The 48,896-nt window shown below is 36.3% G+C and carries 47 protein-coding genes and 7 pseudogenes; 14 read left to right on the top strand and 40 right to left on the bottom strand.

The genetic code is table 11. From position 1 onward, the window contains the following. Positions 1–212 precede the first annotated feature (212 nt). The 3 genes from IC621_RS23050 to IC621_RS23060 form a co-directional block, all read right to left on the bottom strand. Positions 213–689 (bottom strand): hypothetical protein, encoded by a 477-nt coding sequence (locus IC621_RS23050; protein ID WP_191161890.1) that lies wholly within the window; start codon positions 687–689, stop codon positions 213–215. Positions 690–938: 249 nt separating this feature from the next. Then, a complete protein-coding gene (locus IC621_RS23055) occupies positions 939–1,280 on the bottom strand; it encodes an antibiotic biosynthesis monooxygenase family protein (RefSeq protein WP_191161893.1) in 342 nt (113 codons plus the stop codon). A 39-nt stretch (positions 1,281–1,319) separates the two neighbouring features. Further along, positions 1,320–2,066 (bottom strand): SDR family NAD(P)-dependent oxidoreductase, encoded by a 747-nt coding sequence (locus IC621_RS23060; protein ID WP_191161895.1) that lies wholly within the window; start codon positions 2,064–2,066, stop codon positions 1,320–1,322. A 171-nt stretch (positions 2,067–2,237) separates the two neighbouring features. Between IC621_RS23060 and IC621_RS23065 the strand changes: the two genes are divergently transcribed. From IC621_RS23065 to IC621_RS23080, 4 genes are all read left to right on the top strand, one after another. Further along, positions 2,238–2,594: a winged helix-turn-helix transcriptional regulator gene (locus tag IC621_RS23065; protein ID WP_191161897.1), complete on the top strand. Its 357-nt coding sequence runs from the start codon at positions 2,238–2,240 to the stop codon at positions 2,592–2,594. 345 nt (positions 2,595–2,939) lie between these two features. Beyond that, positions 2,940–3,902, top strand: coding sequence for an endonuclease/exonuclease/phosphatase family protein (locus IC621_RS23070; RefSeq protein ID WP_224752756.1), 963 nt, complete (start codon positions 2,940–2,942; stop codon positions 3,900–3,902). Positions 3,903–4,306: 404 nt separating this feature from the next. After that, the gene (locus tag IC621_RS23075) at positions 4,307–4,747 is read left to right on the top strand and encodes a DeoR family transcriptional regulator (protein WP_396653108.1); all 441 of its coding nucleotides are present in this window, start codon (positions 4,307–4,309) and stop codon (positions 4,745–4,747) included. 18 nt (positions 4,748–4,765) lie between these two features. Then, a complete protein-coding gene (locus IC621_RS23080; protein ID WP_191161899.1) occupies positions 4,766–5,323 on the top strand; it encodes a peptidoglycan-binding domain-containing protein in 558 nt (185 codons plus the stop codon). A gap of 80 nt (positions 5,324–5,403) precedes the next feature. On the opposite strand, the pseudogene IC621_RS26685 reads toward IC621_RS23080, so the two are convergent. Further along, positions 5,404–5,560: pseudogene (locus IC621_RS26685) on the bottom strand (antibiotic biosynthesis monooxygenase family protein); the annotation flags it as partial. A 247-nt stretch (positions 5,561–5,807) separates the two neighbouring features. Here IC621_RS26685 and IC621_RS23085 point away from each other — a divergent pair. Beyond that, positions 5,808–6,281: a DinB family protein gene (locus IC621_RS23085; protein ID WP_191161901.1), complete on the top strand. Its 474-nt coding sequence runs from the start codon at positions 5,808–5,810 to the stop codon at positions 6,279–6,281. A 164-nt stretch (positions 6,282–6,445) separates the two neighbouring features. Here IC621_RS23085 and IC621_RS23090 read toward each other — a convergent pair whose 3' ends face one another. Further along, on the bottom strand, positions 6,446–6,931 hold the full coding sequence (locus IC621_RS23090; RefSeq protein WP_191161903.1) for a tetratricopeptide repeat protein: 486 nt from the start codon (positions 6,929–6,931) through the stop codon (positions 6,446–6,448). Between the two features lie 150 nt (positions 6,932–7,081). Next, positions 7,082–7,540, bottom strand: a pseudogene (locus IC621_RS27275) (VOC family protein). Positions 7,541–8,205: 665 nt separating this feature from the next. On the opposite strand from IC621_RS27275, the gene IC621_RS23100 reads away from it, so the two are divergent. Further along, positions 8,206–9,729, top strand: coding sequence for an FAD/NAD(P)-binding protein (locus IC621_RS23100; RefSeq protein WP_191161905.1), 1,524 nt, complete (start codon positions 8,206–8,208; stop codon positions 9,727–9,729). Between the two features lie 13 nt (positions 9,730–9,742). After that, positions 9,743–10,966: a multidrug effflux MFS transporter gene (locus tag IC621_RS23105; RefSeq protein WP_191161907.1), complete on the top strand. Its 1,224-nt coding sequence runs from the start codon at positions 9,743–9,745 to the stop codon at positions 10,964–10,966. A gap of 493 nt (positions 10,967–11,459) precedes the next feature. On the opposite strand, the gene IC621_RS23110 is transcribed toward IC621_RS23105, so the two are convergent. Both IC621_RS23110 and IC621_RS23115 read right to left on the bottom strand, forming a co-directional pair. Beyond that, a complete protein-coding gene (locus IC621_RS23110) occupies positions 11,460–12,089 on the bottom strand; it encodes a VanZ family protein (RefSeq protein ID WP_191161909.1) in 630 nt (209 codons plus the stop codon). Positions 12,090–12,263: 174 nt separating this feature from the next. Beyond that, a complete protein-coding gene (locus IC621_RS23115; protein ID WP_191161911.1) occupies positions 12,264–12,800 on the bottom strand; it encodes a DinB family protein in 537 nt (178 codons plus the stop codon). Positions 12,801–13,270: 470 nt separating this feature from the next. Between IC621_RS23115 and IC621_RS23120 the strand changes: the two are divergent. Continuing rightward, positions 13,271–13,459, top strand: a pseudogene (locus tag IC621_RS23120) (NAD(P)H-dependent oxidoreductase); the annotation flags it as partial. 39 nt (positions 13,460–13,498) lie between these two features. On the opposite strand, the gene IC621_RS23125 reads toward IC621_RS23120, so the two are convergent. The 11 genes from IC621_RS23125 to IC621_RS23175 all read right to left on the bottom strand — a co-directional run bounded on the left by IC621_RS23125 (position 13,499) and on the right by IC621_RS23175 (position 25,677). Beyond that, complete coding sequence (locus IC621_RS23125) at positions 13,499–14,485, bottom strand: HAAS signaling domain-containing protein (RefSeq protein WP_191161913.1); 987 nt, start codon at positions 14,483–14,485, stop codon at positions 13,499–13,501. Beyond that, positions 14,472–14,819, bottom strand: a complete 348-nt coding sequence (locus tag IC621_RS23130) for a PadR family transcriptional regulator (protein ID WP_191161915.1) — start codon at positions 14,817–14,819, stop codon at positions 14,472–14,474. Before IC621_RS23130 ends, IC621_RS23125 begins: the two co-directional genes overlap by 14 nt. A 460-nt stretch (positions 14,820–15,279) precedes the next feature. Beyond that, entirely contained in the window at positions 15,280–16,959 is a 1,680-nt protein-coding gene (locus tag IC621_RS23135; RefSeq protein ID WP_191161917.1) for a ribulokinase, read from the bottom strand. A 30-nt stretch (positions 16,960–16,989) separates the two neighbouring features. Then, complete coding sequence (locus IC621_RS23140; RefSeq protein WP_191161919.1) at positions 16,990–18,783, bottom strand: L-fucose isomerase; 1,794 nt, start codon at positions 18,781–18,783, stop codon at positions 16,990–16,992. Continuing rightward, entirely contained in the window at positions 18,776–19,690 is a 915-nt protein-coding gene (rbsK, locus tag IC621_RS23145; protein ID WP_224752759.1) for a ribokinase, read from the bottom strand. The genes IC621_RS23140 and rbsK overlap by 8 nt, the downstream gene beginning before the upstream one ends. A gap of 38 nt (positions 19,691–19,728) precedes the next feature. Next, positions 19,729–20,691, bottom strand: coding sequence for a phosphoglycerate dehydrogenase (locus tag IC621_RS23150; RefSeq protein WP_191161921.1), 963 nt, complete (start codon positions 20,689–20,691; stop codon positions 19,729–19,731). Positions 20,692–20,708: 17 nt separating this feature from the next. Further along, entirely contained in the window at positions 20,709–21,980 is a 1,272-nt protein-coding gene (locus IC621_RS23155; RefSeq protein WP_191161923.1) for a TRAP transporter large permease, read from the bottom strand. Then, on the bottom strand, positions 21,977–22,483 hold the full coding sequence (locus IC621_RS23160) for a TRAP transporter small permease (protein ID WP_191161925.1): 507 nt from the start codon (positions 22,481–22,483) through the stop codon (positions 21,977–21,979). Before IC621_RS23160 ends, IC621_RS23155 begins: the two co-directional genes overlap by 4 nt. 84 nt (positions 22,484–22,567) lie before the next feature. Beyond that, positions 22,568–23,596 (bottom strand): TRAP transporter substrate-binding protein, encoded by a 1,029-nt coding sequence (locus IC621_RS23165; protein WP_191161927.1) that lies wholly within the window; start codon positions 23,594–23,596, stop codon positions 22,568–22,570. A 31-nt stretch (positions 23,597–23,627) separates the two neighbouring features. Then, complete coding sequence (locus IC621_RS23170; protein ID WP_191161930.1) at positions 23,628–24,533, bottom strand: dihydrodipicolinate synthase family protein; 906 nt, start codon at positions 24,531–24,533, stop codon at positions 23,628–23,630. A gap of 139 nt (positions 24,534–24,672) precedes the next feature. Continuing rightward, entirely contained in the window at positions 24,673–25,677 is a 1,005-nt protein-coding gene (locus IC621_RS23175) for a LacI family DNA-binding transcriptional regulator (protein WP_191161932.1), read from the bottom strand. Positions 25,678–25,998: 321 nt separating this feature from the next. Here IC621_RS23175 and IC621_RS23180 point away from each other — a divergent pair, with 321 nt between their 5' ends. After that, positions 25,999–27,513, top strand: a complete 1,515-nt coding sequence (locus tag IC621_RS23180) for a glycine betaine uptake BCCT transporter (RefSeq protein WP_191161934.1) — start codon at positions 25,999–26,001, stop codon at positions 27,511–27,513. A gap of 14 nt (positions 27,514–27,527) precedes the next feature. Here the strand turns inward: IC621_RS23180 and IC621_RS23185 are convergent. The 7 genes and pseudogenes from IC621_RS23185 to IC621_RS23215 all read right to left on the bottom strand — a co-directional run. After that, a pseudogene (locus tag IC621_RS23185) lies at positions 27,528–27,942 on the bottom strand (SDR family NAD(P)-dependent oxidoreductase); the annotation flags it as partial. Positions 27,943–27,977: 35 nt separating this feature from the next. After that, positions 27,978–28,685, bottom strand: coding sequence for a DNA alkylation repair protein (locus IC621_RS23190; RefSeq protein ID WP_191161936.1), 708 nt, complete (start codon positions 28,683–28,685; stop codon positions 27,978–27,980). 493 nt (positions 28,686–29,178) lie between these two features. Next, positions 29,179–29,394 (bottom strand): annotated as a pseudogene (locus IC621_RS23195) (VOC family protein); the annotation flags it as partial. Between the two features lie 115 nt (positions 29,395–29,509). Next, a complete protein-coding gene (locus tag IC621_RS23200) occupies positions 29,510–30,049 on the bottom strand; it encodes a GNAT family N-acetyltransferase (RefSeq protein WP_191161940.1) in 540 nt (179 codons plus the stop codon). A gap of 77 nt (positions 30,050–30,126) precedes the next feature. Continuing rightward, the gene (locus IC621_RS23205; RefSeq protein ID WP_191161985.1) at positions 30,127–30,654 is read right to left on the bottom strand and encodes a nucleotidyltransferase family protein; all 528 of its coding nucleotides are present in this window, start codon (positions 30,652–30,654) and stop codon (positions 30,127–30,129) included. Between the two features lie 252 nt (positions 30,655–30,906). Beyond that, entirely contained in the window at positions 30,907–31,398 is a 492-nt protein-coding gene (locus IC621_RS23210; RefSeq protein ID WP_191161942.1) for a GyrI-like domain-containing protein, read from the bottom strand. A 181-nt stretch (positions 31,399–31,579) separates the two neighbouring features. Next, positions 31,580–31,900: a MazG nucleotide pyrophosphohydrolase domain-containing protein gene (locus IC621_RS23215; RefSeq protein ID WP_191161944.1), complete on the bottom strand. Its 321-nt coding sequence runs from the start codon at positions 31,898–31,900 to the stop codon at positions 31,580–31,582. Between the two features lie 91 nt (positions 31,901–31,991). On the opposite strand from IC621_RS23215, the pseudogene IC621_RS23220 reads away from it, so the two are divergent. Continuing rightward, positions 31,992–32,365 (top strand): annotated as a pseudogene (locus IC621_RS23220) (LOG family protein); the annotation flags it as partial. A gap of 143 nt (positions 32,366–32,508) precedes the next feature. Here the strand turns inward: IC621_RS23220 and IC621_RS27280 are convergent. Both IC621_RS27280 and IC621_RS27285 read right to left on the bottom strand, forming a co-directional pair. Beyond that, entirely contained in the window at positions 32,509–32,778 is a 270-nt protein-coding gene (locus IC621_RS27280; RefSeq protein WP_396653110.1) for a tyrosine-type recombinase/integrase, read from the bottom strand. Continuing rightward, positions 32,762–33,010, bottom strand: coding sequence for a phage integrase N-terminal SAM-like domain-containing protein (locus IC621_RS27285; protein WP_396653112.1), 249 nt, complete (start codon positions 33,008–33,010; stop codon positions 32,762–32,764). The genes IC621_RS27280 and IC621_RS27285 overlap by 17 nt, the downstream gene beginning before the upstream one ends. A 506-nt stretch (positions 33,011–33,516) precedes the next feature. Between IC621_RS27285 and IC621_RS23230 the strand changes: the two genes are divergently transcribed. Further along, positions 33,517–34,080, top strand: a complete 564-nt coding sequence (locus tag IC621_RS23230) for an RBBP9/YdeN family alpha/beta hydrolase (protein ID WP_191161948.1) — start codon at positions 33,517–33,519, stop codon at positions 34,078–34,080. Between the two features lie 124 nt (positions 34,081–34,204). On the opposite strand, the pseudogene IC621_RS23235 reads toward IC621_RS23230, so the two are convergent. From IC621_RS23235 to IC621_RS23250, 4 genes and pseudogenes are all read right to left on the bottom strand, one after another. Then, positions 34,205–34,510 (bottom strand): annotated as a pseudogene (locus IC621_RS23235) (nucleotidyltransferase domain-containing protein); the annotation flags it as partial. 124 nt (positions 34,511–34,634) lie between these two features. Next, entirely contained in the window at positions 34,635–35,213 is a 579-nt protein-coding gene (locus IC621_RS23240) for a competence protein ComK (RefSeq protein WP_191161950.1), read from the bottom strand. A gap of 159 nt (positions 35,214–35,372) precedes the next feature. Then, complete coding sequence (locus tag IC621_RS23245; protein ID WP_191161952.1) at positions 35,373–36,374, bottom strand: DNA sulfur modification protein DndB; 1,002 nt, start codon at positions 36,372–36,374, stop codon at positions 35,373–35,375. Continuing rightward, entirely contained in the window at positions 36,364–37,470 is a 1,107-nt protein-coding gene (locus IC621_RS23250) for a DNA sulfur modification protein DndB (RefSeq protein WP_191161954.1), read from the bottom strand. Before IC621_RS23250 ends, IC621_RS23245 begins: the two co-directional genes overlap by 11 nt. A gap of 478 nt (positions 37,471–37,948) precedes the next feature. Between IC621_RS23250 and IC621_RS23255 the strand changes: the two genes are divergently transcribed. After that, a complete protein-coding gene (locus IC621_RS23255; RefSeq protein WP_191161956.1) occupies positions 37,949–38,233 on the top strand; it encodes a YciI family protein in 285 nt (94 codons plus the stop codon). Between the two features lie 318 nt (positions 38,234–38,551). On the opposite strand, the gene IC621_RS23260 is transcribed toward IC621_RS23255, so the two are convergent. Then, positions 38,552–38,719, bottom strand: coding sequence for a hypothetical protein (locus IC621_RS23260; protein WP_191161958.1), 168 nt, complete (start codon positions 38,717–38,719; stop codon positions 38,552–38,554). A gap of 497 nt (positions 38,720–39,216) precedes the next feature. Here IC621_RS23260 and IC621_RS23265 point away from each other — a divergent pair, with 497 nt between their 5' ends. Then, on the top strand, positions 39,217–40,239 hold the full coding sequence (locus IC621_RS23265) for a DUF3231 family protein (protein WP_191161960.1): 1,023 nt from the start codon (positions 39,217–39,219) through the stop codon (positions 40,237–40,239). Positions 40,240–40,571: 332 nt separating this feature from the next. Beyond that, positions 40,572–40,733, top strand: coding sequence for a family 1 glycosylhydrolase (locus IC621_RS23270; RefSeq protein ID WP_191161962.1), 162 nt, complete (start codon positions 40,572–40,574; stop codon positions 40,731–40,733). On the opposite strand, the gene IC621_RS23275 is transcribed toward IC621_RS23270, so the two are convergent. From IC621_RS23275 to IC621_RS23305, 7 genes are all read right to left on the bottom strand, one after another. Then, positions 40,730–41,887 (bottom strand): NRAMP family divalent metal transporter, encoded by a 1,158-nt coding sequence (locus IC621_RS23275; RefSeq protein WP_396653113.1) that lies wholly within the window; start codon positions 41,885–41,887, stop codon positions 40,730–40,732. The genes IC621_RS23270 and IC621_RS23275 overlap by 4 nt on opposite strands. A gap of 435 nt (positions 41,888–42,322) precedes the next feature. After that, a complete protein-coding gene (locus IC621_RS23280) occupies positions 42,323–43,093 on the bottom strand; it encodes an HpcH/HpaI aldolase family protein (RefSeq protein WP_191161966.1) in 771 nt (256 codons plus the stop codon). 292 nt (positions 43,094–43,385) lie between these two features. Further along, positions 43,386–44,075: a DUF2848 family protein gene (locus IC621_RS23285; protein WP_191161968.1), complete on the bottom strand. Its 690-nt coding sequence runs from the start codon at positions 44,073–44,075 to the stop codon at positions 43,386–43,388. 22 nt (positions 44,076–44,097) lie between these two features. Beyond that, positions 44,098–44,883, bottom strand: coding sequence for a carbon-nitrogen family hydrolase (locus tag IC621_RS23290; protein WP_191161970.1), 786 nt, complete (start codon positions 44,881–44,883; stop codon positions 44,098–44,100). Between the two features lie 68 nt (positions 44,884–44,951). Beyond that, positions 44,952–46,247 (bottom strand): MFS transporter, encoded by a 1,296-nt coding sequence (locus tag IC621_RS23295; RefSeq protein ID WP_191161972.1) that lies wholly within the window; start codon positions 46,245–46,247, stop codon positions 44,952–44,954. 88 nt (positions 46,248–46,335) lie between these two features. Further along, positions 46,336–46,995, bottom strand: a complete 660-nt coding sequence (locus IC621_RS23300; RefSeq protein WP_191161974.1) for a GntR family transcriptional regulator — start codon at positions 46,993–46,995, stop codon at positions 46,336–46,338. 152 nt (positions 46,996–47,147) lie between these two features. Then, complete coding sequence (locus IC621_RS23305; RefSeq protein WP_191161976.1) at positions 47,148–48,398, bottom strand: NAD(P)-dependent malic enzyme; 1,251 nt, start codon at positions 48,396–48,398, stop codon at positions 47,148–47,150. Between the last annotated feature and the right edge of the window lie 498 nt (positions 48,399–48,896).

The following is a 48,896-nucleotide window of genomic DNA, read 5'->3' on the forward strand; positions in this document are numbered from 1 at the left end:
ATCGACAACTCTAGGTTTTTTTGTCATGCCTAAAATTCTATGATAATTATTCGTAAAATACTTTTATCTAGTTACTTGACTTTTTATAGCTGGTCTATAATGGAATAACCCCTGAATCCTAACAACAAGTTTAGTTAAAGTATTTTTAATCTCATTATTATCCTTAAAACAACGTCTTTTGTTTTATAAGGGGTACAAACAACATACTTCTTCTAATATTTATTTACCTCTTTTACAATAGTTCGTTCCACTAATAATTGATAAAAATAAATAACGATTGCTGTTACAACTGACAATATGTAAAAATGTTTGGGTCTCATTTTCTTGAATTCGAATACTCCTACTTTAGTGAAAAATTTTACGATAGGGAATGCAAGAAGATAATCGAGTACCATATTTAATGTTAAGTACTTTATAAAGCTACCGTATGTTAATTTAAACACCCAAATAGTTGTTATGAAAAATAAGCCTAAAAGGTAAGAGAAATCTAAACGATAATTTCGAAATAAAGCATTTTTTACTTTCCACCACTTACGTCTATCAGCTATTTCGCTTAAAAAACTAAAGATATAACCAATAAAAGTTGCGACTGGAAGAAAGCGAACAAAAGAATTTTTCCCTAGCAATGGAGTAGTTAACCAGGGAATAACTAATGTACTAAATGATAAAGCCTTTCTTTTATCAATCATAAGAGCCCCCACAAGATACAATTTATCATGTATTATTCCCTATTGTTCAGAAGTTTTATTCCATTAAATGGCCCAATTCATAAAGAAGGACACATCTCTTGTTACAGAAATGCGCCCTTTTGCTGAACAAAGTTCTATCTTCATATAGTGCTTATAGACAAGGGAGATTCTAACAGACGTATCCCCATGGAGTTATCTGCTGTTTAGCATGGTAATTGAAGATTAATTGACGATGGTGCCATTTTTAAATTAGCGACTGACATTCGTTAAATTACTTCCCCATTCTCCGTTTGGGGTTAAATAACATACAATTCTATCCTCAAGTAGATCACCAAGAATTTCCTCATATTTTTTTCGATAAGGCTTTGGCAATTCTTCCTGTAACCAACTGTTTTTTGTACCTTGCCAGATTTCATGAATTACAAGATCATCCGGCTTTTCAATATCATCGCTTATAATAGCATTTATAAAGGTAGGTTCTTTCGACATCACTTCAACACGTGAATAAAGTGAATTCCGAAAGACTTTCTTTTTACCTGGTTTAACTTTGAAACGAATGTTTAGAACAACTTGATTAGTATTGCTAGTCATCAGTAAAATGCACCCCTTTGTAATCTCTGGGCTGTTAAATTAAACCTGTGCTTGTCCTCCATCTACGCACAATTCAGCACCAGTCAAGTAGCTGCTTTCGTCTGAAGCAAGGAAAGATACAACGTTTGCTACTTCTTCAGGTGTCCCAACTTTTCCAGCTGGAACAGTATTTCTTGTATTTTCAAGTACTCCTTCAAGTGCATCACCAAAAAGCTCATCGTAGGCAGGTGTATGAATAACTCCTGGGCTAACCACATTTACACGGATTCCAGTTCCTTTTAGGTCAAGAATCCAGTCACGAACTAGTGCTCTTAGTGCTGCTTTAGATGCTCCATATACACTAAACGCTGGGTTGCCAATTGATCCAGCAGTAGAGCCCGTTACAATAATAGAACCTACTTTGTTCGGGAATAGTGATAACGCTTTTTGAACAGTAAAAATCGTTCCTTTAACGTTAATGTCGAACGTTCTATCAACCTGCTCTTCAGTAATTTCACCTAATGGAAGGAAGCTGCCGACGCCTGCATTAGCAAAAAGAATGTCCAACTTACCTTTTTCCTGCTTTATAATGTCATATAGTTTGTCTAAGTCTTCAGGCTTAGAAATATCCCCTTGAACACCGGTTACGTTCTTGCCAATTTGGTTAATAGCTTTATCAAGTTCGTTTTTTCTGCGTCCTGTGATATAAACATATGCACCCTCGTTTACAAACTTTTGTGCTGTAGCAAAACCAATCCCACTTGATCCGCCCGTTACAAGCGCTATTTTACCTTCAAATTTACCCATATACTTAACCCTCCTTTAGAGTTAATTTTGTTTTATGTCTAGTACCTTTAAGTACTTGAAAAACACCTTACAATATATATTATCCATCAGTAAACCACATTATTGTAAGTACCCACTTTTTTGTGATATAGTAACTAAAAAGTAATAAATTTGGAATGGAGGGGTTTATACATGAAAAAATTTAGTTGCGGTTTTGAAGTGACAATGGAAGTTATTAGCGGAAAATGGAAAGGCCTTGTATTATACTTTTTAATGAATGGACCAAAGAGAACGAGTGAATTAAAGCGCATTATCCCAAATATAACTCAGAAAATGCTGATTCAAACACTTAGAGAGCTTGAAGCCAGTGGACTTGTGAGCAGAAAGATGTATAATCAAGTACCGCCGAAGGTTGAATATTCACCCACTGAACTTGGAGAATCTCTTAAACCTATCTTGCAGGAGCTCTGTCAATGGGGAAGCCATTATGCGGAGCAAGAGTATGCAGAAGGTGAATTCGAAATCGTACCACCAGAAGAGGCTTCTTAATAAGGAATACAACTTTTTAACACCTTATATGTAAGGTGTTTTTTTGTTGAACTGGGATGAGGTCAGGAGGCAACTTTTTTAAAGTTCCGCCATTAGAGTAGTAATTTATTCCGTTAAATGGCCCAATTGCTGAACAAGAACCTCTACAAAACTAGTTCACATAAGCGATATTATCGGCAATTAAGGAGGTTGGGTACCCAACCTCTTTTTGTTGACATAAGAGCATAAGGGGTTAGCTTCTCTTATTATTACATTTTTTGCGATTAACCTCTGATAGATGCCGTTTCATAGAGGACAATCTTTTAATATACATATATTACCTTAAGAAAGAAGGGAGTGAAAAAAATGGGAACAAGGAAACAGTTTTCGTTTATGACGTGGAATCTTTATTTAGGTGCAGATCTGACACCGATTTTCACTGCTACGCCAGCACAAATTCCCCAGCGGGTAACAGAAGTGTTTCGACAATTTCTTGCGACCAATTTTCCTGTCCGTGTGAAGGCAATTGCCAATCAGATTATTTCGAAGAAACCAGATATCATCGGATTGCAAGAAGCAGAACTATGGCAACTGTTTGTTCCGAATTTGCCAACAGTCACTTACGACTTTGTAGAATTACTGCTGAGTGAATTAAGAAAAAGGGGATTACACTATGAAGTTGCAGCCCAAAACGAAAACTTCTCAGAACAACTGCCAAGTAGCCAAGGAAATTTAGTAGGGTTGTTGGACAGGGATACCCTATTAATCCGAAAGGGGTCGGGTTTAAAGATTATTCAGCGGCAAGAAGCCAATTTTCAAACCAATTTGACATTACAAATTGGAGGGCAACCGGTTGAGATTCTTCGGGGATGGTCTTCTATCGATGTTAATGAAAATGGACGTACCTTCCGGGTAATCAATACCCATTTGGAGACACTTTCTCCCACGGTTCAAGTCGCTCAAGGGAACGAATTACTGGCGGGGCCAGCCAATACAAATCTGCCACTGATCCTCCTTGGAGATCTGAATTCAAACGCTGACGGAACCGGCACACCAACATACGGGAATTTTATCAATGCCGGGTTTCAAGATGTTTGGATAGCGGGCGGTGAAGGACAGGGATTTACCTGCTGTCAGGATCCTGACCTGTTGAATGCTGTGTCCTCGCTGAACACAAGAATAGATTTTATTTTGTTTAAAAACGGTTGGAAACCGATTGTAGCCGATTTGGTAGGAGAAGAACAGCGTGACAGAACACCAACTGCTCTTTGGCCTTCTGATCACGCCGGAGTAGTGGCTAGTTTGGTTCTAAAGAAAAAGCTATGTTAGAAAGCTTTAATAAATATTGAATAATTCGAATGATTAAAGTTAGGTTGTATATCATATTTATTTTTAGTTAACATAATCGCAACTATCAGAAGTTAGCCAAAAAGCCAAACCCATGATACATTTAACCGTACTATAAATAAATAGTGGATATTATGTTTAATATGACATAGATTATCCACTATTTTTTTATATATTATAATCCCTAAACGTACTATACATATGGCGTGTCTCGCACGACGATTTATCGCTATTTAGAAAAACAGTGAATTGGAAGTAATGAAGAAACCCAGCTAATTTGATAAAAACGGAAAATATAACAAAAGATGTTTTACATCCAATTAATTGGGTATTTAACAATGAACCCATATTTATGGGAGTTTAAGTAAAAGGAAGGGAGATAAGAAATGAAAAAGGTAGTAGTTGGTACAGTCGCAATATTATCATTAGCAGGGGTTTCTGGACCAGTTTCAGCAGCAGAAGCAACAGCAATAGAAACTAGAACTGTGGGGGCTGCAAGTTCCATTCAAGCACAATCTGAAACAGAGATAGCAGCTGTCACTTCATTACCAACTCCTCAAGAAGGACAAAAAAATCGGTCTAGTGGCAACTTTAGCGTTGAAAATCTACCAGCAGGCACTTACGCACTAAAATTTGTAGTAGAAGGGGCTAATCCTGGCACGCATTTTAATGTCATGAAAGATGTTTCAGGAGGAATTGACCCAACGATTTGGTCTAATGTTTATAGTGGCAACACTACCGGTGTACAAACTGATCGTTCATTCTATATTGCAAATCCATCAGGAACGGACTCCAACTTTATTGTTAAGGTATATGCTCTGCATTAAAAGTGAGGTTAATTTTTTATGAAAAAGAAACTATTAGCTGTTATACCAACGATTATGCTTGTTGCAACGCCTTTAACCATGGGAGTATCAACTGTCGATGCAGCACCTACAGCCAACTCTCAAACGGTGGAGGCGAAATCAGAAACAAGTCCCACTTTGCGCATAGGTTCCCAATCTAGTTATGTGGATAATCTGCAGCAAAGCCTTAAAGATGTGAAATATCATACAAGTGTGGATGGTATTTTTGGTTCTAAAACTCAAACGATGGTAAAACAGTTCCAATCTGATCATAATCTATCTCCAGATGGAATTGTTGGTCCATTAACCTGGGCAGCGTTAGACCAGAATAAAGTAGAAAGACAACAATTTACCGTAGATGATGCGATTGCATTAGGTCAAAAAGAGCTAGGTCAAAACATTGTATTCAGTGGTGACGGTAGATTAGTAAAAGATTCTAAAAATCAATCCTATTATCGACTCAAAGGAGCGAACAAAGACTGGATGGATGATGGTGGTACAGGCACAATTGGTTGGTTTCATATTTATAAGGACGGTCGCGTGGAAGAAGAAAGATAGACACATAACGAAAAGATAGAATAACATTTCGTTATAATGACATACGAACCCATGGAATTTATGAATTCCATGGGTTTTACTTTCACTCCTTCTACACCTAAGAAACCTTTCTGTTGAGACGCTAACTCTACCATTTTTTTCAGCCATCTTCCCATAACCTTTATCACCCTCAGTTCGTTGTGAAGCAAATATCACCGCATAGTATGGTGGTTGAGGGGTTTTAGTAATTCCACTCATTTTAGTTCCCCCAATTATGTATTTCAAAATGACTTCTATTATTTTATCTTATTTTCCTTCCTCAACTGATCCAATACAAAAAGACGCCTTATTATTCAAAAAGGCGTCCAATTCTTGAATGCCTCTACTAATACTGTCTATCTATTAACAGCCTAACAGTAGACATAAATAAAAGTATTCCTATATAGTAGGAAAAGAAGAACTCGAAATAGTTATACTAAGATCATGATAAAAGGAGGATCATTTCTTGGAACAAACAATTATTCACCATATGGAAACAGTGCGCAGAATAACTTTGCAAACTATAAAGAAAATTCCAGAGGAAATTTCAGATATTATTCCAAAAGGTTTTAACAATAATATTCGTTGGAACTTTGGACACATTGCATTCGTACAGGAAAAGCTTGTCTTCGGACTTTTAGGTGAAGAAATGAACATACCGAAAGATTACGAGCAGTTTTTTGGTGCTGGAACGAAACCGGTAGAATGGGAAGAAATTCCCCCACCATTTGCAGATATTGCCGAAGTCTTGACGGAACAAAAAACGAGAATAAAAGATTTTATTCAAGGACGTTTCCATGAAAAGCTACCAACTCCATTTACAAACCGGGGAGGTATTACGTTTTACACAGTTGGTGAGGCATTTTTGTTTAGCTTTTATCATGAAGCATTACATACCGAAACGATTCAGCGATTAAATCGATCTATTATCTCTACATAACTTTCTTTTAGATGGACATAGGGTCTTGCCAATAAATTCTGAAGTTGGTGAGTCCCGTCATTATTAATAATCAGTTTAACATTTACTTATTCAACTATATGGCCCTATTGTGAAAAGACGCATTCCTCATAATACGAATGCGCCCGTTCGTGGAATAAATACGATTAACTCCAAATGTCATCCAATTTATCAGAATAGAAATTGATTGCTTTCTTATAACTCAAAATTTCCTTATCTGAAGTCGTATCTATCAAGCATTTAAGTAGTAACTCCATGGAACTGTTATGCTCTTTTAAATTATATAGAGTCATTGAATAGAATACTAGGATTGCTTTATTGTTTGGAAATAAATCCATTCCCTTTAGAAATACATTTTTAGATTTTTCATAATCACCTAATGTTCTGTATGTACTTCCTAACCCTAATAAGGCTCCCTCTAATTCTTTTCCAGACAGCCCCAATCTGATAGCATTTTCATAAAAAGGTACTGCTTTTGATTCTTCTCCTAATACATCAAAACTCCATGCACATTGGTAGTTAATGAATGGATCATCGGGAAGCTCTTTTACCAATTTTAAAAGTATTTCATTAGATTCCTTTTGCTTACCTTCTTTTCGTAATTCAATTGCTCTATCTAATTCTTTTCGCACCAACTTTTTCCTCCATATCTCCTTCAGGTTGTTCCACTCTTGCACCCTATTCTTTAAGACCGATAAAAAAATGGTCTACTTGGACGCTAAAAGTGACCTTCAATTTAAGCACCCGTTCGAAATAAACCATAAAAAGAGTTTTAGTGAACATTATTTCTTTTTATTAAACCATTCTTCTAATGTCATCATTTCAAAATCTTCTTCAAATTCCATTCGTAAAGGTGTAATTACCTCAATTGAGTTTCCATCTGGGTCATCAAAATAAATTGCACATGTGCTTGTGGATTATTAGATAATACTAGAGGTTGTTTTTCAAGCGGAAAGCCAAAAGATGTTCGCACCAAAATTCCTTTCTGCTCTAACCATTCTTTCACTTGTTTAATGTCTTCCAAATCAACTCTAAACGCAATATGTCTTAATGAGGAATGATAAGGTGTTTTTACTTTGTCAGTTTCCCAAAGTCCTAACTAACTGTTTCCTTTTTCAACCCAGCAAAAAAGCTAATTTTTCATTTTGGTAAGCAGCCTCTAACCCTAATTTTTTATAAAAATCTATCGAATTTGAATGATTACTCACTGGCAAATGCGCTTCATACAATCCCTTTATCATTCCTTAGACTACCTCCTATTTTTTTTAATTCATTCCAAATAAATTATATTATCATCCGTATTTTGACTAAACTCCCTTTAATTGAATAACTTAGCGCTTCGATTTATTTTCTAATAATTCCTTCTCTTATTCAAGAATATGGCCCTTTCGGAATAAGCTAAGCTTATGCTCTTAAAAAACCCATTTATTAAACATGATACTTTAACTGAAACCCACCCGTAGTTTAAAGCAACGTTTAACTTCGTTATGTAAATTTACTTTAGTCGAGGGTACACTACAACTTGTTAGCTCCTAGTTCATTTTGGATAAATAAAATTGTAATTTTCTAAGGCTTTGTGCTTTTTAGATATCTTTCTACCATGACTTTCTCACCATTTTACTTTTTTCCCTAAATAACAATTGACATTTTTTGAGTCTAGGTTTAAATTTTGCATTGGGTAAACTTTTTTTTATTTAACCAATTGAATTTCACAAAAGCAAATACACATTTAAGGGAGGAACTATTAATTAAGTACTTGTATCCTAACCCCTATATAAAACAGGAATCCTTTAAAAACTGATTAATTATCTAGTCTTTAAGAGTTCGTTGAGAAAAAAGATATCCTTAACTAGCAAGGTATTTGAGATGACAAGTCACAACTTTCACCTGTAAGGAGGAATTAATTATGAAGGAATCAATCAAATCTATCGCAATTGTTGGAGGTGGTGCTGCAGGCATTTCCTTATTTAATTACCTCACAAAGAAGATTAATGGTAACAAATGTAATGATAATAATGTGAATATTACCATATATGAAAAAAAATCTTGTGTTGGTCCAGGGATTGCCTATCAAGATGATTATGATTTTTTGTTATTAAATAGGAATTCAAAACAAATGTCTGTTATAGCTGAAGAGCCTGATCACTTTTGGAATTGGTATAAAAGCCAATACAAAGTAAGTTTTGAACAGGAGGAATTCTTACCAAGAAGCGTATTCGGTGAATATCTAAAGAATGTTTTTGAGGAAAGTGTAGAGAGAGCTATCGAGAAAAATATAGCAGTTTGTGTTAAATATAGTGAAGTAGCAAATTTAAGAAAAGAAAGGAATTATGTTCTCATAACACGTGACGGTAAAACTCAAGAGTTTGATCAAGTGTTGTTATGCTTAGGTAATACGAGATTACATGATCATTATTACTTAAATGGACAGCCACAGTTTATATATAACCCTTATCCACTTAAACAAACAGTATCATTAATTCCTAAAAACGCTAATATTGCTATATTAGGTTCCAGTTTAACTGCTGTAGATATTTGTTTGGCTCTTAAGGAAAACGGACATAACGGAAAAATTGACATGCTATCTAGAAATGGAGAACTTCCTTCTGTAAGAGGAGAAGTTAAACCACATAAACTTAAATATTTGACTCATGATACACTGAACCAGCTCTTTTTAAAAAGAAATGCTCAAATAAGGTTAAGGGATATTACTAAACTAATTAAGAAAGAGTTTGAAGAAACAGGTTTAGAATGGAAACAAATATTATCCCCTAAATCTCATCATTCAAATGCTAAAAAGAAATTAGAAGAAGAAATAAAGAATATTTTACACCAGAGTGCTTGGCAATCCGTGTTAATGTCTACAAATGAAATAATTGAAAAATATTGGCATTTTTTAAATGAGGTGGATAAAAATATTTATTTAAATAAATATGATCGAACTTTTATGAGTAGAAGAAATCCAATGCCCTTAGTGAATGCAACCAAAATTTTAAATTTAATGAATAAAGGTCAGCTTTCTGTGAAAAGCGATGTTGTATATATAGATTACCTCAAGGATCATACATTCTACGTGCAATTTAATAATAGAAAGTATATAAACTATGATTGGATTATTAATGCAACAGGTCCGTCTAAACATCTTTCTGGCCCTTGTAAAAGTGGATTAATTGGCTCTCTAATTAGCAATGGCTATGCCACTATTAATCATTATGGTGGGGTAAAAACTGATTTTGATTCTGGAGCTTTAATCAATAAAAGTGGTCAGCCTGATACAAATCTAAGAGCTTTAGGACATATTACTTGTGGAACTTACTACTTTACAAACTCAATGGAAATGATAGCAAAACATGCTAAACAAATATCAGAAGATACTTCTGATCTAATTAACCAATCTGTACAAGAAGATAAAGAATTTGTATCTATTTAAGGGAATCACAGAAATGAAAAGTAAAAATAGACTCTTACTAATTTTTATATTAATCACACTTGTTACTATTCCTCAAGCTTCTATTGGATTGTATATCCCTTCTTTACCATACATGATTAAAGCGTTAAATACTAATAGTAGTGAATTACAGCTTACATTGAGTATATACATGATTGGTTATGCAATGTCGACATTAATATGTGGTATTTTATCAGATAGATATGGAAGAAAACCTGTTATTGTCACTGGCTTAGTTACTTACTTATTTGCTACATTACTCTGTTTAACTGCAAATAATGTATATATGCTGATCATCGGACGATTCATACAAGCTCTTGGAGGCTGTTGTGGAACTGTAGTAGCCCGAGTTATGGTAAAAGATGTATTTGACAATAAAGAGCAGGTTCGAATTTTAACTTATCTATCAACTGCAATTGCAGTTACTCCAGCAATTGCTCCGATCATTGGTGGCTGCCTAGAAACTTACTTTGGATGGAGATCTGGCTTTTTAGTTCTATGTCTGATTGCTCTATTGGCTTTTATTCTTTCTATTTTTGGCTTGAAAGAAACGAATAAGAACCCTGATTCGAATGCTACAAATATTTTTACTATACTAAATAACTATAAATATCTTTTAACCCAAAGATTATTTTTAGCTTACAGTGTTTCTATTGGTCTTGCATGGTGTGCTTATTATTCTTTTATACAGTCATCGTCTTTTGTGTTTCAAAGTGTTTTTAAAGTAACACCGACTGTTTATGGTGCTATGTATGCAATAATAATTATAGGCTATATAATAGGCACTGCCTTTACAAGACGTTATTCAAATAAAATTGGAATAGATAATGTGATTAAGTATGAAAGTTTCATCGCTTTAGGATCTTCTATTGTCATGCTTATTCTAACATATTTTAATCTAGGAATAATTTTGAGCGTTTTGGTACCTATGACTATCCTGATGATGGGAGTTGGCGGGATTTTTCCAGCCTGTCAAGCTGCGGTCATGCAACCGTTCACTCACATTGCAGGAACTGCATCAGGATTGTTTTTCTTTATCCAAATGATTTTTGGAGCAATTTGTGGTCTAATTCTTAGCAGTTTCCATATCCATTCACAAGCGCCTATGGTGTTAACAATCGTTGTGTCTTGCCTTCTATTATCGATAAGTTCCTTACTATTACTACCAAAAAAAGTTGATACCTTAACAAGTAAGGAGCATTCTTTGGGTTCTGGTTAAAAAAATCTATGAAACATGAACATACGTAAAACCGGCCCGTTCATTGAAGAAAACTAATAAAAAGAGCCTGCAAAATTTTTGACAGGCTCTTTTTATTAGTTTATTGTAACGATTTCAACAGGACCGTGGTCATCACAATGATCATTGTGAACATACGCATCGTATCCAGGATGACCTAACATATAGGAGTATTTTTGAAGTCGAATTTGTCTAAAGATAACTGCTACCAACAATCCCCTAAAGAAATAATTAAGCCAATTCTGTAATTTAAAAATAATGATATAAACAAAAGAATTGATATTGAAACTCCAATTACTGCTTGAAAGTATTTCACACTTTATGTCTCCTTCTAGAACAAAATTTTGTATAACAAATACAGACGAGTACGATAGGTAAGGTTTCAAATAGCTCTTTATTCAACATTCTATACCGTAAGTAAAAAGCGTTTCTACTTACTGCAGTAACGTTCCCAAATTGTTTAATAAAACTTATCTTACATTCCTAGATTTTTAGAATTCAAATTTTGCAAGATTTTCAATTGATATTTATCAACTATTATAAAAATCAATTTATGAATAAAGTATCCAAGAATAACACCTGATACATTACAGATTACGTCATCAATATCAGTAATTCGTCCCCATCCACCTGCTAGAGACTCAAAAAATTGTAAAAACTCAATACTGATTGAAATAACAAAACCTAATAATATAATTTTTTTAAATTGTTTAAATTTACCCCATAATATGGGTACTAAAAAACCCAAAGGCATTAGTAATAAAATATTACCACCTACATTTCTTACAATTAGTCCAATCATAAATTGAACATCACCATTATAAGCAATACCTATTTGACTACTATTATTAATAATTGATTTAAGAGGTATAACATTTATTAAACGAAAAACATTTTCAATATTAGAATGAAACCCTATTGGTATAGGAAATAATGTCACAGAAACAACCATACATATGTATATTACAAAAAGAAAACTAATAACTTCTTTTAACCAATTTACTTGTTTTTGTTTTTTAAATTTAATCCCTATTAAAATACCTCGCCCAACCAGATAGCATATAACTCCAAGCACAATAAGTAGCCTACTACTGATCAAATACAATTTACTTTTCATTCCTTTCTAAAAATGAAATAGTCTTAGCTATTGAGTTCTTTCATTCCAATTATTTCAAAACCCTATCATTTTCACAATAAGTTACTCCAGAAAACGGCTCTTAACAAAAATAAAGAGCACAATCCTTACTACTGAATTGCGCCCTATAGCGGAATATACAAATTATTCTCGCTCCTTTGGCCAAGAGCCTTGTTGTTTGCGAATTAATACAATTTGCCCTATATGGTATACGTTGTGTAAAATTTGACGAGCCAGACGCCCAACAAGTTCCTCTTCCAGCTGACTGTCATTAACTTGTGCTAGTGATTTACGCAAATTTTCACAAATTAGGCGTGTTTCTGCCAAGACTGCCTTCCATTTTTCAGAATCTGCCGGTTCCCCGACACCTCCAAATGTATTCTCTGCCAAGACTGCCTCCCATTCAGAATCTGCTGGTTCCCCGATATCTCCAAATGTAGCCTTGTTATTAGATGCCTTCTTTCTAGGCGTTGTGCCATTGATTTGTCTAACAAGTAGGGCGTTGTAATAATTTAGATGGTTCACAGTTTGCCAAATTGTATTCCCTCCTCCAGGGGGTTGCCAGCTTGCATCTGTGGAATTTAAACCCTCAAGAGCAGATTCTAAAGGTAAAAACCAGGTCTCAGTATCCCAACAAAAGTCATATTCCATGCGAAAAATATCCATCAGTTCTAGGTTCATTTGCTTTCTCCCTTCACCTCAAGTTATTAATATTCAGATATTGGGTATAGCTAAAACATTATCCCAGGGGCCGGTCGGTTTCTAAAACATGATAACGCACTTCCATAACTCCTTTATTTTTTTGATTGGTTTAATAATAAAACAACTCCCCTGACAAACACCAGTCAGTGAAGATGTTATTCAATAATCTGGCTCTAAAATGAAAATAAGCGCTGATCCTTTTTCAGGAAAGCGCACTTTTCTTGAATAAATAAACGATCTTTTCGTACAACGTACGGTGACCCCGAAAATGCAGCTATTCTACTTTACGTGTAATAGGTTCACTGGTTCCCCCTTATAGAAAAAAATATTTTTATGACTAATTTAACACTCACCTTTATGTAAGTACCTGTACTAAAAGTGCATACTTACATATATGTAGTGTGCTCTTTATTATAAAGATATATAAAATACTTAAGGAGGAAAAATCTTTGAAAACTCTTGTTATCGTAACACATCCCAGCATAGAAACATCTGTCATTAATAAGCGATGGGTAGAAGAAATGAAAAAATATCCGGAAAAGTATACTGTTCACGAATTGTCTAAGGTTTACCCTGATGGAAACATAGACGTGGAAAAAGAACAAAAATTGGTTGAATCACATGGCAATCTTGTTTTGCTTGAACATTAGCACCTGCTCTTTAAAAACAAATACGAATTAACGGATTCTAGCCTTACGAAACCCATCGAATACATTGAATGCCGCAGATAAAATAAAGATGATTATTACGCCTCCAACTATCCATGTTTCGAATTGCATAGCTGTTGTGTTAAATAAACCACTCATATACGTAATATATTCTTGATGCATTAAATTCGGATTGCTTACTATGACAATGAATACAACGGTTGCGATAAGCTCGAGGGCAGTATTAAAGATTGCCATTTTTTTCGTCCATTGCCCTTTGATTAATTTGTAGAGAGCTAACCCAATTTCGAGTGCGATGACAACGAGAACGATTGGCCAATAAAAAAGTAAAACATCCTGATTTAAAGCTGAAATTCCAGCTCCGCTACCGTCATATACACCTACAAGGTGATTCGCATAAAAATAAAAAGTTGCCCAAATCGCTGTCCACATTAAACTTCCAAATACTTCGAGCTTCGTAATCGCTTTTTTCTTAGGAATATAAGGGATGCTTTTCAAATCCTCTGGTGTCCATTTTTGAAGACTTGCTGATAATGGCTGCTGATCTTTTCCTTTATCTGTTCGTTCTATAATGACGAAAACGAGTGTTAACCAGAAAAAGACTTGGATCCCCACTTCGATGATATTCCATACTCCTTTCCCCATAATGGTGAGAATAACATTTACAATAGCTTCTTCCCCACTATAACCAATAAAATATTCGGCAATCATAGAAATCAGTGCGATCACAGCGGCAATTGGTAAAATCATTTTTAATAACGAGACATATACATCAAAATAGCGCGGGCCAATTAGGTGCATTGGTTGATCTCGATATCCACTAGCTAACGCTGCTGGATTCCCCAATTTTTCAAGAACCGCCTTAACATCCTTCTCGCTGTAATCATCTGGCAGCGTATCCTCAATGGTTGAACGTAACTCGAGTGCAATATCCTCGCGATTTTTTTCTGGCAGCCTGCGAGTGACTTCTTGAATATAAACCTCAATTAAATTCATCTTCCTCATCCCCTTTTAATAAACCATAAAGTTCTTTCGAATTTTTAATCCATTCTTTTTTTAACTGCAAAAAGATTTCCAGACCGTATTCACTTAAAACATAATACTTACGGGGCCTGCTCTCAGATGTATCCCAACTGCTCGTTACTAACTCCTGTTTTTCTAAACGGCGAAGCAATGGATATAAGGTGCTTTGATCAATGTTAATGCCCGATTCCTCCAATAACTGAACAAGGGAATATCCATACTGTGGTGTTCGCAATTGACTTAAAACGGCTAATGTCAGCGTTCCTCTCCTAAGCTCTGTCGTTAATGAATTCAGTAAAGTACTCATTCACCCACCTCAACTTTATATACTATGTGACATACACTATGTGGTTTATACTATGTATCATACACTATTATTGTTACAACAGCAATTGAAATTGAATACCTATTTTAAGTTTAGATTAAGCCATACCTTCTTAAGGTTCGGTGTACTTTAACTTTTCTTTTTCTACGACTTATTGTATTTCTTGAAGCTTTCCAAGTTCTTTCCCTTTCTTTCAGGATAAGGGTTTCTTTTTCTGATAAAGATAGATCATCTTTCAATACGCCTATGTATTCATCTGCAAAAAAAGTACCTCCAATGCTTGGGCGGCCCACTTCCGAATACATATCATCTACAAACCATAAATAAAACAGAAATCAATTGCCGCTTCTAATGAAAAAAGACTGTAAACAAACTAGACTTTCTCGAGTTTGTTTACAGTCTGAAATGCGTTTACCCCATTGGAGGTAAACGCATTTATTAATTAAACAATAGAGCCCACTAAGTGTACTTTATGATTCTTCAAAGTGTGCATAATGTCTTTTCGTTCTCTTCCAAAATAATCGTGGAGTTCGAGATAGAGTTTATACATCTCATGATAAGTTTCCACGTTTTCTGGGATTGGTACATACGACACCTCTTTAACTCTGGACATGTGTTTAGCTGCTTCAATGAGATTGTCATAGCCACCATTCGCTTTACCTGCTGCCACTGATGCATACATGGCAGCTCCCAATGCTGTCGTTTGCTGTGAATCTGCAATTTTAATTTCCCGATTTGTTACGTCCGCATATATTTGCATCAATAATTTATTTCGTTGGGGAAGTCCTCCAGCAGCAAATATTTCGTTTACCTCTATCCCAGCATCAGCAAAGTTTTCAATAATTTTTCTCGTGCCAAATGCAGTCGATTCTAGCAAGGCACGATATATTTCCTCTGGTTTAGTAGAAATTGTTAGCCCAATAATCATACCAGTTAAATTAGCATCTACCAAAACGGATCGATTTCCATTCCACCAATCAAGTGCTAGAATACCTGATTCACCAGGTTTATAGATTGCTGCTTTTTTCTCTAACAGTTCATGGGTGGTGTTTCCTTTTTTCTTAGCCTCTTGAGTAATATACTCTGGAGTGGAATGTTCAACATACCAAGCAAAGGCATCTCCCACTGCTACCTGACCTGTTTCGTAGCTATAATATCCTGGAATAATACCATCCTTAACTAAACCACAAATCCCTTCAATCACTTTTTCTTGATCCGTAGTTACCATATGACATGTGGATGTTCCTAACGCCATGACCATTTGCCCGGGATTCACAGCTCCTACTGCAGGTACACTAGCATGAGCATCAATGATCCCGACAGCTACAGCCGTACCTGGTAAAAGGCCTAGCCGCTGAGCCATTTTATTACTAAGTTCCCCTGCTTTCTCTCCGATTGGCTGTACCCTCCCACGCATCTTAGTATCTAGGAATGCTTCTAGTCGTTGGTCTATTTTTCTTAAAAATGATGAATCCGGATATCCTGTATCATGACTCCAAAATGCTTTATACTCACAAGTATTGCTACTACGAATTAATTTATTGGTTAATTGATATGTGATCCAATCACAAGCTTCTATGAAAAGGTCTGTGGCTTCGTATATTTCTGGTGATTCTCGCATAATTTGATAAGCTTTTGGGAAGAGCCACTCAGAGGATACTTTCCCTCCATACCTTTTTATAAATCCCTCGCCACTATCGGTCGCCACCCGTGTAAAAATATCTGCCTCTTCTTGGGCTGCATGATGCTTCCATAACTTCACCCAACTATGAGGGTTCGATTTCCATTTAGGATTGAAACATAAAGGCTGCCCTTCTTGGTCTAAAGGTAGAATCGTTGATGAGGTAAAATCTATACCAATGCCAATGATATGTTCTGGTCTTATAGAGGATGATCGAAGCACTTCTGGTATAGATCTGTACAAAACCTGTAAGTAATCATTAGGATCCTGTAAAGCCCAGTCTTTTCCTAAAAGAGTTCCATCAGGTAAAGAATGATCCATCACTCCATTGTCGTAGGGAGTAACATGAGTGGCAATTTCCTGACCAGTTTTCACGTCGACAAGTAACACTCTTCCTGATTCTGTACCAAAGTCAACACCTATTACATAACTCTCAGTCACGAGTAGAGCCCTCCTTTCAACTTAGTAACCTTACTTGTACAGAGGACCAAATGCTTGGCATGCTCGGAAGTCTGCACTTGTTAACTCCTCCATCCCAAATGCACTCCACGCACTTGGACGGAATATACGATCCTGCTGAACATTATGCATAGAAACCGGTATTCTAAGCATTGATGCAATAGTTATTAGTTCGCTTCCAATATGCCCATAACTTATTGCTCCATGATTCGATCCCCAATTATACATAACCGTATAAACATCTTTGAATGCACCATTTCCCGTTAAGTTAGGGACAAACCATGTAGTTGGCCAAGTTGAATTTGTTCTTTCATCTAATACATCATGTATATCCTCAGGTAGTTCAACCGTGTAGCCTTCAGCTAGTTGCAATACTGGTCCGATTCCATGGACAATATTAATTCTTGCCATGGTAACAGGCATTTCCCCGCGTGTGGTAAAATCTGTTGAAAATCCACCCCCGCGGAAGAAGTCTACCGCTTGACACCATTCAGTGGCATCTAGACAATTTCTAACTTCCTCTTCTGTTATCTCCCAAAACGGCTTCATTGCAGGTAAACCATCTATTTCTTGCTGTCCCGTTCCATCAAGAGAAGCTGGGCCAGAATTAATCAAATGAATAACTCCATTTGACGCTCGCCCTTGCATTTCTTTTCCAGTTACACGTTTTACCGCTTCAGGACTCCAATATGTTCGAACGTCTGCAAAAATTTGGGCAGCATTCGTTACAAGATGACCCAGTATCATCGTTACTCCATTTAACGTATCGTTTTCAGTTGCAACAATATAAGGTTCTCTTATCCCATTCCAATCAAAAGATGAAGATAAAATAGCTTCCATGACGTCTCCATTCGGCATAAAATCCGTCCAAGCTCGCTGCCCTTGAAAACCTGCTGCAATCGCATTTCGGCCTAATGCTTCTTCTTTAAACCCTTTTTCCGCTAATTTAGGATTTCCAACCATTAGGTCTCTAGCGATCAGAGTCATTTTAACTACAGTTTTCCAATCTTCCTCTTGTTGTTCTATCGATCTTTGTAACTTCGGTGGGTTTACATTTTTCCCTTGACTGAAATTCTCTTTCACCCATTTTAATGCTGTATCAAACTCTGATTCATCGAATATATTGAATTCCATTCTACGAATAAATTCACTCATATCAATATACTCGTTTCTCATTCCTAAGTAGTTTTGGAAAAAATGCTCATCCACTATACAACCTGCGATCCCCATGGAAATAGAACCCATAGATAGATAGGATTTCCCGCGAATAATGGTTACGGCTAAAGCAGATTTGGTAAATTGCAGTAATTTTTCCTGAACGTCTAGGGGTATAGTCGTATCATTCATTTCTTGAACATCACGTCCATAAATATTGAATACCGGTAACCCCTTTTGGTTATGGGCCGATGTTGCTGCCGCTAAATAAACGGCTCCAGGTCTTTCTGTTCCATTAAATCCCCATATCGCTTTGATCGTTTGTGGATCTTGGTCCATTGTTTCAGTTGGATAACACCAAGAAGGAGTTACTGTAATGGTAATATCTACTCCTTCTTTTCTAAATTTGGCTTCAGCATTTGCCGCTTCAGCCACTCCGCCAATGGTTGTATCTGCTATGATGCATGTTATGGGAGTCCCATCAGGATATCGAATCGTTTCTTCCAACAAAATTGAAACTGATTTTGCCATATTCATTGTGACATCTTCCAAAGACTCTCGTATTCCACCTTGACGACCATCAATGACAGGTCTTATTCCTATCTTCGGGAAATCTCCAACCCATCTATAAGAATCATTCTTCCTATTCATTGTTCTCTCCCCCTCTTTGAATTGCTTTCCATTCTTTGAGGAATCCATCGATGTCCTCTTTTGTCGGCATTCCTGTTTGTGCACCTGTTTGTGTAATGGAAAGGGCTGCTGCAGCACTACCAAACACACACGCTCTGTAAAGGGAGTCCTTTTTAGCTATTGCATAAGTAAAGGCTCCGTTAAATGTATCACCAGCACCTGTAGTATCTACAGGCTTTATAGCAAAAGCGGAAACTCTTCGATCCTGTTCGTCCTCAAAAAAGGTAACACCTTCGTCACCTCTTGTTACGATTAATTTATCCTTTTTTATCTCTTTGTTATCAGCCTTTATGCTTTCCCACTCAATTTGGTTGGGCGTAATAAAAGTAACTTTATTTAACAATGATCTGGGCAGTTCTTGAGCGGGTGCAGGATTAAGGATAAAAGGTACATTGTGTTTCTGACATATGTCAGCTGCCTTCTCAACGGCTTCTAACGGTATCTCAAGTTGCGTTAGGACGATATCACTATTCGCAATGAGGTCCTCATATTTACTTATGTAATCTGGAGTTACTGTTGCATTTGCACCTGATATCATGACGATACTGTTATCATCGTCTGCTAATGTTATTACAGCTACACCTGTAGAAATACCAGCTATGCTCTCAACACCCTCTACATTGATATGTTCCTTTTGTAATTTACTCTTTAATTCGTTCCCGAACTCGTCCTCACCAACCATGCCAATCATACATACTTTTGCACCAAGCCTTGCTGCTGAGACTGCCTGATTCGCCCCTTTTCCCCCTGGCATGGTTGTAAACATTTCACCTTTGATCGTTTCACCTTTTTCAGGCCGACGATTTACAGAAACTACTAAATCCATGTTGATACTACCAATTACTGTGATAGTAGGATCTTTTATCATAGGAATTCACCTCCGCGTGCTTTTATAACTAATTGAATTTAATTAACGATATTATCAGGTTGGTTCCCGTTAAAATGATCGACAATCGCTTGAGCAGTCATTAAACCAACAGAGTGATAAACCTCGTAGGTTTCTGCTGCCGTGTGCGGAGTAGTAATTATATTTTTCAAATGAAATAAAGGATTAGTAGGACTAACTGGTTCCTGCTCATAAACATCAATCGCAGCAGCACGTAGTTTTCCAGAAGTTAGAGCCTCATATAGAGCATTTTCATCAACTAATCCACCTCTTGATGTATTAATAAAGTATGAGCCCTCTTTCATCATCCCAAAACGATCACGGTTCATAAAATGATGCGTCTCTTTCATATGTGGAAGAAGCATACTAACGATATCTGACGTTTCTAGTATCTCCTCGCAGGAAGAAAATCTCACATTATACTTGTCTGCGATCTCTTGATTTGGATATTTATCATATGCGGTTACGTTTACATCAAAGCCTTGTAATTTCTTGGCAACACTTTGAGCAATATTCCCAAAACCTAATAACCCAACATTTTTCTCTTTAAGTTCGAATCCAACAAACCGTTCCCATTTTCCTTCTCTTGTTGATACATGAAGATTGGGAGTATTTCTTAAGGAATTTAATATAAAACTAACTGTTAATTCTGCTACCGCATTTGAATTTAACCGAGGAGCATTTGTAACTGTAATTCCATATTCTCTTCCTTTTTCTAAATCTATATTATCGACTCCCACTCCAAATCTAGCGATCACCTTTAACTTGGGAGCAATTTTAAAAACGGATTCATCCCATGTATCAACTCCAGCAACAACCGCATCAATGTCGGAAATAATTTCTTCTAACTCATTAAATGTCATTGGTCTATTATGCGGATTTTCTATCACTTCACACCCGTTTTCCTGCAATAGTTTTTTAGCTTCCGAACATAGTAGAGAATAGTTTGTAGCTGTGACTAATATTTTCTTCCCATACTCCATTATTAGACCTCCTATACTTATTTTGGTAAGAATACGTTAATTTGTGGTAAATACGTAACGATCAATAATGCTAATACCATTAAGAAGAACATTGGTACTACTGCTTTACTTACTTCCCAAATAGATAATCTTGATATCCCTACCCCAACGAATAACGTTCCTCCAATTGGGGGTGTTATTAATGCAATAGCAAGGTTTACCACCATAATGATTCCAAAATGGACTGGGTCTAATCCAGCTGCAATAGCAACAGGTAGTAATATCGGTGTCAGAATGATAATAGAAGCAATAACATCCATAAACGTACCAACAAACAATAGGAACAGGTTAATAAGTAATAATAGAACAATAGGATTATCTGAAATACTAGTAATGGAAGTGGCTACAACCTCCGGTATATTTTCAATAGAGAGGATTCGTCCAAAGAATGTGGCTGTTCCTGTAATGATCAGAATAATCGCAGTAGTTAATGAGGCAGTACTGAACACACGAAACAGGTCTTTGAACTTAAGTTCCTTATAAACGAAAATCCCTACAATCAACCCATACACTGTTGCAACAACTGCTGCTTCCGTAGGTGTAAAGATTCCTCCATAAATACCACCTAGAATAATTATCGGCATTGCCAAGGACCAAGAAGCACCAATGAATTCTTTTGCCACAAGATTAAATGTAAGCTTTTGATTGTCCTTTGGATAGTTATGAACTTTTGCATGAAAGTAACTATAAATTATCAGTAATGCACCGACTAATAAGCCTGGTATAATCCCCGCTATAAACAGGTCTCCGATGGATGCAGAAGCTGATACACCGTAAATTACCATTGGTATGCTCGGGGGGATAATAACGCCAATGGTTCCTGCAGCGACAATAATTGCTGTGGCAAATTTTTTATCATAGCCTTGTTTCACCATTAATGGAATAACCATCCCACCAATGGCAGCTACTGTAGCAGGGCCAGAACCGGAAATGGCTGCAAAGAAAATACATGTAACAACGGTGGCTATTGCTAATCCACCAGTAATATTTCCTACAAAGATTTTTGCAAATCCGAATAATCTTTTCGAAATCCCTCCTTGGCCCATTACTTCACCAGCGAGAATATAAAAGGGAATAGCCATTAAAGGAAAAGAATCAGCTGATGTGACGAGTCCTTGAACTAAATATTTGGGAGAAACAGATCCACTAAAGAAAATGGTCACTAAACTAGCAAGGCCCAAAGCAAAGCCGATAGGAACCCTGATCAACATAAAGAAAATAAATGATATAAATAGAATGGATGCAATCACATTATTCCCCCCTTATCTTCCATTAGATCTGAAATTCCATTTTTTATAATATATATCGTATTTTGAATCAGCCTTATAATCGTTAAAGCCATACCAATTGGAACAGAAAGATACACATAAACCATATTGAGTCTCATCGCGGCACTAGTTTGACCAAAACTAGCAAGTTGATCGATTAAAAAATAGCTATTATAGATAACGATTAATGCAAATGCACCAACTAGTAAGTTAGATAATAGTTGAAAAGCTTTTTTCAATGTGTCTGGCACTAAATCGTAAACAACATCGAGAGTGATGTGCCTTGAAAGTTTCACTCCGTAAGCGATTCCAATATATATAAGCCAAATAAAACAATATCTAGCTAGTTCTTCCGACCATGATAATGAGTTATCAAAAATAAATCTCATAAAAATTTGCAAGGTAATGGACGTTAACGATACTGCAAGTAAAAAAACTAAAATCCATTCTTCAATATGGTTATCTATTTTTCTTAGAATTCTCATTCTAAACCCTCCTAGAGGCTGTGCTTTCCCTTTAAATCTAAGAGGAAGACATCTGTCTTCCTCTGTATTTTTCTGTAGCTTTTTTTATTTTTTTGAAGCTTCTAAAAATGTTTCTACTACGTCAGCACCAATATCATCTTTAAACTCGTCATAAACTGGTTCGACAATTTCTTGCATCTTTTTTATATCTTCTTTAGAAAACTCATACACTTCCATTCCTTCAGCTTCTAAAGCATCTCTTGCTGTTGTTTCCTCTTCTTGTGCGAGTTGACGATTGTAATCTATAGCCTCATTTACAGCATTTACAAGCACCTCTTGTAAATCTTCTGGTAAACCTTCCATGAATGCTTTGTTTGTAATAACAATGTTTGGGGCATACACATGATTTGTAATCGTAAGATATTTTTGAACCTCATAAAACTTATTTGCAAAAATTAAACCGAAGGGATTTTCTTGACCATCAACTGTTCCTTGCTGTAAAGCGGTATATAGTTCTCCAAAAGCCATTGGTGTCGGATTTGCGCCTAAAAGTTTCCACGCTTCAATATGTGTTTGGTTTTGCATTGTTCGAATCGAAAGTCCTTTTAAATCTTCAATAGATTCGATCGGTTTGACATTATTCGTTACATTACGGAAGCCATTTTCAAAATATCCCAATCCCTTGAATCCAGATTCTTCTAAATTTGATAAAATCATTTTCCCTGGTTCACCATCTAATACGTTGTATGCGGTTTCACGATCAGAAAAAAGAAATGGCATATCTAGGATAGCAACTGATTTATTAAACCCGCCTAGAGCCGCTGGCGAAGGAGAAGCTAAGTGTACTTCACCCATTTGCATAGCTTCAATAATTTCTCTATCTTCCCCTAATTCTCCAGCAACATTTAGATCCACTTTAAATCTCCCATCAGAATTCTCCTCAAGCTCTTCCTTTAGGAAATTAAACGTTTTTGTAAGTGAATGCTCAGGTCCTACTGCTCCACCAGCAATTCGAATTGTGTATTGATCCTTTTCGTTACTTCCATCCGCTGAATTAGAAGCGCTTTCACTTCCGCAAGCTGAAATCAACAGAATCAAAGCTAAAGATAAAACTCCAATAAATACTTTTTTCATAAATGAAATCCCCTTTGTTTATTAAGATTTTTTATCTAAGTATACTTAATTCTTGATCTATCTCTAATAAGCTGTTTCTTAAATCTTCAATTTCTTCCGAAGTTAAATCTAACTGTGGTCCTTTCATTACGCCAACATCCATTCCTCTCATCCTGAGACCCTCTTTGAAATAGGACATATTGCTTCCATTTTTAAGTGCATGACAATACTTTGTTGCTAATTTTTGTAGTTTTCTAGCCTTTTCAATATTCCTTTCTTGATAAGCATCATAAAGTGCCACAAAAGGTTCAGGGTATACTCCTGAAATACCAGAAACAGTTCCTGTACATCCTAGTGCTAGAGCTGGCAAGAACAAGTGATCTGGTCCAAATACCACGTCAAAGTCGCCATCATTTACATCTAAGTATTTGCTCATCAAGGTGAAATCCGGAAAGCTGTATTTTATTCCAACAACATTTTTACATGCTTTTGCAATGTTATTAGCAACTTCTACAGATAACTGGTTTCCTGTACATTGAGGTATGCTATAGAGGTAGATTGGGAAATTATCTGGTAGATTGCTAGCAATCTGTATATAGAAACTTTCCATCTCCCGCTCGTTTACTCCAAAATAGATAGGAGTAACTACTCCAATTCCGTCAGCACCAATTTGATGAGCATGGCTTGCTAACTCCATTACATTATTTACATTTACATCACCAACATGTATGTAAACAGTAACTCTTCCTTTAGCTGTTTTAACAACTGTTTCCGCAATTGCTTTGCGCTCTGGAACCGACAATTTTAACATTTCTCCAGTAGTACCTAGTGGAAATAAGCAATGCACACCTTTTGAAATAAGAAACTCTGTTAATTCGGCAACCTTTTGAAGATTTACACTGCTATCCTCATCAAATGGTGTAACCATTGCTGTTGTAACTCCGTATAATTTTTTCATATTACTCTCCTTAACTATTTTTTTATTTTCTTTGTTACTATTTTTTACTTCCCCTCACCCCCTTAAAGATCATAAATTTGAGTTTTATATTTTTGCTATGACGTTTTAGCACTTTAAAAAATTAGCCAGTTTTTCTGGCTTATTTTGTGCTTTTTCTTATAAGTAGTTCGGATCTAAATTGTAGAGATACGGGAGTTGTTAACCGCTGATTAATGGTATCAAGTAATTGATTCACACTTGCTACTGCCATTTCCTCAACCGGTAGATGAACGGTTGTTAAGGGAGGAAATGTGTACGCCGTTTGATCATCGTTATCGTGACCAATTATTTCTAAATCATCTGGTACGCGCACTCCAAGTTCATGACAGGCTAGTATTGCACCAACCGCCATCGGGTCACTTAAAAAAAATAACACGGTTGGTAACTTTTTTGATTTTTTAATTAAGGATTTTATTACAGAATAACCACCCTGCTCAGTAAAGTTATCTCGTAAAATATATAAGTTTTCCATTCCAAGATCCTTTACTGCACTTAAAAAACCTTCTAATCGGTAATCTACTGCTTGAGAAGAAATCGTCGGGACGACAATCCCTACTTTTTTATGTCCTTTCTCAAACAAATATTCAGCAACTTCCCTACCGGTTAGTTTACTATCTACATTAACTGTACTATATTTCTTTGAGTAGCGTTGATAAAGTACGAGAGGGACATTTAAATTTGTTTTCTCTAAATAATCTAAATCCTCTTCTGAGGCGTTTGCAATTATTGCACCATTAAATCTAGTTCCAGTATGCAAACTTTCAACTTCGTTCAGCTTTCCATTTTCATATGGTTGAATAAGTAACTCAAACATTCCATCTTTAAATGATGATTTCTTTTGAATTCCTTGTAAAAAACGGCTAATTAATGATGCTCTCGCATCAAGTGTCCATAAAATAGTGATTATAGGTGTTTGTTTTTCTTCAGAATTCCTCAGGCGCCTGGCGGATATACTAGGTAAATATCCTAACTCTCTTGCAACCACTAGAACTCTTTCTTTAGTAGCAGCTGAAATTCGCATTTTTTCACTTTTACCGTTTAAAACAAAAGATACTGTACCAACTGATACCCCTGCTTTTTCTGCAATTTCTCTAATAGTGGCCATATAAATTTTCTCCATTTACTAAAACGTTTTAGCAATCTTTACAGTTACAAGAATAATCAGAATTTTAATCTTTGTCAATAGGTTATAATAAAAAATGTAAACGTTTTGACATAAACACTAATTGAAAAGGTTTATGGTTTTTTAGTGAATAATGTTGAAAAACTATATGTCATCATAATAGACATATTATCCTCTTCTTATTGTAGTACGTTTAATGCTCCAGAATTGCTCCCTATTCTTGAATAAGCTTTTTTTATACGCATAAATCTTCCAAATGTATTCAATGCTAAAAGAAGCAGTCCATCTGAAAGGGGATTTAATTTGAAGAAAAACTTAGTGGTGTTTTACATATCAGTGGGGATTTTGTTATTGCTTGTATTATTTGGGGTTTTTGTTCCTGAAACACTGGAGCGTGTAACCTCCAACGTGCAAACCTTTATCACCAACAGTTTCGGATGGTTTTATTTGCTTCTTGTGTCTTTTATCGTTATTGTGTGTTTATATTTTTTAATAAGCCCATTAGGAAAAATCAAGCTTGGCAAACAGGATGAAAAGCCGGAATTCTCCCGCCCTACTTGGTTTGCGATGTTGTTTAGCGCCGGAATGGGAATCGGATTGGTTTTCTGGGGTGCGGCAGAGCCAATTTACCATTATGCTGTGGGCTCACCTACTGGAAGCGAAGTTGGTACTGACCAGGCAATTCACGAAGCCATGAGGTTCACCTATTTCCACTGGGGAATTCATGCATGGGCCATTTACGGCCTCGTTGCTCTTGTACTTGCTTATTTTAACTTCCGCCATGGTGAACCAAGCCTGATCAGCGCTACACTTAAACCAATTCTGGGTGAACGGACGCAGGGCACTGCGGGAAAAGTAGTTGATGTGATTGCTGTTGTCGCCACTGTAATTGGGGTTGCCACGACCTTGGGATTTGGAGCTATGCAAATAAACGGAGGGCTTTCCTACCTTTATGGCATTCCGGTCAGTTTTCCGATTCAAGTATTAATTGTCCTGATTGTAACTGTCTTATTTATGATTTCAGCTTGGACAGGATTGGGCAAAGGCATTAAAATTCTCAGTAATTTGAATATGCTTTTGGCCATTCTACTATTCTTGCTGACATTTTTTCTCGGACCTACTTTATTCATTCTTAATCTTTTCACGAATATAATCGGAACATATCTTCAAAACCTGCCAAGTATGAGTTTTCGAATTGCTCCTTTAAATGAAGATGTGAGGGCGTGGATTAACAGCTGGACGATTTTTTACTGGGCGTGGTGGATTGCCTGGGCACCTTTTGTTGGAATCTTCATCGCCCGTGTTTCCAAAGGAAGAAGCATTCGAGAGTTTGTATTTGGGGTACTGCTTGTTCCGTCCCTGATAGGATTTATATGGTTTGCTACTTTTGGAGGCTCAGCGATCATGCAGGAGCACAATGGTGTTGCAAAGATTTCGGGAATGGCAACAGAAGAAGCGCTGTTTGGTGTATTCGCCAATTTTCCGTTTGGAATGGTCCTTTCCTTTATTGCGATCATCTTAATTTGTACCTTTTTCATTACATCCGCCGATTCGGCCACATATGTATTAGGAGTGATGACAACCAATGGTTCACATACACCAGGAAATAAAATTAAGTTCATCTGGGGAATTATGCTTTCAGCCATTTCACTCGTGCTTCTTTACTCAGGGGGCCTACAGGCTCTGCAAAATACAATGATCGCCGCAGCTCTTCCTTTTTCCCTTATTATGGCTGTAATGACGTTCAGCTTGATTAAAGCCCTGCAAAATGAAGCAAGGGAACTGGGGATTGGAAAAATTCCAAAGAGAAAGGTTTAGTATTTTACAAATTTAATCTTGAGCATCATCGGAGTACTTACCATTTTATGTGCGACAGCATTAACTCGGATATATGGTGAAAAATTCATAGCACAGCTTTTTGTTAAACCTAATACAGCAGCTTTTGATAGTTCATAGATTGCATCTGAACTGCCTTCTATTCCAGATACTGAAGACATATTAACAATAACTCCTCTACGTTGTCCCTGATGAGTTGCCTGCCGAACATTTGCGAGAAAGAAATGAATCCCTTAACATGAATTCCTAGAATTTTATCAATATTAGCTTCCTGATACTCCATTATATTTTTTGCCAAATAAATTCCAGCATTATTAACTAAGCTATCAAAATCAAAATGTTTTGTCTCTATTTATGAAAAAAGTTAGAAACCTTTTCATACTCGCTAACATCTAATTGAACAGGTACCAATCGTTCTTGATCAACACCCCGATGCGAAGCTAATTTTAACATCTAACATACTTGCGTTTGAAGCCAAGCTTCCCTCTATCCATCTCTTTTTGAATACTTTCGTAAGCATTAAGGAAACTGGGTTTTTTCTTGTCCCGTTTGACTTCTACTGTACCGACTTCCTTTGCGGCCTCAACTGCCTTTTCATGCAGTGGCAAATATGAAATCCCCACGGTGTATAGAAAATTATTCATAGCAGATTTCGTTCTTTCTGGCGAATCATGAATCGAATTTTTCACAATATCAAGCATATTGGAAATCTTACTTTCGGAAAATTCATTGTCTTTGCGATTCCCTAAAAGCCAGCAGTAGCAACTCCAGCCCGCTGACATTCTCAGCTCGTCACCACTTGTAATCCATTTATCAGCAACGTCTTGTGCAATATCTGACTCTGATAAAGTTACTGCTACTACATAATCAGACAGCATATAAAAATACGCTTCATCCATCCAACGATCAAAATCCGACTCAGTCATAGTATTTGGGTCTGCAATAATGCCTGCAAAATACATTGCATCGTAGTTACCTGTAGCATAAAGCTCATCAGCTAAACGTTGATTTTTTTTTATTTTCTTGGCGATTGGTTTCATAGCACCTGTCGCCACGCCAAAAAGCGGCTCGTGCGCACCATTGGATATGTACATTTTTTTAGTTCGTTCCTTACCGAGGGATTCAAGCTCCTGTATAACTGTTTCGAAATCCATAGTTTTATACTTCCTTCCTTAATATTAATACCTTTTTAATTGTAACCAACTAGTTTATATTGTTTATCAAGTCTTCCATACTTCTCTTACCATTAATCGTATTGAAGTATACTGCCTATAGTTTAAGTATAATCTTTCACAAATACCACACCAGCATTACCATAAGTATTCAATTTTTCTTGAGATTCTTCCTCCATTAAATGGCCCTAAAATGAAAAAGGAGCGCTTATCCTTTTTCATGATAGCGCCCTTTAATAGAATAACCAAAATATGGCATTCCTAATTTTAAAAGGGTAATCAAAATAACAGGTTACTCTTTTAATTTTGGTATTTATTTTTCTATACTTGCTTCTAATAAATGTTTAAAGAACTTATTTGCTGCTACGGATAAAGGAATCTCTTTTTTTGTTATTAGTCCAATTTTTCTTTTTTCTATTTTTTCATTTATATGTACTTAAAATAATTCACCCTCAGATATTTGTTTCAAAACCAATTCTTTAGTGACAAAGGCAATCCCCATTCCGCTTATCTCATTACGAGGAATGTCTTTTTCCTCATTAAGAGCAAGCCACATACCATTTAGGTCAAAATAAGCAGTGATTTTCCCTTTAGCTAATAGCTTTGCATCAAAAACATTTTGATAAAACTCAATTGAATTTTCTAAATTAGAAACTGAAAATAAAAAATGATTCAGACCTTTAACAGTCACTACATCACCTCATTCCTGCAGAAAGGCGCCCGTTCGGAAGATCATTATTGAACGAAAACAGCCTTTAGATCAAAAAATGAATACTAAAATTAAAAGGGAACATTCGTACTGTCTGTCAATGTCTCAATGCATCATAAATCGAATAATCCACTTCACCTGAAATATTTGCCAAACCATTTTCATATAACTCCATAGCCATTAGATTCTCCTCAGAAGGTGGAAGATTTTTCTCGGACGCATATATTTCGAAATCAGTTGATGTTCTAAATCCAAAGCTTTGATAGTAACGATAATCTCCTTCAACAATTATTCCCTTATATCCCAGTTTAGTAGCTAATTTAATACCTTCCTGCAACATATACTTACCAACTCCCTGACGTTGACGATTAATTGCTACTGAAACCGGTGATAGCATCAATATCTCATTTTCATACTTATTACTAATTGGAAGTTTTGAAAGGATAAAGTGTCCTATAATCACACCTTCTTTCTCAACAACTAAATCAAGCTGGGGAATGTAATAGTGTTTTTCTCGGATCTCTCTTACTAAAGCTTTTTCAGCTATTCCGTCCGAATAATTGGTATTTTTGAATATCTCATATACAAAGTCTTCAATAAAACTATATTCTTCTTTATTAACTAATCTTATTTTCATTATTACATCTCCAATGTTCAGTTACAATTTCACTAAGAAAAGCACAACTCTTGCTTTAGAATCGCGCCCACTATAGCTTAATAATAGTCGTTGAAGTGGTAAACTTTTATCTTATTCCAGATAGATTTCCAATTCTTTTTTGTTATACGTTCATTATAAATTTCAGCTCGTTCTTCAGATTCTGCAAAACAAGGTGTAGGTTTAATTTCTAAATTAATAACATCTCTAATTCCATAAGGTGCTGTTAATATTACATTGTCTTTTTCATCTAACTTTACTCCTAAAGCTGTTGCTGTTTCAGGAAACTTCGATATAGCATCAACAGAAGAAAAATATGGAGGCATTTTACTTTTAACATGCATTCTGGCTTCATTCTTTACAGACCAAGGGATATTCGGTATTAGACATTTTAGCTGTTCTTCGATTTTCTTTTCTTCTAATACATCAATATTTGTCGGGTCAAAATAAATTACATCAATGTCTGAAAGAGCTGTTCTTTCCCTAAAATCGTGTAAAACATCCCAAATTTTTGATCGAATAAATCCAGCACATATCCACCAATCCGGTAAATCCAACGATTTTGTACATTCCAATATTTCCATCATCCATTTATCTTCTCTAATAAGGGAAATGTTTGTTTTTTCAGTAATCACTATAAGACTTCTCCTAATAAAATTTATCTTATTAGTTATTTCTTTAGCTTCACGTAAAAATTCTTCCTCCACAAAATGGCCCTTTCATGCAGAATAGGCGTAGATCCTTATTCCGGAAAGGCGCCTGTTTCTTGAATAAACAAGAAGCTCATATTAGCTGGTATAATTTAAAAAAATTAATACAGTTAAAAAGGATGATCAAATTTATATCTTCTTAAAAATAGGAATTAAGATATCAAAATGGGGATCATTTAAATCACGATCATTCGGGTATCTTTCGTGTTTTATCGGTAAATCATCGTAATATTCCACATCCGGCTCTAAACAAGGTGCATATTCACTTTCCTTAAGCCATTGAAAGATGTTTTTATAAGTTTGACCGATGTCTTGACCCTTTTTGTGATGCGTTATTAAGTAACTCATCTCCGGTACATTTATTTCTACCATACCATCGGGAACTTGTTGTTCTTCACCAACTTCATAAACAGAATAAAGAACAAATCCATCAGGCCTAAGATGATATGATAATCCTAATTGAACCTCTGAATTGATAGCATAATCTAACTCTCCCACTCTACTACTCATACTGTTAATAAGTTTTTTCAAAGTACTAATTTCTGTGTATGGGCCATCCCATTTTAATCCGATTCCTCGATACGCAGGTATCTTCACAATTTCATAATGGAAGTTGTGCACTTTATATCTCCCCTTTATAAACAAGCCTTTTCACTAAAATAACATTTTTCCACCATATTACATTCTATTTGGTTCTTATTAACTCCTGCCTTATTAAAAAATCTGGCACTTAACATAAAGAAAAAGCACAATTCTTTTGCTGCAGAATTGCGCCCGATTGTTGGGAAAAAGGCTTTTAAGCCTAATCATTAGAATAACGTTCTGACAGTTTCTTTTTATGTACCTGAAACACTTCTTCTAGAGGAATATTGTACTTGTTTGCAATCACAATTAAATTACCTAATACATCTCCTAATTCTTCAGTTAACTCTTGTTTTTTTTCCTCATAAGACCCCTTAACTTCATCAGGCCTATCCCTACCTATCTCAAGAGCTCTTATAGCTCGTGCAACTTCGCCCGTTTCTTCTGCTAAAAAGCCAATACGAATAAAAATGTCTAACTCAGACCAGCCCCTACTTTCATAATAATCCTTTACCCATTGTTGAAATTCAGTGACATTCATTTCATCTAACCTCCAATTCAATATCTTAAGTTTAACAAAAAAATAAAAGTTTAATATAATCTTTAATAGTGATTATTGAGGAGGGGATATATTGAAAAAGTTAGCCGTATTTTGTGGATCGAGTAATGGGGCATCTGATGTCTATATAGAAGGTGCAAAAAAACTTGGTAAAGAACTAACTAAACGAAATATTGCACTTGTTTATGATGGAGCAAGTGTTGGAGTTATGGGCGCTGTTTCAGATTCAGCTTTAGAAGAAGAGGGATATGTATTTGGTGTTATGCCAAGTTTTTTAGAAAATAGAGAGATATCCCAAAAAATTTGTCAGAGTTGATCATTGTAGATTCTATGCATGAGAGAAAAGCGAAAATGGCAGATTTGGCAGATGGATTTATAGCTTTGCCCGGTGGGCCAGGGACTTTAGAAGAATTCTTTGAGATTTTTACATGGGCAATTTTCAACTTAGCTGAGCATATATTTTGGTAGTCTCTGGATACTCGTTTGATAATATATCTTAGGTTATCGATAGTCATACGCCTCTTTGGCCTTCTTTCCGTAATAAACAAACAAGGATCCTCATCATCTCGCTCATCTAGATACCTTTTTAATCAAATGGAGCATCGGGTATTAAAGTATACTTCCCTTTCTTTATCACCTTTACCATGTACAATGACTGAATTCGTTGAGAAATTAATATCATCGTGATTTAATTTTACAACTTCTCCAATACGGCAGCCGGTCGAATACATAAATTCAAATAACGCATTCTCCATCGATGTATGACAAGCTTCCCTAAGATGTTCAATCTCTAGTTCTGAAAGGAATTTGGGAATTCTTTTACCTAATTTTGGCTCTTTTAATTTAGCAGCAGGATTCATCAACAGGATTCATCGGAATATAGCCTTCTTCATGTGTCCATTTGAATAGTGATTTTATGCAACGAACCCTGTGTCCCAAACTAGATGGTTTTAAATGATCTCCCGCCTGTATTAGATATTCTTTTAGTTTTTCCGTAGTCAATTCACTCATGTTAATATCACCGAAAAATTGTAATAGAAGATTATATTGAAAACAATAAGTTTTTAATGTAAGTGGTGAATATCCCTCAATTTTTTTATCTTGTTGATACTTTTCCCACGCTTCTGATGTAACATTATTCTTTCACTCTCCTACTGTTTAAATCCATTAATCTAGATTCTTTGTTGTGCTAAATACTTAAAATCATATACATGTATAGTTTTACTTTAGCCATTTTTAATTAGTAAGCACTACAGAAATAACTTTATTGTAACTGTTATCAGGCCTGAATTTTAAAAAAACCCTTAAAAATAAAGGAATAACTCTTACGCTTCTATTAACTGGTTTCGTATTATAAGGTGAAAATATTTCTGGTTGATCTTATAATACGAAGGGCCAATTAGTTCACAAACATTATTTCACATTTTTCAGGAAGTAAAGCCTCCTAGTCCTTTTATTAAAAAACGACCTCCATTTATCTAGGCCTGTTTCTTCTTTTACTTTACGAATTGGAGCTTCTTCAAGAGTTTCTCCTTCCACATAGGGTTGAATCAGTAATATACTGTTTTTGTATCTATAAAAAGAAAGGAAGAGTAGCAATGGGAAAACAAATATATATTATCCATGGATACGGAGCTTCTCCAGCCAATCATTGGTTCCCATGGTTAAAAGAAAAATTAATAGCAGATGATAATCAAGTTTCGGTGCTTCACATGCCAAATTCGTCTGACCCCAAGAAAGAAGAATGGTTGGAAACATTAGCAAATAAAATAAAGAATTTAGATAACAACACTTATTTTGTAACACATAGCTTAGGGTCTATCACACTATTGAACTATCTAGACCAATTAGAACCTTTACCAAGCTTTGGAGGTTTCATTCTTGTTTCTGGCTTTTCTGAACCATTATCATCCTTACCTTCACTAAATCCTTTTACAGTTAAAAAAGTGGATTATAAAAAAATAGTTGCTGCAACTAATTCAAGTGCTGTTATTGCTGCAAAAGATGACTATATTGTCCCTTTTCAATTAAGTCAAAATGTATCAAAACAATTGGATACATCATTTTATCTGGTTGAAAAGGGTGGTCATTTTCTAGAAGATGACGGTTTCATTACTTTTCCACTGGTTTATGATATTTTAAATAAGATGAAAACAGTATAAATAATGATGGTGTCACCTTTTCGTGACACCTTAAATTTTAAAAATGTCCCTAAACAATCTGGCCCTTAAATGTAAAAGAGCACTCCTTTTATTCAAGGATAGCGCTCGATTGCTTAATAAGGTTTTATGGATTATCTTTTTCTTTTCCTAGAGAAAATCCTTCAAATAAACGCCCACCGTAGGGCTCCAAAACCTTATCTACTAATTGAACAACCTTATTTTTCTCACCTGTTATATAAAAAACATTAAAGGCTTCTACGAACTCTTTGGTAAATTTCTCATCATATTGATTCAAAGCACGAATAATCCATTTCGAAGAACCAATCCACTGACGATTAGTTCTTAAAACAAATTCGTGAACAAGATCGGCTAATGTGTTAGCTATAAATATTTCTTCATCTCGGTTATTACTTCCTAAAAAATCATCAATTTGGCCCTATTCTTGAATAAGCAGCCTGCTCTCTCTTTAAAACAGTTACAATGTGATTCCCAGATTTATAAAAATACGCCGATTGCCATATGAGGCTTTCGACGTATTTTTATTTCATTCTCTCTTAATGTTCTAGATTAGAATCTTCAGGTTGATAAATCGTTTCTTGTTCAGCAATTAAATGTTGTTTATAGGTCTCTTTTAATCGTTCACTCCGTAGATCATATGTACAGATCAAGTGTCCAGCCTTTTCAATTTTTGTATTCAAGGTTTCCTTTGAGATTTCAAGCTTTACTTTTTTATAGTTTGATAGTACAGCGGTTGAGTTTTTCCCATCTGCTATAACATCGAAAATGTGCTTGTATGATAACCAAACGTTGTCAGGATTGTCCGCTGAAATAATCGGAATCATGCATAACTTGTCTACTTTACTGATTAAGACGGGAAGCATCTTTTTTCCTTTTAAAATATTTTGGGCTGACTCTAAGCATCCAGACATCGTACAGCCATAATAATCACAGCTTTCCTCAATAATTTGCTTGGGACTTATTTTCACTTTTATGATTCGATAAATCTCGATGACAATGCTGTGCAGCTCTCCGTATTCCGAATAAATTGGGATAATGGCCATTGTCTCGCCCCATATTGTGTAAGTGGATTTTTCTTCATATAATGTGTCAATTAAATGTCCGATTTTTTTCATGTATATTGCTCCTTTGCCTTGTTTTTTGTTCTTTGTTTTTTCAAAGGAGTTCGATATACTACTATGTAAGTTGGTATATCCAACTCCGGCGAATCCTTAAGCACTTAGCTTCCAGGTCTAATGCTTAAGGGTTCTCCTTTTTATTTTCGCTTCAGTTCATTACATCACCCCCTTAAAAGCAGCCTTTTCCAACCACTTTAAGATCTGCTTAATTGTTGCAGGTTCGTTCTTAAGAAAGTATAATTCGATACCGTTTCGATACGCGCCATTAAAGCTTTCCCACACGTGGCTGCTGGTGGACCAATCGATTTGTGACAATTGCTGCATTCGATTGACCATCTGATTCATCCGTTTTTCAAAAGTCTCATTAACCATGCCATCGTTTACAAAGTAGGCAATACTCGAAATGACAGGAAAGCTTGCCAGCATTGTAATATGATAGTTTCCAGCCTCTTTAGGTGTCTGCCACTTAAATAATTCATAGAACCAATTATTTAGTAGTTCTGTATATTCCTCCTCCATCAGCAGACTTTCCTTATCACTTACTTTTATTGATGCAAATTGATCACCTTTCATAAAAATCTTTACGACCTGTCTTAGTTGTGACAGCGATAAAAACTTCTTATTAGTAGGTCTAATAATAGCTCGCTTCTCCGTTTCAATTCCCGCTTGTCTTAACATTTCATTCGTTTCGATTAATCGATTTGTAATTTGATTGTCTAAGTTGCGTGAATCGTATTCGATCAGCTTGGAAAGAGCAACCTTCTTCCCGCGTGTATTAAAATCTATATAAAGCTGATCACACTCACTTTCTGATAAACCTTGAAACACTTGAATTCCAATTGATGAATTTTCCAAATAAACCGCAAGCTTTGTTTGATTTTCTTCATAATGACTGCTTTGTGTTTTCAATGAGTTATAGAGGGAATGGATGGCATAAACTCTTGTGGAGCCATCAATCATCTGAAGCTTGCCGTCAACTGATTTGTTTGCTACAAGCATTGGCAGGAAGGCTTGCTTTGTTTCCATTCCGCTAATAATATATCTCTTTAACGCTTGTACATGTTCTTTCTTAACAGCTCTAATTATAATTTGATCCTTTGCGAATTGTTTTGCTAGAAATGATAGACTCATATATTCAATCGTAGATTCAGCGGCCAATACTATTCAGCTCCCCGTATGCGATATTATTGATAAATAGGTTGGTCAATTTTAAAATAGATTGTTGACTAGCGTGATTTCTTATTCGCTTTTGTTTAGGATCATAGAACTCACAAAATTGAAGATCCTTATGCTTCCAGGATGTTTTATTCTTTAACTTCTTCAATTCATCTATTGCTTGGAAATAGCTGCAACGTTGATTGGAAACAAGTTGAAAGACAGTGTAAGCTAATGCCACCTGAATCCCTGACAACCCACAAACATAGCGATTTCGATCCCCTGCCCCATTCGGAAAAATATCGCACCATGTTTTAAAAAATTTAAAGGCAATCGGCTCCACTTCTTCCCTCTGGCAATATTTTAATTTTGGTTCGCCTTCTTTATAGGTTAAAATCCCTTCAAATAACGCCACTAAGCAGCGTCTCATCATAACAAACGAAGTTATGGACGTATTATTTACAGTTAAACGAGTTAAAGCTGGTTCAATATCAAGGTGGTGAGCAAGCTTGCCTGCAATCGCCCTTACAAGCAATACATATTCATCTCGCTGTTCATACTTCATAATGAGGCCTCTATGTGCATTTTTGCGTTCTGTATTCAAATCAGTGAACAATTGCCTTTCCTCTTGAGTCGTTAAGTTTAAGTAGATTTGCATGGTGATAGGGTATTTTTCAAGCTTCTCAATTGCGAGGTTAATGTTGTCTATTTCGTGATGCCTATTCATCGGCGACTCTTCAAAAGCTTCCCTTTTGATGTATAAGTTTGTAAGAGCACTCTTCAGTCCAGCCGAGCGGTGCTGACCATCAATGATAGCCAGTTTCTCTCCCGGTTTAACTGCCCAAAAATCTCCATCTCTTTCTAAGTTTCCTCTTGCCGAATAAACAAATGGCGAAAAATGAAAGGTGCTAGTTTGGACGGTATTTAATATGAATTCTTTTATTACATTCCTTCTTCTCGGATCTAACTCTCTTTGAACATATGGATCTACTTCAAAAATACTTTGCAAATATTTAAATGGCATTTTCGTCACTAGCATTTCATGTCCGAATTGCTCAAAGTAATGACCCTTCAATCTAGTTCTTAACTCTTCATTCATGTTCTATCATCTCCCAATAACTAGTATAATCTACCTAAAATGGAATGTACTGATTTTTATGTAAATTTTTTATTAATTTTTTATGAAAAAGGTCTCAGATATATTGAACTAGACAATTTAACTATAAAAAATCAATTTTTGGATTACATGTTCAGAAGAGTAAATTGAGTATTTCCAAACTCTTGACTAGAAAGTGATTTTGTGATATTAGTTCTATAGATTATCAAACGAAAAAGAAGATATATTCCTACCATGTGAGAATCTACCTTCTTATTTTGCAAGCTTTCTATCCTGTTTCACCTGCAAATAGTTAACTAAATAGATTTTAAGAGGATTCTTGATGCTTTAAACATATAGTTACTATCCAATTGAATCCTTTAAAGATCATTTTCATATGGCTGCTGTATCGTGTCATAGGTAATTTGAGACACAACTTGTGACTATGTAATTAAAATAAAGTGACGAGAGGAATGAAAAAATGAAATATTTTGCAGTTTTTTTGCCGATGTTGAGTATAGAGAAAAGTCAAGAATACCGTTCACAGCATCTAGCTTTTCTAGAAAAAAAACGCATTGAGGGCAAAATCTTTGCCAATGGGAGATTTGTCGATGGGGCTGGTGGGTTAGTGATCTATATGGCTCAAACGGAAGAGGAAGTTAAAGAAATTGTTCTAGAGGATCCGTATGTTATTCAAAAGGCTAGAGGATTTGAGATACATGAGTGGGATATGGTGACTGACGCCGTTTTGAAAACGCAAAAGTAATCGTTTCTATTTTGTTAGAGCATAGTACTTATATCAGAAGTTTGTTAACGTTAGAATACAATGAGCTAAGGAATTCCTTAGCTCATATGGCAACATAGTATTCCATTTGTCCTTCTAGTTCTTTTATTTCTTTGTTCGTTATTAAAATTCATGGAGTTATTTTCATGAAAAACTAGAACGAAATGAATTATCATCTTTTGGTCTAACCTGGTTGGTTAGTCCCTTATTTATGTCCTGATTGGTTCCAAATATGAAATATCATCCTCATAATAAAATAAAGGCATTTATAGATTGAAAATTGCACTTATTAGTTGAATTTCAATCTGTTCCTGATCCATTAGAATTCATGCCATTTTGCTTTATAACTTCCCCTAACTGCTCAGCTTGTTCACTTTCATCTGGTGTAGCCATCCCAGACTTTTTTTCAAAATAAACAGCTATACCTCCAATAATAACAACAGGTATTAATATATATAACCAAATCATACCAACACCCCATCATTTAAATATGGTTTATTATCATCCTATTATCCATTTGGCTTTTTTTACAATTTTTTAACCAAACTGCTCAGTTAACTTAGGGGAGCCTGATTAATTAAAATGTCCCTATGTATAAAGAAAGAGCGTAATTCTGCTTATAATTAAATAACACAATCGTTTCGATTAGCGAGTTTAAATTGAAGTTGAGAGTAACTTACTTACACTTCTATTAATGGCTTTCTCCTCTTTTGAGGCCTTCTCACTGTCCTGTTTACCTTTTCTTCTTAGAATTCTTTTCATACTCCTGATTTTCATAGTCCAGATAATCGTTTTTTCCTGACTCTACTTCAAACTGAAAGACAAGAGCAAAGATTCATCTAAATTAATAGGCGGTTTTTTTCGCAGCTGGTGAATCGACGGACTCTCGACTCAGTCAAAATACATATAAATCCATTATATGTAAATAGTATGAATAAGGCTGTACAATATAGGAGGTACTTTTTATGGAGGAACAGGGAAAACAGAAAAGACTTACCTCAGGTGAAATTTCTCAGCTTTGGTCTCAGTATCTGAATGATACTGCAAGCATCTGTATGTTGACTTATTTCCAAGAGAAAGCTGAAGATGTTGAAATTAAGCCTATAATTGAGCATTCTTTGCAATTATCAAAAGCTCATATACAAAAAATCACTGCCATTCTTAATGAGGAAAAGAACACAGTGCCTCATGGCTTTACGACAGAGGAGGATGTTGATTTAACATCACCTAGGCTGTATTCTGACAGCTATGTATTAAATTTTATACATCAAATGGCTGTTATTGGTCTTACTTCATATTCAACTAGTTTATCTTTATCTGCAAGGTCTGATATTACAACCTACTATAAAGAATGCTTGAATGAGACCATTCAATTATTTGAAATGACAAAGGATTTACTCCTCTCAAAAGGACTTTACATAAGGTCTCCTTATTTTCCTAGCCTAGAGCATGTAGACTTTATAAAAAAGCAAAGTTTCATTTTTGATTTCTTTGGTGAAAAAAGACCTTTAATAGCATTAGAAGCAGCTAATCTATATGCCAACATTCAAAGAAATGCTTTAGGTTCAGCTACACTAGTGGGATTTAGTCAAGTAGCAAAGTCAAAGGATGTAACACAATTCCTTCTAAGAGGAATAGACATTGCAAAAAAGCATATTAAATTATTTGCAAATAAATTAGAGGATAGTGACCTTCCTGTTCCTATTTCATGGAATGCAGATGTGACAAAAAGTACAACGTATACATTTTCTGAAAAACTCATGATGTTTTATACATTTTCTTTGATTACTTTGAGTGTTGGGTATTATGGTATTGGTGTTGCTGCAAGTCCTAGAATTGATATTGGCATCCTTTATAACAGACTATCATTAGAAATTCAGAAATATGCTGAGGATGGCGCTAACATTATGATAAAAAACGGGTGGTTAGAACAACCTCCTTTGGCTCCTGATAGAAGGAAGTTAGCTAAGCAAAATATGCAAAATTAAACTAAAAAGAGAGATTTAAAAGAAAGAATGTTGGCTATGAAGGAAAACAATACGTTTAAAGAATGGAATGAGGATTAATCCTATGTTCTTCTATTTTCATTTAACATAATCTGGTCAAGTTTTGAAATGTTTACCTGGATAATGATTGTTGACAGAAAGCGTTTTATTTCGTAAGCAATAGTCAAATAAGGAACTGATTCGATCAGGAATGACCTAGAGTAAGATAGTCGATCTGCTTTCCAAGCATATCCCTGTCTTTTCTAGGTCATTTTTTTGTTTATAAACTGTTTGAATAACAACAATCTTACTTACTAAACAGGGAGGATTCTATTGTGGAATATAAAAACAACATATCATTTGCCCCTGGATTCCTATGGGGTGCTGCCACCTCATCGTTCCAAGTGGAAGGAACTGCCCAAACCTTCGGCGAAGGGCTTTCCGTCATTGACGTCATGAAAAAGAACCCTGCCATTACTGTTGAATCATTTTATTAAAACAATTCAGGAATTTGATTGATTAATGTGTAAGTCCCCATCCAGGCCATCACAATTATAACAAGCACCCCTGAGACGGTCAGCCATAATGGGTGCTTATAGTCGCCGACAATGTTCTTTTTATAAGCGGCAACAAGCAATGTACTGAGTGCAATCGGTAAAATAAGACCGTTTAAGGCACCGACTAAAAGCAGGATTTTAACAGGCTTTCCAATTAAAACAAATGAAACTGTTGAAATAAGAATAAAACCAATAATAATCTGCTTATAGTTTTTGTCTAATCGGGGACTAAATGTGCGAATAAACGATACCGATGTATAAGCCGCTCCAACTACAGATGTAATGGCAGCAGACCACATCACAATACCAAAAATTTTATAACCGATGTTACCAGCCGCAAGCTGGAAAACAGACGCAGGTGGATTAGCAGGGTCAATTTGTAATCCTTTTGATACGACTCCAAGCACGGCTAAAAAGAGAGCGATGCGCATAACAGATGTAATTAAAATTCCGACAATGGAACTTTTCGTTACTTCAGGTAAGGAATCTACCCCTTTTATGCCTGCATCTAATAGACGGTGTCCGCCTGCAAATGTGATGTATCCTCCGACTGTACCACCCACTAATGTTACAATGGCTAATATATCAATTTTATCTGGCACAACTGTCTTGACAACAGCCTCGCCGACAGGCGGAGCAGTCGAGAAGGCAACATAGATCATTAAGCCGATCATAACAAATCCCGCAATTTGCGTAAATCGATCCATCGCTTTGCCTGCTTCTTTTACGAGGAAAATAAAGACAGCGATAACTGCACTAATGATAGCGCCTGTTTCGGGTGTCAAACCAGCTAAAGCATTTAAACCGAGCCCGGCACCCGCAATATTTCCGATATTAAAAGCAAGTCCTCCTATCACGATGAGAAAGGAGAGAACATACCCTAGTCCGGGTAAAACCATGTTGGCGATATCCTGGCCTCTTTTCTCGGATACAGCAATAATGCGCCAAACATTGGTTTGGGCAAAGATGTCCAATATAATGGAAATTAAAATAACAAAACCGAAACTTGCTGCCAGATTTTGTGTGAATACCGTTGTCTGTGTTAAGAAAGCCGGCCCGATTGCCGAGGTTGCCATCAAGAAGGCAGCCCCCATTAATAAAGTCCAATTCAATTTTGGCCTAGCGGATTGCTTTTTATCTTGTTTCGATGCAGCTTTAAGTGGTTCCATTTTTGTTCCTCCTTCATGACCTCTTTTCTTATTCACTAATGGCATTTACTGTTATGGAAGATAGATTCAAAATAAAATCTCTTCTTGCACTGAGTGTTCACCCAAAAGAAAGCGGTTACTACTGGAGTTAATATCTTCGTGCAAAATATTCAAAGTTTTTTGGCTGTGTTAAGTTGGGTTAATCAATATTTTTAATAAATAGGATGAATTTGGGATAGATCGAGTTGATTTAATTGTGATTTAGGAGAAACTCTTTTTCTATTCTTTTGACTTTTAAGGTGAAACTCAAAAGACTGTCAGTTTGTATATGACAAGTTTTTTGAGTTTCCTGTTTAATGTGAATAATCTAGGTTTAATATTTTATTTTTTATATTCTTTTACTTTAGCAAGATGATTTTTTAATGTTTCTGTAATATGGAAAGTATCGACCGCAGGTGTTGCAATAAACTTAACACCCATGTTTTCTAACTCTTTTGCTTGGACTGCATCATATGCTGGTAATCCGATGTGTACACCTGATTCATTTGCCTTCTTAATTACCATTTTTATTGCATCTCTCAGCATTGGATGCGAAACCTGACCGGGTATACCAAATGAAGAAGATAGATCTGCAGCGCCAATAAATAATAAATCAAGACCTTCCACCGTAAGGATATCATCAATATGTTCAAGTGCTTCCTTATCTTCAATCATACCAATTACTTGAACACGTTTATTTTGTTGTTCCATATGTTCTGCCATTGGAATATTCCCATATTTCGCCACACGAGTGGAAGCATCTAAACCCCGGTTTCCAATTGGATAATACTTTGCCGTATTAACAATTTTTTCCGCTTGATCCTTTGTTATTAAATGAGGAAACATCACTGCATCTGCACCAGCTTCAACTGCTCTTAGAACAGTGGCATAATCCCCTTGTGGAACCCTAACAATGGAAGTGATGTCTACTATTTTGGCAGCTCTTATCATATGTTCCATTGTCGACAGATCTAGTGCTGAATGCTCTAAATCAATAATGGCAAAATCATAACCAGCATGCCCAATTATTTCAACCATTGCAGGATCCTTAATTGCCATAAACATGCCATAACCTACTCCATCTTTTTCAATTGATCTTATAAGTTTATTCATTACAAGCCTCCTAGTAATATGATAGACTGTCGCCATTCGCATTTTCACACATATCCTGGCGGAGAACATCTATACTCTTATCTAAATTTAGTGGACCCTTCAAAACCATTGGTCTTCTTCTCTTTTTAAACAATTGCTAAATCTTGTTGATTTACAATAGGGTTTATCTGTTTCCTTAAAACTAATCTATATTAAATAAATGAAGGTCCTGAGCAAAGAATAAGCAAATTGGGTTTCAACCTCTTTTCACCTCAGTGATTAAAAACGCGGCTAATTCTTTACATTTAATCTCTCATCCAATCTCTTTTGGTAAAAACTCCAGTTTATATTGATGTTTAATCACTCGATTTAGTACGGGATCATTCATTTCGATTACATATTCATCTCCGTACGCCAAAGAACTTCCAACTGTTCCGATTGTTCCCGAATAAAAAACATGTCCATCCTGATCAATTTTCATTTTTTCAAAGTTCTCAATTAATTCTTTCGGCGACATGAGGTCACCGCAAGTACCTTTTTGATAAAGCTCTTCTTTGTCGTTTGATCGAATCCAACAAGTTAATTCAATTTGATTCCAGTGATCCTTTACTTCTTCAAATTTCCAAACTTCTCGTGCCAAAATATTCGGGCATGCTTGCTTAGACATTGGGACACTGAAGGATTCTAATTTACGATCTGTATGATCACTGCCCACTGTGACGTACATTTCGTTATTAGACCAAATTAATACATATTCGATTTCACCGCTTGTTTCATTATGCTGCACTTGAAAAGAATCAGAATACGTAGCCAACTGATTTGCTACAGGATATAAAGTCGGAATCGTCACAGGCGTTTCAACGCCCAATTTCGCCAATTCATCAATATGCTCTTGCACTTTTTCCTGATTCACTCCGGCATAACCTGCATTAAATATTCTTTTCACACAAAATTTGAGTTTTTGCCCGCTACCTTGAATGTCTAGTGTCAATTTATTTTCCAATTCTCTTCACACCTCTATCAATTTAATATAATTCTGGTACTCTACTTGAAAAAACAGGGACATCTTTGCGTACTTTTGCTGCTAACTCCAGCGAAACATTATTTACTATAGTTTCTTCGTTTTGATCGGATCCAATTGACAGTTCATTTCCCCATGGATCAATAATCATGGACATTCCGGCGAATTCGACATTGTCGTAACACCCGACACGATTACATGAAACTACAAACATTTGATTTTCAATAGCTCTCGCTTTCTGTAATGCACACCAGTGCACTCGTCTGGCTGATGGCCATTCCGCAACAACATGAAGTACTTCAGCTCCTTTAAGCGCCAGTTCTCTGGAAAGCTCCGGAAAGCGCAAATCGTAACAAATAATTAGTCCCATTTTGATACCATCTAGTTCAAATACGCTTGCTTTTTTCTTTCCTCCTTCTAAATAAAGGTGCTCATCCAACATAGGAACAAGGTGGATCTTGTCGTATTCATATATCACCTCACCCATTCGATTCACCACAAAAGAAGAGTTAAAAATGCCGCCATTTTTTTTATTTGCAACCGATCCGCCAATAATATTCACATTGAAGCGTTCTGCAAGCTCAGTCAAGAAAGGAACTGTATCCTGTCCCTCATTCTCGGCCAATTCCTCTAAAGCAGATAAGGTATAACCTGTAGTCCACATTTCCGGAAGAACAAGAATATCCGGAGACGACGCAGTCATAGTTTTTTCAACCCACTCTTTTACTTTTTTTCTGTTTTCAGACGGATTCCCAGCTATAATATCCATTTGATAAATTGCATAATTCAATGTCATTTACTCCTCTCTAAATTTTAATAAGTGGCATGTGGCATGCCACATGAATGAAAAATAAATGATTATGTTAATGATCGATCTGGACGGACACCGAACCAGAGGAGAATAGCAAACAAAATGGGAACAATACTTACTAACAAAGTGGCTTCCCACCCAATATTTTGTGCTAACCAGCCACATAATAAGGGTGCTGCAAAAGCGCCAAGATTTCCCCAGAGATTCATCCACCCTGATACGGAACCTGAATATTCATTCCCCAAATCTGTCACTGCTGCCCATGAAGTCACTACTGGAAAACCTAATGCACCTAAAGAAATCGTCAGCCATAGGACATTCATCCATGGACTCGAAGTATATGCTGCTAAATACATAGTGCCTGCAAAAATGACCAGTCCTGATATCGCCAGCGAACCTCGAGCAATCATTTTGGATTTCCCTTTCTGAACTAACCAATCCGAAATTGTTCCGCCAGTCATAACCGTAATAAATATACATAACCATGGTAAACTAGCTGCGAATCCCATGCCACTCAACGAAAAATTTCTTGCTTCCAACAAATAAGTTGGCAGCCACACAAGAAAAAAAGTAATGATATACAAAATAACAAAATATTGAAGACCCAGCGCCCAAAAGCGGGCACTTTTCAAAAATTGCTTCCAAGGAGCCAATGACTTTTTCTCTTTTCTAACCGTTCTATTCTCCAATATCATTTTTAGTTCTTGTTTATTTACAAAAGGATGATCTTCCGGTTTATCCCGGCCTACCATATACCAGCCCAATGCAGCTACTAAGCCCATTCCGCCAAAGATGTAAAAAACTGCTTCCCATCCCCATGCCTGATAAATAGCCACAGTTAATACCGGTGCAATTACCGGTCCAAAATAAGATCCCGCCAAAAGTGCACTGGAAGCACGACCTTTTTCTTGTTTTTGAAACCAATATGTGTTAAACACCGCATTCCCAGGATACATCGGTCCTTCCCCTACCCCAAATAAAAAACGTACAAGCCCCATTAATCCATGAGATCTTACAACCGCTGTTAATCCTGTGAAAATTGACCACCAAATTAATGCGAAGAATATAATCTTCCTCGCGCCAATTCGCTCCGCAATAATTCCCGCAGGAATTTGAGCAAGTGCATATCCCAAAGAGAATAACGAGGCGAGCATACCGAATTGAACCTTACTCATATTCAAATCTTCCATCATTGGCTTCGCAATAATCGAGATGTTGGATCGATCCATATAAGCCACCAACCCAATAAGAAAAAAGAGAAAAGCTAACCACCATCGGACACGAGATGGTTTTTCTAATTTTTCACTTTCTGTTTTCAAATTCTTCGATAACGCTTCGGACATATATATCCCTCCCCTTTGAATGTAAAGGCTTACATTCAAATCAACTTTTATTCTTATTGCATAAGACAATAAGAATAAAAGTTACTACTTAATCACCCAAACTGAGACTCGATAAAATCGCCTCTCGAGTGTGCTCAATATGCTCTAACACAGCCTCTTTCGCTTTTTCAACTTCTTTATTTTTTAAACACTCAATTAACCAGGCGTGCTCTTTTAATGTTTGTTCCGTCCGATTCGGTAAATTCAATGCACTGACACCAAACCATCGAATTTGATCACTTATAGTGCCCATTAAATTTATCAGGCGACGATTTCCACTCAGATGAGCTAAATAAATATGGAAATCTTTATCCATTGAGATAAATTGGCCACTGTCTTGTACATATTCAAGCTGCTTTACATAAATTTCATTGAGCTGCTCGATGTCCCGTTCTGTAATAGTAGAAATTAGCAGTTCGATAACCAAAACCTCGAGTGCTCTTCGAAGTTGAATCACTTCTTCAACATCTACAGCCGTTATTTGACTAACAAATGTCCCTTTTCTCGGTATGGACTTCACCCATCCTTCCAGCTCTAATAGTGGAATCGCTTCTCTCACAGGGGTTCGACTAATTCCTAAACTTTCGCTCAAATCCCTTTCAAACAAAGTGCCGCCAGGAGGAATCTTATGCAAAATGATTGCATTTTTAATTCCTTCATAAGCCTGCTGCTTTAGAGAAAGGGGCTGTTGAACTTTGAATAGGCCCATCCTTTATTCTCCCTCCATCCCTCTTTGGCATGTGGCATGCCAGGTATTTTTTTATTATAATTTACTCTTCTTTTTATTGTCAATACTTTTACTTTATACATAAAATTGGCCACGACGTCGAATTCCCTTCTTCGCTGCCAATTTATGCTTTCTTAAAGTGTAAAAGCAAATTGTTTTTCTTCTACTAGTGTTAATAGACGCTTTTTGATCTCTTCTACATTTACATTTTTTTGTGAAACACCCGTTTCCATAGCAGTGTTAGCAACAGCTTCTGCTACATGTGCAGCTACTCTTCGATCAAATGGATCTGGAATCACATAATCGGCATGAAGGTCTTCCGCTGAAATCAAACCTGCAATCGCATAAACAGCTGCAAGTTTCATTTCTTCGTTAATTTCTTTTGCATAAACGTCTAAAGCACCTCGGAAAATACCCGGGAATGCGAGTACGTTATTGACCTGGTTCGGGAAGTCAGACCGTCCTGTCCCAATTACTAGAGCTCCGGCTTCTTTTGCATCCTCGGGCATGATTTCCGGCACCGGGTTCGCCATGGCAAAAATGATCGGATCATGGTTCATGGAACGAACCATTTCTTTCGTCAAGGCACCTGCAGCCGATACGCCAACAAATACATCCGCTCCCACAAGAGCATCCGCTAGTGTCCCTTGTTTTTGTTCTTTATTGGTGATTCGGGCCATTTTTTCTTTGATTGGATTTATTCCGACAGGGCGTCCTTCATATATAATCCCTTTTGTATCACATAAGATGACATCCTTTACCCCCATATGAAGCAAGAGCTTCACAATCGCAACACCTGCCGCTCCGGCACCGTTTGCCACGACTCGAATATCCTCAATTTTTTTATCAGCCAATTTAAGAGCGTTGATTAGCCCGGCAGCCGTTACAATGGCTGTCCCATGCTGGTCATCATGGAAAATGGGAATATCGCACACTTTTCGTAAGCGATCCTCAATTTCAAAGCATTGCGGTGCTGCGATGTCTTCCAAGTTCACTCCGCCAAAAGTCGGTTCTAATAGTTTGACGACTTCGACAATTTTATCCGGATCCGTCGTATCCAGGCAAATGGGGAATGCGTCCACATCGGCAAATGATTTAAACAACAATGCCTTTCCTTCCATAACCGGCATCGCAGCTTTTGGGCCGATATTTCCAAGGCCGAGTACGGCTGTTCCGTCTGAAACAACAGCAACAAGATTCCCCTTCATGGTGTAATCATACACGATGCTTTCATCTTTATGAATGTCCAGGCAAGGCTCCGCTACACCCGGAGAATAAGCGAGACTTAAATCGTTTGCATTTCGTACAGGAACTTTCGAATGAACACCAAGCTTTCCTTGATTTTCCTTGTGCATCTTTAATGCTTCTTCACGTAAAGTTGACATACAATGTCTCTCCTTTTGTTTAATTTAATAGATATTTGTTTAGTAAACTAAGAGTTTAAGAAAAGCGCAAGCGCCTTGTTCAGCCTAGGGCAAGCATAAGACGCAAATGAAATGAAGGTGTTCTTTACCTTCAATTCATTTGTGGCTTATGACCTCGAGGGGCTAGGCGCTGGAGCTAGACACGAAAACTTGGTACAAAAACTTATACTTTCTTATCTTTGAACGAAAAGCGCAAGGCGCTAATCCTTCGGCGACAAGCATAAGACGAGCCGGCTGGAAGGTTGTTCTTTAACCTTCTCGGGCGGATTGGCTTATGACCTCGAGCCGATGGCGCCTGGAGCTGGACAACGACAACATTCTTTAACACGTTAATACTTTAATTAACAACTTCCTGATAAAGATCTTAAACGACCACCTGCTAAAGCAGGTGGATTTTGACATAAATGTCGACGACTAAAGTCGTTAACTAAGACTGAAGTCATCTGAAAGACCTTAAGC

Origin of the sequence: Metabacillus arenae, from assembly GCF_014773385.1 — a bacterium.
GTDB lineage: Bacteria > Bacillota > Bacilli > Bacillales > Bacillaceae > Metabacillus_D > Metabacillus_D arenae.

What these genes read in the sequence shown, in the direction of transcription:
- IC621_RS23050 (WP_191161890.1), bottom strand. Translation starts at nt 689, where the DNA reads ATGATTGATAAAAGAAAGGCTTTATCATTTAGTACATTAGTTATTCCC.
- IC621_RS23055 (WP_191161893.1), bottom strand. Translation starts at nt 1,280, where the DNA reads ATGACTAGCAATACTAATCAAGTTGTTCTAAACATTCGTTTCAAAGTT.
- IC621_RS23060 (WP_191161895.1), bottom strand. Translation starts at nt 2,066, where the DNA reads ATGGGTAAATTTGAAGGTAAAATAGCGCTTGTAACGGGCGGATCAAGT.
- IC621_RS23065 (WP_191161897.1), top strand. Translation starts at nt 2,238, where the DNA reads ATGAAAAAATTTAGTTGCGGTTTTGAAGTGACAATGGAAGTTATTAGC.
- IC621_RS23070 (WP_224752756.1), top strand. Translation starts at nt 2,940, where the DNA reads ATGGGAACAAGGAAACAGTTTTCGTTTATGACGTGGAATCTTTATTTA.
- IC621_RS23075 (WP_396653108.1), top strand. Translation starts at nt 4,307, where the DNA reads ATGAAAAAGGTAGTAGTTGGTACAGTCGCAATATTATCATTAGCAGGG.
- IC621_RS23080 (WP_191161899.1), top strand. Translation starts at nt 4,766, where the DNA reads ATGAAAAAGAAACTATTAGCTGTTATACCAACGATTATGCTTGTTGCA.
- IC621_RS23100 (WP_191161905.1), top strand. Translation starts at nt 8,206, where the DNA reads ATGAAGGAATCAATCAAATCTATCGCAATTGTTGGAGGTGGTGCTGCA.
- IC621_RS23105 (WP_191161907.1), top strand. Translation starts at nt 9,743, where the DNA reads ATGAAAAGTAAAAATAGACTCTTACTAATTTTTATATTAATCACACTT.
- IC621_RS23115 (WP_191161911.1), bottom strand. Translation starts at nt 12,800, where the DNA reads ATGAACCTAGAACTGATGGATATTTTTCGCATGGAATATGACTTTTGT.
- IC621_RS23125 (WP_191161913.1), bottom strand. Translation starts at nt 14,485, where the DNA reads ATGAATTTAATTGAGGTTTATATTCAAGAAGTCACTCGCAGGCTGCCA.
- IC621_RS23130 (WP_191161915.1), bottom strand. Translation starts at nt 14,819, where the DNA reads ATGAGTACTTTACTGAATTCATTAACGACAGAGCTTAGGAGAGGAACG.
- IC621_RS23140 (WP_191161919.1), bottom strand. Translation starts at nt 18,783, where the DNA reads ATGAATAGGAAGAATGATTCTTATAGATGGGTTGGAGATTTCCCGAAG.
- rbsK (WP_224752759.1), bottom strand. Translation starts at nt 19,690, where the DNA reads ATGATAAAAGATCCTACTATCACAGTAATTGGTAGTATCAACATGGAT.
- IC621_RS23150 (WP_191161921.1), bottom strand. Translation starts at nt 20,691, where the DNA reads ATGGAGTATGGGAAGAAAATATTAGTCACAGCTACAAACTATTCTCTA.
- IC621_RS23160 (WP_191161925.1), bottom strand. Translation starts at nt 22,483, where the DNA reads ATGAGAATTCTAAGAAAAATAGATAACCATATTGAAGAATGGATTTTA.
- IC621_RS23165 (WP_191161927.1), bottom strand. Translation starts at nt 23,596, where the DNA reads ATGAAAAAAGTATTTATTGGAGTTTTATCTTTAGCTTTGATTCTGTTG.
- IC621_RS23170 (WP_191161930.1), bottom strand. Translation starts at nt 24,533, where the DNA reads ATGAAAAAATTATACGGAGTTACAACAGCAATGGTTACACCATTTGAT.
- IC621_RS23175 (WP_191161932.1), bottom strand. Translation starts at nt 25,677, where the DNA reads ATGGCCACTATTAGAGAAATTGCAGAAAAAGCAGGGGTATCAGTTGGT.
- IC621_RS23190 (WP_191161936.1), bottom strand. Translation starts at nt 28,685, where the DNA reads ATGGATTTCGAAACAGTTATACAGGAGCTTGAATCCCTCGGTAAGGAA.
- IC621_RS23200 (WP_191161940.1), bottom strand. Translation starts at nt 30,049, where the DNA reads ATGAAAATAAGATTAGTTAATAAAGAAGAATATAGTTTTATTGAAGAC.
- IC621_RS23205 (WP_191161985.1), bottom strand. Translation starts at nt 30,654, where the DNA reads ATGATGGAAATATTGGAATGTACAAAATCGTTGGATTTACCGGATTGG.
- IC621_RS23215 (WP_191161944.1), bottom strand. Translation starts at nt 31,900, where the DNA reads ATGAATGTCACTGAATTTCAACAATGGGTAAAGGATTATTATGAAAGT.
- IC621_RS27280 (WP_396653110.1), bottom strand. Translation starts at nt 32,778, where the DNA reads ATGAATCCTGCTGCTAAATTAAAAGAGCCAAAATTAGGTAAAAGAATT.
- IC621_RS23230 (WP_191161948.1), top strand. Translation starts at nt 33,517, where the DNA reads ATGGGAAAACAAATATATATTATCCATGGATACGGAGCTTCTCCAGCC.
- IC621_RS23240 (WP_191161950.1), bottom strand. Translation starts at nt 35,213, where the DNA reads ATGAAAAAAATCGGACATTTAATTGACACATTATATGAAGAAAAATCC.
- IC621_RS23250 (WP_191161954.1), bottom strand. Translation starts at nt 37,470, where the DNA reads ATGAATGAAGAGTTAAGAACTAGATTGAAGGGTCATTACTTTGAGCAA.
- IC621_RS23255 (WP_191161956.1), top strand. Translation starts at nt 37,949, where the DNA reads ATGAAATATTTTGCAGTTTTTTTGCCGATGTTGAGTATAGAGAAAAGT.
- IC621_RS23260 (WP_191161958.1), bottom strand. Translation starts at nt 38,719, where the DNA reads ATGATTTGGTTATATATATTAATACCTGTTGTTATTATTGGAGGTATA.
- IC621_RS23265 (WP_191161960.1), top strand. Translation starts at nt 39,217, where the DNA reads ATGGAGGAACAGGGAAAACAGAAAAGACTTACCTCAGGTGAAATTTCT.
- IC621_RS23275 (WP_396653113.1), bottom strand. Translation starts at nt 41,887, where the DNA reads ATGGGGGCTGCCTTCTTGATGGCAACCTCGGCAATCGGGCCGGCTTTC.
- IC621_RS23280 (WP_191161966.1), bottom strand. Translation starts at nt 43,093, where the DNA reads ATGAATAAACTTATAAGATCAATTGAAAAAGATGGAGTAGGTTATGGC.
- IC621_RS23295 (WP_191161972.1), bottom strand. Translation starts at nt 46,247, where the DNA reads ATGTCCGAAGCGTTATCGAAGAATTTGAAAACAGAAAGTGAAAAATTA.
- IC621_RS23300 (WP_191161974.1), bottom strand. Translation starts at nt 46,995, where the DNA reads ATGGGCCTATTCAAAGTTCAACAGCCCCTTTCTCTAAAGCAGCAGGCT.
- IC621_RS23305 (WP_191161976.1), bottom strand. Translation starts at nt 48,398, where the DNA reads ATGTCAACTTTACGTGAAGAAGCATTAAAGATGCACAAGGAAAATCAA.